We start from the raw sequence: 57671 nt of genomic DNA, 5'->3' as shown, positions 1-57671 counted from the left end.
GGGATCCGGCAAATGGACTGGGTACCAAGAGGGCTTAGAGACAAAGCCAAAAGACTAAATAGTGCTTTTCGGGAGTTAGAGCAAAATTTGATGAGATCTCCCTCTGAAGAGGAACTCAGCAAATATTTGAACATTCCACTGGATGAAGTCGACCAAGCCATGGCTGCGTTATCAGTGTCCACACTGCTTTCACTTAATGAACCGTTTAATTCTAACGAGGATGATGGGAAACAGCAAAGTCGGATGGATCAGGTTAAGGATGATAGCTTCAGCAATCATGATCGAGGGTTACAAATGGCAGATTTCAAGCAAATGATGGCTGCATGTATTGATACAATGCCAGAAAAAGAAAGACTAGTCATTTCATTATTATATTATGAGGGTTTAACTCAAGTAGAGATTTCAGAAGTCTTGAATCTCACAAAGGGAAGAATCTCTCAAATCCATTCAAGAGCGATCTTACGGTTGAGACAAAGCTTCGAAGCCAATGGGTATTCTTTAGATTCCTTTTTATAGAGATGTAGGATATATTGTGTTAAGGGGCAGTTTTTGTTTTGAATCCTCTAACAGAATAATATATAATTTTTGATGGGGTCATTCCCATCAGTTTGGGCTTGTCCTACATAATTTCATACGATTAGGAGTAGTAACATGGAAAAAGTACTTATTTTCGGTCATAAAAATCCCGACACAGATACAATTTGTTCTGCTATTGCATATGCAGATTTGAAAAAACAATTAGGCATGGATGTTGAACCTGTCCGCCTAGGTCAAATTAACGGTGAAACACAATACGCACTTACTCAATTCAAAGCTGAGACTCCTCGTTTAGTAGAAGCAGTGGCTGCTGAGGTTAACTCCGTTATTTTAGTAGACCACAATGAGCGCCAACAAAGTGCCAACGATATCGCGGATGTTCGTGTACTAGAAGTAATCGACCATCACCGTATTGCCAATTTCGAAACAAGTGATCCGTTATACTACCGTTGTGAGCCTGTAGGCTGTACGGCGACAATCTTAAATAAATTGTATAAAGAGAATGGAAAAGAAATTAAGCCTGAGATCGCTGGCTTGATGTTATCTGCGATTATTTCTGACTCTTTATTATTTAAATCTCCAACTTGCACACCAGAAGACGTGGAAGCTGCGCGTGAATTAGCTGCCATTGCAGGTGTAGATGCTGAAAGCTACGGCCTTGAAATGTTAAAGGCTGGAGCAGATGTTCGTGACAAATCAATCGCTGAATTGTTAAGCCTGGATGCAAAAGGCTTCGAAATGGGCGCTAGCAAGGTAGAAATCGCTCAAGTAAACGTGGTTGACACAGCTGATGTTCTTGCTCGCCAAACGGAAATAGAAGCAGCAATCAATTCTATCATCGAAGAAAAGAACCTTGATTTATTCCTATTTGTTGTAACTGACATTTTAACAAATGATTCTGTTGGTTTAGCGTTAGGTAGCAAAGCTGTTGCTGTTGAAAAAGCATACAATGTTACTCTTTCAAATAACACTGCTACCCTAAAGGGCGTTGTTTCTCGTAAGAAGCAAATCGTTCCAGTGTTAACTGATATCTTTAATAAAGGTGAATTTTAATATTTCACTAAAAAAACCGTTCATGCCGGATTTCGATGGCATGAGCGGTTTTTGTTTAATTTGGCGAGCCTGGTGGATAGTAATAGGGAGGCACCTTTAGCCAACCACGTTCACGCATCAATTTTTTTAGCGAAGAGCCATACTTAAATATTTCAAATTGTATTTCAAAAAACATCTTGCATGCATCGTTTCTAACACACAGAGCTATTCCTTGACCTATAAGCGTAATCTCAGCTGCAACCTTAGCAGATACTAAGTTTGCTAACTCCTCATCGGTATATTTTACCCCAAGTGGGACCGCATTTGGATCTGATTTTGGTTTATTCTCTGAGGATGGTGGTAATGGAATACCTTCATTGATAAAAAAGGTACGCAGGCGCTGACTTACGTCTTTCGCGGATTGGTGTCCATTCGTAAAGGCATGAATTAATTGATCATCCGTTGTTGTATTTAGCCCTAACTCAAATATCATAATACCTTCTTCAACTAAGGTAAGTAACAGCCAAAAGTGGTTCACTTCTCCAATATGTAAGGGATTTTTTCTCTCACCGTCTGCCATTGGTGCAAAAAGGTCTTTTAGGGATTCAAATATATTGGTCATAGACAGCCTCCTTTGGGTTTATTAACATATATAGTTTGGCTGTTTTTTTGGTGTTTTATTTCCAAATTATTTTTTAAAGATGAAATTTGTATTGTCGTAATTTCCCTTTTCTTCCATAAAAACTATAGCTATAATAAATTTAGGAATGGTTAAGGGGGAAAATTGAAATAAAATGAAAAATAAATCACTGTTGTATAGTGTAAGTGTATTGGTTGTAAGCTGGGGATTTACTCTTTTACTTTTTCAAAACGAGGAGCAGGCATTAAAATCTTTCGCGCTAGTAATGTTTGCGCCGTTAGTTGTTGCTATTATTTTTAATAGGATACCAGCTTTAAAATTGACTTCAGAGGTAAGGTTTTTCAATTTTAAGGGTCTTAAGCTGCCCTCTTGGTTATTTGGGTTGTTTTATCCGATTGTCATGGTACTAGTAATTGCTGTTATGAATTTGTCTTTTGGAATTAGTGATTTGAAGGACTTATCATCTAGTGATGTGAAAAAACTTGTAACTGTCATTTCCACATTTATTCCAGCATTATTAAGTGCATTTGGGGAGGAAGCAGGATGGAGGGGGTATTTATTGCCTTCCTTAGCTGAAAAATATAGCAATATAAAAGCGACGTTTATTACTGGGGTGGTTTGGGCTACATTCCACATGCCTGTAGTATACTTACTGGCAAAAGTTCAGCATGTACCCAATCCAGCTTTAGTAACGCTCGTTCAAGCGGGTACGGCATTTACGATCTCGTTCTCTTTTGCTTATATCTTTTTCAAGACAAGAAGCCTCATTCCTGTGATTCTGCTTCATGCGTCTTGGAACTTATTCAACCCGTATGTATTAGGGAATATCTATACAAATGAAACTGGAATCCTGAAGGGGAATCTTTTTATCCAAAACGGTGAAGGTGTAATGGGCTTGATTGTATTACTTATAGCCTGTATTTTCTTTAGGTATCGGATTAAGCAGTTGGAAACGACTCAAGGGCAAGCTGGCAACATCGGGCCGTCAGTTTGATGATTAAAAAAGAAGGTTCACCGCTGCTTAGTCTAGCGGTGAACCTTCTTTTTGACTTGCTGATTCAAGTTCCTCGTGTTTTTCATCCTTCTTATGATTCAATAAGAAAAACGTTAACGGTTGGTCTGAGCCAGTCATTAATTTGTAAACATAGGAAGAAGTGAGTTTATAGCCGTCATCGATTTTTTCTGCCAGGTAATTGGTCCGTTCAAATAGGATGGAACGGATATGGTTCACTTGACGCGCAATTTTGTCTAACAGTGCTTCTTGAGTGTCAAGCCGCTCCAAGACGCCACCATGAAACTCCTCTTGCTTCGTGATTTTTTCTGCTGTTTCTTTTTGTAATTCCAGTTGTTCCTGCATCTTTAATGCAAGCTGCTGGTTAGTTTCTTCACTTCGTTCCAGCCTGCTGGCAATTTCCTGATAGCTTTTGTTTAACTGACTGACTTGATCAGTTAAAGATGATCTCGACACGGATTCCTTTTCTAAAATGACTTCTAGCTGCGCGTTTTTCTCATGAATGGCCTGCAAGCTCTTCATCATTTGGTCTTCCATGTCCTTTTGCTGCAGGTTGCTGTTTTTCAAATCATTAAGCTGGTCGTCGACCTTTTTCCATTGTATATCTTGTGCTTCCTCTTGATGAATGGTACGAACATGGAGGTTGTTTAGAGCCTGTTTAAGTGATTTGTTCGCTTTTTCCTGTTCATTCATTAGGTCGGTCAGGAAATCCCGCCGTGAATAAACTTGATTGGGTTCTTTAAGCTGGTGGTTCGTTTTAAAAACATCCGGATGCTCATTTTTATTGATGAATAGTCCCATACCTCTCTCCGCCTTTTTTAATTTTGCTTGTAATAGCTTATGCTTGGGGCGAGGAAGAGGGGACATACTTGGGCTAGACTATATTTAGTAAAAAACGCCCAACTTTTTGAGGAAGTTGAGCGTTTTTTATGATTTTGAACTGTTAGATGGGTGATTCTTTATGAATTTTGTATATATCTACACAAAAATGATGGATATCTACACAAATTAGAGATATATCTACACAAAATTAATAGATATCTACACATATTTGGGATATATCTACACAAAAATCAAGGATATCTACAAAATTTTAGATTTCTATATAAAGTGAATTTTGGAATTCTACACAAAATCAAAGGAATTCTACACAAATTAGAATTAATTCTACACAAATTCAAGAGAATTCTACACAGATTAGTAATAATTCTACATAAAGTTCAAGAAATTCTACAAATTTACGAGTTATTCTACAATTGTTGTAAAAAAATACCACTTCTCATAATAAACTGCCCAACATACCACCATATAACGATTAAACCAGCACAGCACCATTCAGCACAAACTTCTCAACAACCTTCGCTACGCCATCATTCATATTCGTATCAGTCACATAGTCGGCTTTTTCCTTGATATCATCAGGTGCGTTGCCCATGGCCACGCCTAGTCCTGCAAACTCAATCATCGCCAGGTCATTGTAGCTGTCACCGATCGCAATTACTTCTTCACGAGTAATGCCAAGCTGCCCAATCAAATGGTTAAGACTTGTCCCTTTCGTTACACCATCTTCCGTAAACTCTAAAAAGAACGGCTTCGAACGCATCACACTAAGCTCACCAGCAAACTGCTCTTGTAGCTTTTTTTCAACAATAGCAAGCTTTTCTGGCTCCTCAAGCATTAACACTTTAACCACTGGTTCATTTACTGAATCCACAAAGCTGTCCACTTCAAAAACTTCTAGGCCGGTAATAGTAGCTTCCACATCTGTATATTGATTACCCGCTTCTGTCACAATATAGTCGCCTACATAGGTGTGAATCCAAACATCTTCACTACGACTTACTTCATATAAGTTGTGAACCACTTCAGGTGATAAGGTGCTACTAAACAGCTCTTCACCGGTTTGGCAGTTTGTAATTTTTGCACCATTAAAAGAGAGAATAAAACTACCATAGTCCTTTAAGCGTAATTCTTCAGCAATATCAAGCATCGCAGAAGTAGGGCGACCAGACGCTAATACAACCTTAACGCCCGCTTCCTGAGCATCCATTAACGATTGCTTAGTACGAGGAGAAATCGTGTGGTCGTCCTGCAATAATGTATCATCTAAATCTAGTACAATCATTTTATATGTCATTTTTGATGAATCCTTTCTAAACTATATTTCCTTCATCATCTTACTATAAGTCTAGGAAAAAAACTCATAACAATTGTAGGAAAATAATTACCTAATAAGACGCGACGCTGCTTTTGTTAAGGTGAATTTACATTAATTAATGATATCTCAACATTCGTTTAATCTCCCCTTAATAGTGTTGCGTTTTAATAGAGTAGTAGTAATTAACACACTTGGAGGGTAAAAATTATGAAAAAGAGATTAACAGTTGCACTAGCTCTAGGATTAATGATACCAGCAGTAACACCTGCGGCGGCTGCAGGTAAAGATATTTCCATTGATTCATTTAAATTCAATTCAATGAAGGCACCAGCTTCCATTGAAGATATGGTGAAAACATATACTAGTGCTTCAATGGACGTAACCTACAGCGACGGAAAAACAAAAAATTTCCCTCTTACCTATAAACAATTATTCCTTTCAGATGAAAAGATTGTAACAAACAACGGTGAAAAAATTCCTGCGGGAACACCTATTGATGTGAATGGAAATCCAATCGTAGACAAGAGTGTCCCTGGTCAGGAATCCTATTATATTTCAGATGCGCCAGACTCGAATAGCTTAATGAATGTAGGCGGGAATCTATTTATGGTATCTCATTTTGAATATGATTCAATAGATAACGCTGGTAAATCAGCGTATGGTGTGGTTCCTGCATCCATGACACTAACACACCTAAACCAAGATAAAAGGACTGGAGAATTATCTGTTAAGGATGCTAAAAAGATTGATTTCTCAAGCGTAAATGGCTTATGGATTCCATGTAATGGCTCAACCTCACCTTGGGGAACTCATTTAGGATCAGAGGAATATGAACCAAATGCTCTTCAATTCGAGGCAGAAACCGGAACAGATAAAGATTCTACGAATGTTAAAGGTTTTGCAAAGCTTTACTTTGGGGATGAATCAAAAGCAAATCCTTATAATTATGGTTTTATTCCAGAAGTAACTGTCAAACCGAATGGTGATACTAGTGTCGTTAAACACTATAGTGCCGGTCGTTTTTCACATGAAATAATGACAGTGATGCCTGATAATAAGACAGCATTCTTCGGTGATGATGGAAACTATACCGTAACGTTTATGTATGTGGCCGATAAAGAAAAAGACTTATCTGCCGGAACTCTATATGCAGCCAAATTCGTTCAAACAAGTGCAGAAAATGGTGGATCTGGTGACCTTGAGTGGGTGAAGCTAGGACATGCAACAGATGACGAAGTTAGAGCGATTATCGACAAGGGAACAAAGTTCAGTGACATCTTTGAAACAGCAAGTGAGCCAACTGAAGGGTTTACAGCAATCAAAACAGATTCAAGCGGTGGAAAAACGGAATACATCAAATTAAAGCCTGGCATGGAAAAAGCAGCAGCGTTCTTAGAATCTCGTAGATACGCAGCTTTAAAGGGTGCGACGGCAGAGTTCCGTAAAATGGAAGGTATCACAGTTAACGCAAAAGATAAAAAAGTATATATGGCAATCTCTGAAATTGGTAAAGCTATGCTGGAAGATACAACCCATGTGGATCCTGTAGATGATGTTCATTTAAATAAAATCAATGCAGGTGGAACATATGAACTTAATTTAACTGGTGGTTTAAAAGACAAGGATGGTAACGAAATCAACAGTGAATACGCGGCTTCTGATATGAAAGCACTGGTTGTAGGGGAAGACTTAGCTGCACCAGATGCATACGGAAATAAAGCGAATCCTGACAAAATTTCCAAGCCTGATAACCTGAGCTATTCTGAAAAAATGAGAACATTATTTATCGGTGAAGATGGCGGGGAGCATACGAACAACTTTGTATGGGCTTATAATGTGGATACAAAGGAGCTATCTCGTGTGTTATCTGTTCCAGTGGGAGCAGAAGCCACAGGATTACGTGTCCTTGATAACTTCAATGGCTTCTCCTATGTATTGAGCAACTATCAGCACCCAGGTGATGAGCTCGAGAACTTCCAAGGTACAGCTGTGAATAAGGAAGAGCTAGAGCAGGCAATTGAAGCAGGAATTGGAATCGACAAAAAAGGTGGAGTAGGCTATATTGCTGGTTTACCACAGTTAAACGGGAAACATGTTGGCTGGAATTTAAAGGATGGAAAATGGTATTTCCACAATGAAAATGGTGATCTACAAACGGGTTGGGTAAAAGATCGTGCAAAATGGTACTACCTCGAAGCAGCTGGTGAAATGAAGACTGGTTGGGTAAAGACAGGGAACAAGTGGTATTACCTCGCACAATCCGGTGAAATGAAAACTGGTTGGGTAAAAACAGGGAACAAGTGGTACTACCTTACAGAATCCGGTGAAATGAAAACGGGCTGGGTTAAGACAGGAAACAAGTGGTACTATCTTGAAGAATCTGGTGAAATGAAAACAGGCTGGGTTAAATCAGCAAACAAATGGTACTATCTAAATACAGATGGCAGTATGGCTGTTAATACTACTATTAACGGTTACAAAGTGAACCAACATGGTGAATGGGTACGATAAGTGCAATAAAAAGGTGGAATCGAATATATGGATTCCACTTTTTTTTATGCACGAAACAGAACATTTGTTCTTGGTGATGGTTTCTGATATACTAAAATAAAGGCTATGTTAAAGCATTATGTTGATTTTACACACCTGTTGATTGGAGTGGAAGGCGCGAAGACTCCTGCGGGAGTAGCGGTCACGGGAGACCCCGCAGGAGTGAGCGACGAGGAGGCTCCCGGAACGCCCCGCGGAAAGCGAAGCGCCTGGAACGGAAATCAACAGACAATTTAAAAAGAGCCAAAATAAAAAAGGGAGGGGTAATAATGAATAGGTGCGGTTGGGTGAATCAGGATCCGTTATATATTGACTATCATGACCATGAATGGGGTGTTCCGGTTTATGATGACCAATTATTGTTTGAATACTTAAATCTCGAAGGAGCTCAAGCAGGGCTTAGTTGGTATACGATTTTAAAGAAACGGGAGAATTATCGAAAAGCATTTGATCAATTTGATGCAGAAAAAGTTATCCGTTACGATGATAAGAAAATCGAAGAGCTTTTACATAATGAAGGAATTGTTCGCAACAAGCTAAAAATTAATGCTGTTATAACCAATGCGCGGGCATATTTGAAGGTAAAAGAGGAGTTCGGCTCCTTCCGGGAATATATTTGGTCCTTTGTCAATGGGAAACCGATTCAAAATCATTTCAAAGATTTATCTGAGGTCCCCGCAACAACCGAAATCAGCGATAAGTTAAGTAAGGACTTAAAGAAACGCGGATTTAAATTTGTGGGATCGACTATTTGTTATGCGTTCATGCAAGCAACAGGAATGGTTAACGACCATATAATTACATGTGATTGCTACCAAAAAGCCGTTCCGGTTACAAAATCCTAAAAAAAAGCGATGCTCTCTTATGAAAGAGGCATCGCTTTTCTGTGTGTAAAATGAAAAGTTGAAAAAATCGTAACAATTACTTGGATGGTTTCTCCACTAGGAAATCTGAGGCAGGGATCGGAATAATCTTCCCGCCAATTTGGACATGTACGGTATCGTTGAAAATGGCTTTTACAATCCCCTTTAAAGAGATTGTTGAATTAACAGAGATTTTTTTTGATTCAGATTGATTGGCCAAATTAATCAACACCTTCCGATAGTTGGTAAAATATATGAAAAAAAACGATAAATCGTGATAAAGATACTATAAATAATTCGAAAAAAAATGAAGAACTCCTGCTTTAGAAAATTATTTTTAAAAAAAATGCAAAGGAGTAGGTTATGTTACAATCCTTTTCATTATAAAAGGGGTGTGAAACAATGAAAAAGTTATAACATGAACCTTAGTTCAAGTATTGCATGCTAGTGAAAACCTGTCAACAAAAACATGAACTATGGTTCAAATTTTAAAAAAGTGGTATGATATTCATGAGGTGATAAAATGTCTGAGCATGAAGACATTCAAGTTGGTGAGTTCCCATTTATTCCAAAGCAGGAACGTGCCCAGCAAAAGAGAAATGCGTTGCTTGAAAGTGGACATGCATTGTTCATTTCAAAAGGGTACGAACAAACTACGGCAAAAGAAATTGCCGCCCATGCAGGAGTAGCCACCGGGACTTTTTATCGTTATTTTTCAGATAAACGACAGCTGCTGTTATCATTGTTAGAAGATAAATTAGATAGGATTCTCCCGCCTGAACCGAGCTTGGCTTCTTGCAATCCAGAAGAGGTATTAGCGACAACTCTGGAGGCGCATTATAAGCGGTTAAGTGAATTAGGGCTCAACCGGGTCTTGCCTGAACTGCTACTTAAAGACTTAGAGCTTTCTGAGGTGATAGTGACGGCAAAGAGGAAGGTCCTTAACAGAATTCATTTAGGATTAAATCAAGCTCAAGAAAAAGGATTAACATGGAAGGACTTGGACCTGGAAACAGTCTCTTGGGCCATCATGGTACTAGTGGAGAATGGATACGAAAAAGAGCGTCAAACAGGGAAAAAGGCAAATTATCCAAATATAGCTAAGGTCATCTGTAGGATGATTTTTCCCCCTGAGACTTTGGAACGGTTGGGAACCAATCATACGATGGAATAATACTGATTAATTCATCTTCAGAGAGGAAGTTATCGTTTGGCAATTGGACAAGGTATTGATTTAAAAGAATTGAAGGCAATAAAGGTTGAATTAACTCGATTCATGATGGCATTTAAGTTTGCCTTAGATGAAATGAATACAAAAATTAATATCTTAAAAGATGAGTTTAATTATATTCATGATTATAATCCAATAGAACATGTGAAATCACGATTGAAGTCACCTGAAAGTATATTGAAAAAAGTGTATCGAAAGGGTCTTGACTTTACCCTTCAATCTATTAAAGAAAATGTAAAAGATATCGCTGGGATCCGTATTACTTGTTCGTTTAGTTCCGACATTTATGAATTATATACAATGATTGCAAACCAAAAGGATATCCGGGTGGTTGAAACAAAGGACTATATTAAAAATCCTAAACCGAATGGTTACCAAAGTCTTCATCTCATACTAGAAATTCCGATCTTCATGTCAGATCGTGAGGAGTTCACGTATGTTGAAGTCCAAATTCGTACCATTGCCATGGATTTTTGGGCAAGTCTAGAACACAAAATGTATTATAAATACAATAAAGAAATTCCAAAACACATGATCACGGAACTAAAAGATGCAGCCATTATGGCAACGCAATTGGACCGGAAAATGGAACAACTCCATAGAGAAATTTCTGAAATTAAGAAGGCAGATGAGGAACAAGAAAAGCATCTTCTGATTGATAAAGGTAAATTCGATATTACATTTTTAGAAACAATTTTACAAAAAAGCAAATAATAAAAATTATCTATTGAAAGCGGTGACGAATATGAAGGTCAGAGATTTCATGGTGAGGGATGTTATTTCAGTTAGACCGAATAGTTCCATTAAGGACGTAATGACAACGTTTGTTGAGAAGAAAATTGGCGGGGTTCCGATTGTGGACGAAAATGGCAAGCTTTCAGGCATTGTAACCGATGGGGATATTTTGCGGGCGATTAAGCCTATTGACCGCAGAATCCAGGATTACTTCAGTTTTATCACTTATATTGCAGAAGAAGATTTGGAAGAGCGCTTGGATGAGATGGCTAAAGTGGAAATCATTCGAATTGCAAAGACCAAAGGAATCGTGTCCGTGAATCCAAATGATGATATGAAAACCGTGATAACACTTTTATCTAAGCACCACTTTAAGAAACTTCCTGTTATTGATGAAACCAACCATGTGGTCGGGGTAATCAGTCGAGGCGATGTGATTAGAAACATCCAGCAAACTATAGTCAAAAACATGGAATAAGGAGTTTTTTTACCTAGCATGCGGCTAGATTTCCTTTTTACTTTAGGACTTTGATAAATGTAGAAGTAGAAGGGTTCTACGTATACTTTTTGTTAAAGCGTAGACGTATACTTTCTGTTAAAGAAAAGGATGAAAAGTAGAAGTAGAATGTCCCTACGTATGCTTTTTGTTAAAGAAACGGATGGAAAGTAGAAATAGAAGGGTTTTACCTCTACTTTTTTTTGAAAAAAGTTTGAATTGATAGGCTCTACGTTTATTTTGTCCTATAGACATAGCTATATATCAGGATAGTGAGTCTTTTCTTGAATATTTTACCAAAATAAATACAAAGCAAAAAACTCCCAGCAGAATTATGCTGGGAGTTTTAGTATTAATTTATTTTGCTATTAAAAGCTTCTGCAACATCCTTAAACGTTACATCTATTTCTATAACTTCTGAACGGCTGCCTATACGTAGGGGCGGACCCCAAAAGCCATAGCCCGATGAGACGATGGTATGAAGCTGTTCTCTTTGGAGATAACCCCAGTCTACTTCAAACATTCTACGGGTAATCAAGTGATTCGGTGCCATTTGCCCTCTGTGGGTATGACCTGAGAGAAGCAGGTCCACCTGATTCTGAGCCGCTTGCTTCACCTCAGCAGGTTGATGGTCCATCATAATAATTGGCAGGGAATGGTCAATATCAGTGAGTAGGTTGTCAATCGGCATTCTGTTGCTATCGGTCTTATCCTTCCTACCTACCAAATAAAAACTATCTGCAATCTTGACGACCTCATCCATTAAGATGGTGATTTCGTTTTGTTTCATTTCCTGCAGGTACTTCGGTATCCCGCCTCCATAATATTCATGATTACCTAGAACACCAAAAATACCTAGTGGTGCTGATAAACCGCTCATAATTTTTCCCATGTTCTTCTTGATAAATGGCTCAGGATCATCATCAATAATATCACCTGGCAACAAAATAATATCTGGCTGAAGGGCATTCACTTCCCGAACGAGCCGGCGTGCATGGGCTGGGCCCGATAGTCTGCCAAAGTGCATATCAGAAGCCATGGCAATTTTAAGATGAGACCGAGATTGACCTTGTTTCGGGATTGTAATGGAGAATTTCCGTACAACAGGGCTATAGGCATTGAACGAACCAACAATGAATAGGACGATAAAGGCAGCCAGTACAATCCCGCCTATCCAAATGACCACCGTTGTCTTAGGAAGTCCGAAAAATACTAATACCAATGCAATCAAATTAGCAATAGGAAGGAGCAAAATTGCATATTGGAGAACTCCAAACCAATAGGATCCAATCATTTTAAATATCGGCAAGCTTTTTAGGAAATGACCAATAATGTAGGAAAAAGATATAAGTCCAATAAGGATCCCATAGGTCCATTTTGTCTCAAGTCCAAAGGAGGAATGGAGCCACAACCAACCGTTCCAGCCAATGTAGAAGGTTAAAGCAGAATAAACAACAATCATAAGCAGGAAATTTATAATATAGCGTGGTTTCATATGACAGCTCCTTCGATATAAAACATGAATAGTAGTTCAAGTATTGCATGTAGAGAAAACACTGTCAACAAAACACTGTCAACAAAACACCACTGTGGCATTCCATACTATAACTTTTAGTTATGAATATATAAGTTTTATCTATTTCCTATTTTTGATTCTTCACTATATTCTATTCTTATAGAAACCAATACAGGAAGGAATGAATGAATACCTTGAACATTCAATTAATCAGGCATGCAACGATCAAACTCCAGTTTAATGGGCAGACGATACTAGTTGACCCTATGTTTAGTTCAAAGAGTACACTTGCACCCGTCGCAAATGCAGCCAATGAATTCAAAAATCCTTTAGTTGATCTGCCAATACCGGTAGAAGAAATGGTAAGTGAAATAAACGCAATAATCATCACCCATTCACACCGGGACCATTTAGACGATCGAGCCATCGAATTACTGCCGAAAGACCTCCCCGTACTTTGCCAGCAAGAGGACGAAGAAAAACTGATTAGTCTAGGATTTAAAGATGTGAGGAGTGTGGAGCACGAAACAGTATGGAGAGGAATTCAATTCAAAAGAACCGGCGGACAACATGGGACGGGTGAACTAGGGAAACTTATGGGCCCAGTGTCAGGGTTTGTTTTACAAGCGGAAAATGAGCCTGTTCTCTACGTGGCAGGGGATACCATCTGGTGTTCGGAAGTAGAGGAAGCAATTTCAAATTATTCGCCGCGAGTTATTGTACTAAATGGAGGGGAAGCACAATACTTAACGGGAGACCCAATAACGATGGGGGTAATGGACATTGAAAAGGTTCATAGAGCAAGCCCTTCTTCAAAAATAGTAGTGGTCCACATGGAATCATGGAATCATTGTTTGTTAACCAGACGGGACCTAAGGCAATATATCGAAACCAATCAGCTGTCAGATATATCCGTTCCTGATGATGGAAGGATACTAAATTTCTAGCTTAGATTTATGATAGTAGAAAAGCTTGGCAGTTGTCCGCCAAGCTTCTTCTTAACTATTCACGTTGAGGCCTAAAAGATATTTTATTTCTTTAATTTGGTCAATATGCCGTTGTTCATGTAAATATATTAGTTCAACCCATTGGTCTAAAGGCAATTCACCAAAGACAGGATGAACAACTGATCTTTCCTCCAAGATTGACATGTCTTTTACTGTCTTAAGAACAGTTAACAAATAGTTTCTCGAATCATTTAATAAATCAATTACTTCTAGAACATCAATTGGTTCCAAATTTGGTTTAACTATTTCTGGAGCCTCAATCTTCTTCGTTCGATCCAACGCATGATGGAGGTTTTTTCGTTTTACCTGATTGGTAGGTATTTGTTTTAGTCCATATTCGATAGCACGTGTAAATGCCTTTTCCGTTAAAAATAAGTGGTGACTAACTTGAGCAATACTCCACATAGTAGGATTAGGATTTTTGTTAAACTCATCATAACCTAGTAAACTTATTTCATCTAACAGTCTATTTCTAGTATCTGACAGATTTTCAATATGTAGACTACTCAAAAATACCCCCCCTTACATAATTGTTCCTCTTAATAAATTCTCTTTATAAAAACAAACTTATCTACTTAATTATATTTTATCACTTGTTCCTATAACCTAGTACTTAATTCTGAAAAAATATGGAAAAAGATGTATGACCATAGTGTATTATTTTAATAGTTGCAACAATTACTTAATCAGGTAGGTGGAGTAGTAACCATCTTGCACAACAAAAATTACCCCTCCTCCATCGTATTGTCAATAGTAAAATAAAAGATAAAAGGCTGTTGATTGGAACCTTCAATCAACAGCCTTTTTTAGTCATTCACATCTGTTTATTACCTTTGCTCGTAAACTTCTTTTATTTGCTTCATATGATGTTCATCATGTTCCACCATACCTAACAAGTAGCTTTCAAGGGTGAATAATTTCTCTCCTATTGAAAAGGTAGTATGAAGATTAGCTTTTCCTAACTCCTTGAGTAGATTTTTCCGGTTAGTGATAAACCGATCAATCAGGTCATTTTTACTTATACCAGAATGAGCAAAATTTTGAGCATCATTGTTAATCGCTTGGACATCGACTTGCCCAGATAGAAGAGTATCACCAGCTAACATCATTGGTAATCGAGAATTTTGTATGTATTGATCCCAAAGGTAAAGATGGGCAACGATGGCAGCTGATGACCATTTTCCCTCACTAATTGGTGAGAAGAAAATACGATCGTCTTCCACTTGAATTATTTCCTCTAGAAATGGAATGATGGTGCCGAATTGTGAGACAACATTCATAGAAAAACCTCCCAAAATTTATTTTTACTGTAATCATAGAATACCAGTTTTTAGGTGTACTAGGTAATGTTCTTTAGTCATACGGTAATAACGAATAGTTATGGGGTTATTACTTTTAAGTATTATCTTTGCTAAACGAAATCTTGTTAGTATGAAGATAGAAGTTTAAATAAGATCCGTGGAACTTCTATCATATTGTAGTGGGGGTAAACGAAATGGAAATAAAAAAATTATCATGGGCGAGTATTTTAATAAAAACAAATGAAACAACTGTCCTTGTGGACCCATTAGGTGGACCCATTAAGGGACAGGATAAACCATTAGCTGCAAAAATTGGTGATCCTTTGGAACCACTGGCTTCATTGGAAACGATAGAGCAACCAGACGTAATTTTGGTAACACATGTTCATCCAGACCATTTTGATCATCAATCTGTCCTTCAACATTTTGGTGAGAATGTAAAAATCTTTGTTCCAATGGATTCCGTTGGTTATGTAAAGAAGCTTGGTTTTCGTCATGTGGCGGGGGCTCATCCGAATGATGAGTTCGGCTATAAGGATGTAAAGATGATTGCTATCTATTCAGTGGATGGCTTTGGTTCCCCACAAGTCTCTTGGATCATTAAGGATGAAGAGCATACTGTCATACATTGCGGGGACACCCAGTGGCATGGATATTGGTGGAGAATGGAGAATCAATATGGGCCTATTCATGCAGCCTGTCTTCCAGTCAATGGTCCAATCTTACAAGTAGTAGGGTTAAAGGAACAAAGTCAATTACCAGCATGCTTAACCCCAGAAGAGGCAGTAGAAGCAACAAAAATATTAGGTGCTAAGCTAATTCCTATTCATTACTCCACCTTTAACAATCCTCCATATTACAGTGAAGCTGAAAATATTGAAGAAAGATTAATGAAGCAAGCCAATCTGCGTGGTGTTGAAGTAACATTCCTGAAAACAAATGAGCAGATAATTATTTAGATATTGTCTCAATTGACCTCATTAAAAGGGGTCTTTTTAGTGTGATTTTCATTCACATGTGGTCCTCTTTAATGTAATCTGAAGTTAAGGGAAAAATTGGATGTATAAATAAATCAATAAGAGGATTTGATGTCCATGGTGAAATTAATTCAGTTAAAATATTTTGTTTCTACGGTAGAAGCAGGTAGTGTTACGACAGCGGCAAGGAATCTATTTATCTCACAACCAGCGCTATCAAAACAGATCACTCAACTTGAGAATGAGTTAAATTGTGAACTGTTTTTAAGGAAAACGACTGGAATAGAATTAACCGAAGCAGGTAAACATTTGTACCAAAAAGGGATTGAATTATTAAAAGCTGCCGAAGAGCTTTCGTCTGAAATGAACCAATATGCAAAAAAACAAACCATTAAGATCGGAGCGCTTCCTAGCATTGGCACACATTTTCTTCCTGCCGTGGTGAACAGGTTAAGAGAAGAATATAAAATCGAGGTTTTAATTAAGGATACAACTGAAGAATTGGTGCGGTTAGTCGAAAACAATCAGGCTGATTTTGTTTTTGCTCAAGATGTGGTCAGTAATCGGAATTTTGTAATGGAGAATATATGTTGGGAGCCATATGATGCGATCCTACCGATGTCAGTGATTAGCAGGGGGGTATCGCCACTTTCAATAACCGAATTTGTGGAAAATCAACTAATTATTCATAAGCATCCGTGCGACATTCGTTCATTTTTTGAGTATTTTTGTAAAAAGAATAAAATTGATTATGAACTGGGAATCGAATTAGAAACAAATGAATCCATTGTTGCCTTTGTTTCGAGCGGGCTAGGGGCTTCCATTATGCCGAGAATGGTTTCCAGAAATGTCAAAGACCAGTCGGCTTTAATTATGGAATTTGCTGATAAACAAATTGGGAGAAGCATAGACCTTTTATATAAACCATCTTCAAAAAAACTCGCAAAAACAATCATTGCTTTTTCAAAAGAAAGTATATTTGAAAGGTAAAAGGTACACGACGTTCAATCACGAAGTGTGCCTTTTTTCTCCTATTTTTATCCTATAGTAATTTTTTTTACCTCTAGAGTGGATTTATGGAAGAAATGAGGACACAAAATCACATCATTCCTCGAATACACTATGGGGAGAAAGTTACATCTTAAGAGGGAAATAGGAGAAGTGTATTATGACTACAGAATTATTTGTTAATGGTGAACAGACATTAATCAGAACAGAAACTTATGGAAAAAGAAAGAAAACAAAAATTGAACCACCAATTTTTACATCAAGGATGGAAAAAAGGGATTACTATAAATCTTTAAATTACTTTGACATCCGAAATGTAATTGATGTAAAAGGACTCCTTCAGGATATTCATATAAATTTACATACATATGTTTCAAAGGTGAGCAAATGGGTTCAAAACAGTCCTGTAAAAAAACTTGTAGTAACTGGTATTTTTACCGTTATGCTCGGGATTTTTTCAACTACTGCGAATGCAACATTTATACAAGAATACACTTATCAGGTTAAAAATGGTGAAAGAATCGAGGATATTGCTGCTGCACATGGAGTAACAGCACAAGAAATATTAGAGGCCAATGGGCTGGCTTCCATTGAAGGGAAAAAAATATTATTACCAAAAGTGCAAAATCAAACGGTGACCGCGACCAAACTAAATATTCGATCACAACCAAGTACTTCAAGTAGTATTATTGGTCAATATCAAAAAGGTGCTGTTGTTAAAGTTTCATTCATTGAAAATGGCTGGGCGGCTATTCTTATTAAAGGACGAGTGTGTTTTTTGAGCGCTGAGTATCTTACAATCAGCGCACCATCTGGAGACCAATCTAGTATAACCACTAATCCTCAAACAAAAACAACCATGTATGTAACTGCTTCATCGTTGAGAGTCAGACAGGCAGCTTCTACAAATAGTGCGGTATTAGGTTCATTAAAATTAAACGATAGTGTGTCTGTGATATCTAATGTTAGTGGTTGGGCTAAGATTAATTTCAATGGAAAAATAGCGTTTGTTAGTGAAGCCTATTTAACTAGTAAGGAACAAACAAATACAAGTACCTCTGTGTATGTGATTAAAGTCGGAGATACTTTTACAAAAATTAGTAAGTTGTTAGGAGTCTCTGTTTCATCAATCCAGGAACAAAATCCAACAGTAGATCCAGCAAAGTTGAAAATAGGACAAGAAATCAAAATTCCTAGTACAACTTCACCTAATTCTAATCAACTAATAGTAACAGCTCATATAGGAGGGATAGACCCCCAGGGTATCTTCCGTTTTATCACATCTGATGGAAAAACGCATGTAGCCAAAGCAACGGGCAACATGATAAATGAATTATTTCATCAGCAAGGAAAAACAATAACATTAACACTAGAAGGAAATAGGGGGCAAACATTGACGTTAAGTTCTCTTCAATAAAGCATACGAATGAATGTAGCCTCCAACCCAATGGAGGCTATTTTTATTTTTAAAAAATTTATTATTTTTCGTTGACATTATAGGGTAGGGGGGTATAGTATAAGAATATAAGGTTAAATTAAGGAACTAAAAATCATCTAACGATTGAATAGATGGGAGGAAAGAAAATGAGTGATTTAATAAAAGAAGCACAACTACCCATAACAGGGATGACCTGTGCTGCATGTGCCATTCGTATTGAGAAGGGTTTAAATAAGCTTGAAGGGGTAGACACAGCGAATGTGAACTTAGCTCTTGAAAAAGCATCCATAAAATATGATCCAGCTGTAACAAATGTGAATGATTTGATAAAGAAAGTGAATGATCTCGGTTATGGTGTTTTATCAGAAAAAGTGGAATTAGATATAATTGGAATGACTTGTGCGGCCTGTGCTACAAGAATTGAGAAGGGGTTAAACAAACTTGAGGGAGTCAACAAAGCAACCGTTAATTTAGCACTTGAAACATCCAGTGTTGAGTTTAATCAATCCCAAATTACCATCCAAGAAATAATAACAGGCGTCGAGAAAATTGGTTACGAGGCAAAGGTGAAGCAAGAAAAATCTGCAGATACGGTCAACCATCGTGAAAAAGAAATAGAAAAACAAAAAGGGAAGTTTCTCTTTTCACTTATCCTTGCGTTTCCGTTATTTTGGGCAATGGTCGATCACTTTGAATTTACGTCCTTTATATATCTGCCTGACATGCTGATGAATCCGTGGGTACAATTGGCACTCGCAACACCAGTTCAGTTCATTGTTGGTAGACAGTTTTATGTTGGTGCATACAAGGCTCTTCGAAATGGAAGTGCAAACATGGATGTGCTAGTTGCCCTTGGAACATCAGCTGCTTATTTTTACAGTCTCTATATCATTATTTCAGCTATTGGTTCCGGCCAGATGATGTATGAATTGTACTTTGAAACAAGTGCAGTATTAATAACCCTTATTCTTTTGGGGAAATTATTTGAGGCACGTGCAAAGGGACGCTCCTCAGAAGCCATCAAGAAATTAATGGGACTGCAAGCCAAGACGGCAACCGTCATTAGGGATGGAAAAGAAATAGAAGTTGCACTTGAAGAGGTAGTGGTGGGTGACATCATACTTGTGAAACCTGGTGAAAAGATTCCAGTTGATGGTGAAATTATTGAAGGACGTTCTGCACTCGACGAATCCATGCTTACCGGTGAAAGCGTACCTGCGGATAAAACAATCGGAGATCCAGTTATTGGTGCTACAATCAATAAAAACGGGTTTTTAAAAATAAAAGCAACTAAGGTTGGAAGAGACACTGCACTGGCACAAATTATTAAAGTGGTAGAAGAGGCCCAGGGGTCTAAGGCACCGATTCAACGGTTAGCAGACCAAATATCTGGAATTTTTGTGCCAATTGTTGTTGGTATCGCCATTGTGACCTTTTTGGTTTGGTTTTTCTGGGTAAGCCCTGGAAACTTTGCTGAAGCCTTAGAAAAATTGATCGCCGTTCTTGTTATTGCTTGTCCGTGTGCATTAGGTTTGGCAACACCAACCTCTATTATGGCGGGCTCTGGACGGGCAGCTGAAGCTGGAATTTTATTTAAGGGCGGAGAGCACCTGGAAAGAACACATCGGATTACAACGGTTGTTTTAGATAAGACAGGTACAGTAACAAATGGAAAGCCAGAATTAACAGATGTCATCGTTACAGCCGATTTCGAAGAAAAGACATTTTTACAATTAGTAGGTTCTGCTGAGAAACAATCTGAGCACCCATTAGCAGAAGCAATTGTTAATGGCATAAAAGAAAAAGGCATCGATTTATTAGCTACCGAAGAGTTTGAGGCTATCCCTGGATACGGAATTAAAGCATCTGTTAATGGTAAGGAGTTATTAATTGGTACACGTAAGTTAATGAATAAATACTCCATACCCTTTCAAACAGCTGAGAGCAAGATGGAGACTCTCGAAGAAAACGGGAAAACAGCCATGCTTGTGGCGATCAATAGGGAATTTGCTGGGATGGTAGCTGTTGCCGATACGGTAAAAGAAACCTCGAAAGCTGCGATAAAAAAATTAAAGGATATGGGGCTTGAAGTCATTATGATGACAGGTGATAATGTCCGAACTGCAAAAGCGATTGCGGATGAAGTAGGTGTAGATGCAGTGATAGCTGAAGTATTACCAGAGGGAAAAGCTGATGAAGTGAAAAAGCTTCAGTTGCAAGGAAAACGTGTGGCGATGGTGGGAGATGGAATCAATGACGCACCAGCACTTGCTATCGCTGATATAGGCATGGCGATTGGAACCGGGACAGATGTGGCCATGGAAGCAGCTGACATTACCTTAATGAGAGGCGATTTAAATAGTATCTCTGATGCGATTGACATGAGTAAGAAGACGATTCGTAATATTAAACAAAATCTATTCTGGGCGTTTGGTTACAACACACTGGGGATCCCAGTTGCAGCTATTGGTTTCTTAGCACCATGGCTGGCTGGCGCAGCAATGGCGTTTAGCTCCGTGTCCGTTGTATTAAATGCACTCAGATTGCAACGAGTTCGATTAAATAAACAGGAATAGGAAAGGAGCGACGATATGAAAAAGTGGGCAATATCTGCAATTGTATATTTACTGGTTGTCATTGGCGGTTACACGGTTTATGACGTTTATTTCAATAAAGAAGCTGATCATGGTGAAACGAACACTCATGAAGCATCTACAAGTGCGGAAGAGCATGGTCACGGACATGAGGAGGCTGAAGTCAAAGCGGGTGAGGTAAAAACGACTTTCGTATATAATGAAGGAAAAATCACCATCGTCCTCAATGATGAAAAAGGCAACCCAGTGGATGACCTAAAGGTAAACCACGAGAAATTACTCCACTTGATTGTAGTTGATGAGCATTTAAATCAATATTTGCACTTACATCCCGAAAAGGTAGGGGAAGGTAGGTTTGAATTAACACAAGAATTAAAGGATGGAGACTATAAGGCTTTTATCGATATTAAGCCTGAAAAACTAAACTATCATGTGACTCCAGTTGCTTTTACAGTAGGAAAACAACAATCCTCACATAGTCATAAAAACCTTAATGCTGATCAATTTTTTGTAAAAACGATTGATGGAAAAACATCGGAAATGGAAGTAAGTTCTTTTGAGGCAAAAAAACCTGTTACACTATCATTTAAAGTGAATGAATCATCATTAGAACCTTATCTAGGTGCAGCAGGGCATGTTGTAATCTTAAATGAAACAGCGGACCAATACCTGCACGTTCACCCTCTGAATGAAAACGAGCCAGTCTTTGAAACACAGTTTGATCAACCCGGGATGTACAAAATTTGGGCTGAATTTAAACAAGATGGAAAGGTAAGAGTGTTTTCATACGTCATCGAAATCAAATAAGGGAATAAGTTAATAAGTTTGAAAAGTTGTCAACTTACGCCCGTCGCATTACCATACGGGGGTATGATATAATGAATCAAAAAAGGGAGGCGTATAAATGGCCAATGAACATGAGGTGGACGCGAAGGTTGAGGAGTCATGTTGTGATCATGAAGGAAGTCATCGAAAAAGCCACCATTCGGACAAGGTGAAAAATAACCTGGTGACTAGATTAAATCGAATTGAGGGTCAGATTCGCGGGATTAAAGGGTTAATTGAAAAAGATACGTATTGTGATGATGTTATTAACCAAATCTCTGCAACTCAATCTGCCTTAAATAGTGTGGCCAAAATCTTGTTGGAAGGCCACATGAAAAGCTGCGTAGTGGAGCGAATCCAAGAAGGCGATTTCGAAGTCCTAGATGAAGTTCTAGTAACTATTCAAAAATTAATGAAAAAATAGGAGGAATTTATAATGGAACAAGTAACTTTAAATGTAAGCGGAATGTCTTGTGGTCATTGTGTGAAAGCAGTAGAAGGAAGTGTTGGCGGCCTTCAGGGTGTGAAGAAAGTTGCTGTTAACCTTGATAAGGGTCAGGTGGATGTTGAATTTGATTCTAGCGTTGTCACACTTAGCACAATTAAGGAAACTATTGATGATCAAGGCTATGATGTAAAATAGGTTGAGTTAAAGCACTTGGGTATGATAACCTGAGTGCTTTTTTGTATAATTTTAATAATGAAGTTTCAAAAGAGGGGATGGACATAATGAGGATGATAGATGCACATATCCATTTAGATCAATATAGTGATCAGGAATTAACTAGTTTACTAGACGAATCTCAATCGATTCACGCAATGGTTACCGTTTCGAATCATCTGACATCGTGTAAAAGGAATCTCAAATTATCACAAACCTTCCCAAAGGTGAAACCGGCGTTTGGTTTTCACCCAGAACAGCCTCTTCCTACAGATGAGGAAAAAAGCGACCTCCTTTCGTGGATTGATGCCCGTAAGGAGGAAATGATTGCTATTGGTGAGGTAGGACTTCCTTATTACTTGCGGCTTGATAATAAAATAAATGCTAGTCAGTTTGACCAATATGTTGAACTAGTAGAGGTTTTCATACAACTTGCCAAGAAAAATGACAAACCTGTTGTTCTCCATGCGGTGTATGAGGATGCACCTGTTGTGTGTGATTTATTGGAAAAGCATTCAATCTTAAAAGCACATTTTCATTGGTTTAAAGGGGATAGCAAAACGATAACAAGAATGATAGGAAATGGATATTATATTTCGGTTACTCCGGATGTTGTGTACAAAGAAGAGATTCAAGATATAGTTGCTAAGGTACCAATAGAGAGACTGATGGTCGAAACAGATGGCCCTTGGCGCTTTAAAGGCCCATTTCTTGGACAAATGACTCATCCCATCATGATGCAACATTCGATCAGTAAAATCGCTTCTATAAAAAAAGGTGAACCAACTGAAGTTGCCGACATCCTACTGCAAAACACAAGAGATTTTTATTCGATTTAAGGTGAATGGCCCATTTTTCGATTGTATTGGCTCATTTTGGTGGGAGTTTGGCTCATTTTGGGTGGGGATTGGCTTATTTTTCGGGAAGATTGGCTCATTTTTTTACAACATTGGATTTTTTACCTATATATTCCAATCATACTCTATTAAAAAACCAGTTCCCCAACGGAAACTGGTCCAAAATTTATTGAGATATTGTAGGGGACTTCGAAACATCTTCTGCTTCAGGTACCCGCAATAGAATAATGCCACCGATGATAAACAAAACAATCAAACTGAACACGCCGCTATTCGTATTGCCCGTCATTTGGGCCGTAAATCCGACTAAAAACGGTCCTAATATCGCAGCAAACTTAAAAAAAATACTATAGAACCCAAAGAACTCGTTGGAGCTTTCTTTTGGAACTAGCTTTGCAAAATAAGAACGGCTTAGTGCCTGAATCCCACCTTGGGAAGAGGCGACAAGCATCGCTAGAATCCAAAAATCTAAAGTCGTCTTTAGGAAATATGCATACGTACAAATGACGATATAAACAAATATTCCTACGAGCAACATCGTTTTACTTTTAAACTTATCTGCAAGTCTGCCATATAAAACGGCAAACGGTGCAGCCACTACTTGTGTCGCAAACAAAATAATTAATAGGTTGGTTGAATCAATGCCCAAATCAGAACCGTAGGCGGTAGACATAGTAATAATGGTATTAACTCCATCAATATAAAAGAAATAGGCTAATAAGAATAGAAATAAAGGACGGTAAAGCTTAATTTTCTTAAAGGTGACAAAGAGCTGCTTGAAACCATTTGAAATAGGGTTTGCGACCCTTTCCTTATAATAAACCTGCTTTACATTTTTCAGCATAGGAATCGTGAACAATCCCCACCATAATGCGGTAATTGCAAACGCCGCTTGGCTTGCTACCGAAGCGGAAAGCGGAAGGACGCCTTTTTGAGATAAAAGAATTAGTGCAATTCCGATAATAAACGGAATCGTGCTACCAATATAACCCATCGCATATCCCCGCGATGAAATCTTATTCATTCGTTCCTCGGTCGTGACGTCCACAAGAAAGGCATCATAGAAAATATTTGTACCACCAAATCCGATAACGGTGAACATATAACAAATTAATAAAATGATCCATTGGTTACTCGGGACAACGGCTAACAACAAAGTAAACACGATTCCTAGCGCAAAGAAAAAGGTAAAGAACCGTTTCTTAAATCCCTTAAAATCGGCTATGCTTCCTAAAATAGGGGCACAAAGCGATATAAGGAGAGTAGCAAACGAATTTGCATAGCCCCAATAGGCTGTAGACGTGGAAGCAGCAAGTCCTGCCTCTTTAGCCGCTGCCTTAAAATACAATGGAAATATGGCTGTGGTAATCAGGATAGAGTAGGCAGAGTTTGCCCAGTCATAAAACACCCAGCTCTTTTCTTGCTTTGACATCCGACTCATTCATGTTCCCCCTTTTATAAAGCTAATAGCTCTTCGATCACCCTACCATCTGTATTTCCTAAGCTGACACCTAGAAGTCTCGCAAATGTTGGGCCTTCATCAATGAGCCGAATTGAAGGCAGGGTGATGGGCCTAATTCCTTTCCCTGATGCCATTAAAATGGTGCCGTAATTTTCTTTTTCCGGAGAATAACCGTGACAGGCTAATGTATACTTCTTATCAGCTGCTGCATCCTCTTTAGTGATAGGTTTGATGTACTCGCCCTCAAAATCTTCTAAAAAATAATAACCACGAGCTGCTTCAAGCATAAAGGCGCATGTTCCATCTGCTCCTTTTTCAGCGGCTTGTTCACCTGTTAAAAACCCTTCAATTCCAGAGGTAGGATCTTTGATTAATGTTTCTAATAATTGCTTTACTTCATTTAAAGTAGCTGAATCTTGTGCATCTTTTATGTAAATATATGCAGAGCCATCACAACTTTTACAATAAGCCTTCCAATTTATTATTTTATCTTTTGAATTGGTTGAGAGTAAATTTTGCTTCCGGAACAATACATTTAAATTGACGGCTTTATTTTCATCAAGGGCACTATGGTCACCTAATGCAACTATGGTTGAATTTTCATAGATACCACTTTCCTTCAACGCATCAATGATTCTCCCTAGACGATGGTTATGGCGTTTTAAAGCAGCCATGGCTTCTTCTGAAGAAAAACCATGAAAATGGCGCTGAGTATCTAGGTCCGTAAAATGGACCATTAATAAATTTGGCTTCTTTGTTTTAATTGTGTGAACCGCTGACTCTAAAACAAAGTCATCGAGTTCTGGCTGATTCAACCCTTTACGGATATGACCGAAACGCTGATTGAGTTCCAATTGATAGCGTGGAGTCCCGTTCCTGAGAGACACAACAATTTGATTATGCCATGGGCGGTTTGCAAAGATTTCGGGCATATTATAGTCAATATTTGCTTTGCCCGTTACGGGCCATAATAATGCAGCTGTTGTCATATTGGCCTTTTTCACTTCATCATATAAAGTAGTCCCTCGGATACAATTTCTGAACCAATTCCAATCAGGTGATACCATACCTGGCTGTAAGAGTGTATTATTGATGACTCCATGCCGATTAGGATAATTTCCAGTTACGATAGTCGCATGACAAGGATAGGTAACAGAAGGATAGATTGTTTTAACATTTTCAACATAAGCTCCATTGTTTAAAATGGTCTGAAAATGAGGCATGTCTTTTAGGATTGGAAAATCTAATGCGGATAGACAATCAAATGAAATGATTATTAAATGTTCGGTAAGACGTGTCATGATATACCTCCAAAAATAGTACCTCTTATTCAAATTGTACTACAGCAATTGCTCGAAATGTTACAGAATTTTTACAAAATTTATAATATATAAGCAAAACTGAGGAATCCACTCTTTGTTGTTATTAAAGAGGAAGATTTTTCTAGTATAATGAAACTAGCCATTTTTTATGAAAAAAGGAGTAAACGCTATGCCAAGTTTACGAAGTTATTTTATCGAAAAAGGAATTAAATGGTCGGTGAAAAGAGCCTTTCGAAAGGAAGTAATTGATAAGGGGATGGACGAGAAGCGGCAGATGCTAGATTCAGCTGCCAGGAGGTTAGGAAAACTTCCCGAAGGCTGTAGAGTTGAAAAACTTGAAATTGAAGGTTTATATGCAGAATGGATTTCTACAGGCCGGGCAATGGATGGAAAGGTCATTCTTTATTTACATGGAGGCGGTTATGCCTTCTGCTCAGCCAATACTCATCGTCCTCTAGCAGCAAGAATTGGGAGAGCGGCAGGTGTAAGGGTTCTGTTCCCTGAATATCGGCTAGCACCAGAGCATCCATTTCCAGCCGCCATTGAAGATGCGATCAATGTGTACCGATGGCTTATTCGTCAAGGCTATCATTCTAAGGATATTATTTTTGCTGGGGACTCTGCTGGCGGTGGCTTAAGTATAGCCGCAACATTGGTCTTAAGAGACCAAAATGAACCACTGCCAGCTGCAATTGTTTGTCTTTCCCCGTGGGTAGATTTAACAAGCAGTGGGGAAAGCTATAGGAAAAATAAAGAAAAGGATCCTTACTTAAATCTCGGTGGTGTGAGGAAAGCTGCTAGTATGTATGCAGGAACTGAAGCACTTGATCATCCGCTCATCTCTCCAGTGTTTGCTGAATACACAGGATTTCCACCTCTGTTTATTCAAGCAGGTAATCATGAAATCCTCCAAAGTGATGCAGAAAAGCTGGCTGCTCAAGCTCGTGCTGCAGGTGTAAATGTATCATTTAAGGTTTGGGATGGGATGTGGCATGTATGGCAAATAAGTGGTGATGTATTACCTGAAGCAAAAAGAGCTATTTATGAAATCGGGGAGTTTGTGAAAAGGACCTTCAGAAAATAGGCTTGAGCGGAAACTTGTCCGAACTTCTGTCAGCTTAGAATGACAAAAAGTAGGTGAAAAGTTGTTAGCGCATTGTGAATTATGTGAGCGTGAAGGTGTTGAGATTACCGAGCATCATTTAATCCCCCGAGAAGAAGGCGGTGGGAAATTAGCAAAAGCTAACCTTTGCATTCCATGCCATAAACAGGTCCACGCCCTATACACCAATAAAGAATTGGCCTTACGATTAAATACAATACCAGATTTAAAGAAGGATGAAAAAATTAGTAAATTCATTAAGTGGATCAGAAAACAGCCAGCGACCACCTTGATTAAAACAAAACGATCAAATGATAATCCTAGAAGATAAAAAGTGAAGGTGTAACAAGAACCTTCACTTTATTTGTTTTCTTCAGGTAACTCTTTAATTAAGACATTGGTAATCGAATGAGAGGAAATAGAAACGAGCCCAAGATTGTTGTTCGTTTCAATAATCGACCCCTTTTCTAAAAACTGATAACGTAATTGATCCTTCCATAAAAAGGGCTTGTAATCATCTTCCTTGTCAACATGGCTGATGGTATAAGACGTGTCACAAATCCGGAAAATATCTTTATTTTTCCTTTTAATAGAATTGAAACTGATCACTCCTTTCATAAGCACGCCCCATACACCAGAAAAGCTCATATTTTTAAAAGGGCTGCTGGTAAATTGATGAATGGGCAGGGACTTTCCACCTGGAAAAGTAACCGTTGCTTTTACCGCGGAAGCATAGTGTACATCGCCTGATAAAAAGATACACTCAGATGGTTCCCATTCTGCCACTTGGTATAGAAGCTTGGTAAAGCCTTCTCCGTTATACTTCCAAGCCTCAAAATCAAAGGACGTTCTCACCTCTACTCCAATTACCTGGAAAGGATAGACATAATCATGCAAAAAGGATTCAATCAGGCCCATCCCGTAAACTGGGGTAGCGGAAACAATTAATAAAGGAGTGTGCATCTTCCAACTACTAGATAACAGTTTGTTTGATATAATTGACCATCCTTGATCACTAAGGAGCTGGGGACAGGCTGTTGTCTCCTTTATGATATGGCCCAATTTTACTAGTTTTGGAGTTGTAGTATATTCCCGTTGTGTACGAGTATCTAAAAATACAGCTTTTGGATGGGTAGGTGCGACAAAATGCCACGAATGAAACTGCCAAAGACTGTTTACCCATTTTGCATGAGTGGATGAATGAAAGCTTCCTTTCCTGATTGTTTTAAAATACGATTCCATCAACTCGATGAAATTTTGATCAAAGTTATCAGGGTCATTACCCCACCCCTGGAAAGCCCAATAAGCGGAAAGACCGTTTGCGATTACATGTCTGCCAAGTGGTACTTCCCAGACGTTCTTTTTCCATTCTGCTGAAATGTTCCAATCATCAGTTAGGTCATGGTCATCAAAAATCATGTAAGTAGGGATGTTCGCAAGCAGTCTCCTTACGCGGTTAAGAGATGCTCGAAAAGACACTAGTGCTTCCTGCTGTTCATTGAATCGATTAAAAAGTTGGTTTAGTTCGAACCGATAATTTTTAGAATCGCCTTTCTCATTAGTAGATACGAAATGAATTAGCTTCCTTTTCTCCAATTCGTCGAAGCTTTCAAAAAAATGATTTGCTTGTGCGATATCCCAAATCTCGGGGCTCCATGACAATAAGTACATTGCAGCAAACTCACCAAATTCAATTAAATGGTTTTGTGCATGTGAAGAGGTGAATTGACAAAAGCTCTCCATGATAAATTGTCTGCCGGTTACCTGATCAAGGGCTGTACAAAATGGTTCTTGCTGCAAGCTCTTTTCAATGTGATTAAGAGGCTCTCTTTGACCTATTAACTCAGTACTAATCTTGGAAATCACTCTTAAGAGCGGGTCGGCAACATCATCCGCATAAATTTGGTCTCCCATGAGAAATAGCGAGTCAGGCCGGTTCCGGACATTAGCATGATGTTTATCAATAATGGAATCGGCATAAGCAAGAGTATCTTCACCATCGCCATGCAACTTTCTGCATGATCCATAAAAAATATGGCTCGAATTCTGACCACTCTTAATTTGAAAAGTTGGGTATTTGAGCTTCCCATAGACAAGGGAGCTTGGATGATTAGGATTAAGTAATTCAAGACTCTCAAAATCATCAAGTCTAGAATCATCGTTAAATCGCAAATTATATCCAATTAAGGTATCTGTGGGAAAAGATTCAGTTTGGGGAGTAATCTTAATTAAGTAGACAAAAAGTTGTTTGCCGATTTTCACTTTCATCGGCTGACAATTGGTATCAAGTTTATGATAAAGAAAGGATTGGGGCTCACTCCCTTTTTCTATCTGAAAAAAATCTGATTCTATTTGAACTTTTTTACTTGTTGCAATCCAAATATAGACACAGGTCGGTTCCACTCGCCGAACAATCGGACCAGCTAAAATCAATGGAAACTGCATTTTTTCCACCTCACATAGTATTGATACTATTTTATTCGGCGATGGAAAAAGACGTTCATTGGTCTGACACCATAAATATTTGTCAGTTGTAATAATATTGCCAATATTTAAACGAAGGCGACTATCTAAATGGATTTATAATAGAGGTGTGATATATATACATCCAGCCTGACTACACTATTCATGGCTGGTTTTTTTGTAATGAAAGAAGGAGGAGAATTGACATGAAGACTTTAATTGTTTATTGCTCATCCCATGGGACTACAGAAAAAGCAGTAGGATTATTAAGTGAACACATCGAAGGAGAGATTTTATCAGTTGATTTGAAAAGAGAGAAAACCATTTTCGATCTTATCAACTTTGATACCATTATTATCGGTGGTTCGATTCATGCTGGTGCCATTCAAAGAAAAATCAAACAATTTATTCAAAAGCATCATGATGTGCTATTAGAAAAAAATGTAGGACTTTTCCTATGTTGTTTCCGCGAAGGAGAAACCGCCATTCAACAATTCAATGATGCCTTCCCACAGGATTTACGAAAAAATTCTGTAGCCATGGGATTGTTTGGTGGGGAACTCCTTGTATCTAAAATGAATTTTTTTGAAAGAAAGGTCGTTAAAAATGTAGATGGAATTACGGCCGACCAATCTCATTTAGATATGGAAGCCATTTACAAATTTGCGACCAGGTTAAATCGATTAAAAAGCTTAGTCTATTAAACCAATCGATATTTCAACATAATAAAACTTATAAAATGACCTCTATTAGCACATAATGGAAAAAGTCTTAACTACAACATGAAAGAGGATTCAGATGAAGATTTGGTTTAATCGATGGTTTACAACAGTATCACATTATATTGATATGATTCGGGCAAACGAGGAAGATCGAAAGTTTATCATATATGGAACACATCCCAATAAGGATGCGCTATATTTACAAAATTGTGATTATGCCTTTGTGGAGCCTGATATATCTGGGGATGAATATATAGCTTTTTGTCTAGATTTTTGTCAAACACATGCCATTGATATTTTCATTCCTAGAAAAGAGAATGTCCTTATATCAAAACGGTTGGCAAATTTTGAAGCTATAGGGGTGAAGGTGTTAGTTTGTTCCGATGCAAAGCTTATGGTGACAATGGATAATAAAGCAGCAGCTTATCGGGAATTAGCGCGGGATAACCCTATCGTATCCATACCTGATTATGAAGTAGTCCATACGGTTGATGAGTTTAAGCTAGCATATGCAACATTGAGAGAGAAGGGTCATCAAGTGTGCTTTAAACCGGTAATCGGTGAGGGGGCTAATGGGTTCCGCGTAATTAAGGACCAGATTGAGTCGATCCATCAGCTTTTTAATCAAGGAATCGGACATCGGATTTCCTATCACTATGCGTGTGAAATATTAAGTCAGCAAGAAACTTTCCCAGAGTTAATGGTACTCGAGTATTTAGAAGGAAGGGAATATAGCATCGATTGTCTTGCTTCAAATGAAGGGCTGTATGCTGCTGTTCCACGCATGAAAGGGGAAGGACGAGTAAGGGAACTGGTTGAAAGTTTGGAGCTTATTCAAATTGCCCACAAATTTCATCACGAGTATAAACTGCCATATATATTTAATATTCAGGTGAAATACAACAATGGCATCCCAAAGCTGCTTGAAATCAATCCCCGAATGAGTGGAGGTATGCATATCAGTTGTTTATCCGGTATTAACTTCCCATACTTGGCTATTAAGATTTTATTAGGAGAAAAAATAGACAAATTGAAGCCAAGATTCGGAATACGTGCCAGTCATATTGAAAAAGAAATGATACTAAAATATGGGGGCAATGAAAAAGCCCAGTAAAAAAGAAGGTAGACTCTGCCTTCTTTTTTATTTACGAAATATTTTTCCAAAAAGTGTAACTTTTTTGAATGTTTATACGCTTAATAAATGTAGAGATACTTTGTCTTAAAGGAGGTTACCATTTGAAGCGTATCGTTCATTACATATTTAGAGCTTTATGCATTGTGATTGGCTTTGCACTTTTTCTATCCACACCATTCTTATTCGGTGAACATGAAGGGACCTTTGTTTTCTATAGCAAAGCTTTCATAACAGTTTTTACTAATAAACTTCATGACCTTACTCACTTTTATAAAACGGATTTTTTCATGGGGTGGATGAATACAGATATGCTCCAAAATTATTTGTATTCTATGAAACTATTTTTGGCCTCTACTGCGCTTACATTGGGAGTTGGATTTTTAATCGCAGCAATTGTCATCATGTCACCAGCTAAAATAAGAAGAAAGTTAAGAAGTGTAATTAACTTCAGTGAAGCGGTTCCTGATTTACTCGTCATTTTTGTGTTGCAAATTTTAGTTATTACCATCTACAAAAACACAGGGATTAAGCTGTTTCAGCTCTATGGGTTTACTGGCACTCCTTATTTTATACCAATAGTGATTATCTCTTTTCTTCCGACCTTCTTTTTAGCACAATTCCTAATCAATGCCTTTGGGGAGGAAATGGAAAAAGACTACGCTATTTTTGCTAAAGCAAAAGGGTTAGCATTTGCTAAAATTTACTTGATTCATATGTTAAGAAATATTTTTCCTATGTTAGTTGTTCAAATGAGGACGCTAGTCTGGGTTATTCTTTCTAATCTATTCTTAGTGGAATATCTTTTTAGTTTAAAAGCCTTTACTTCTTATATAGGAAACTTAAATACATTAAGTAGTGCGGAAGCGGTACTTGATATCATTCTTTTCACGATACCAATTATCCTAATTGAGGTACTCATTCGTCTATTATCAATCCGTTCAGGAGGTAAAGAGGAGGCTCTGTAATGAAAAGCTATAAAAAAACGATCATCGGTACAGGAATAATCTTTATCGTCCTACTGATGAGTCTCCTTTATCCTGTCTTTGGCCCAGAAGATTATAACAAGCAAACCTTAATTTATGATGATAATGGTTCAGTCATAGGAAAAGCACCTTTTCCACCATCTCTAAGTCACCCGTTTGGTACAGATGAAAATGGGCAAGATATAATGCTTATGATGATAGACGGAATGAAGGTAACCGTACTTTGTGCTATTCTTGTTACGGTTTTACGGGTCATTTTTGGCGGGTTAACCGGAATCATCTTTTCCTTTTGGCTCCCGAGGGCTGTTCCTTATTTTAAAGACTTATTTATCGGGTTTAGGTATGTTCCAACCCTGATTATTGCAATAACGTTTATGAGTCCAATAGCATCTGCGACCAATCAACTTCCAATGATGTACACAATGATGTTTCAAATATTTGTTTTATTTTTAGTCGCTTTTCCTACTGTAACTCTCTCATCGTTAGAAATAGTCAATGATTTAAGAAAGCGAACGTTTATTGAAAGCTCAAACTTAATGGGAGCTAATAACCTCTTTCTAATACGGCGTCATTTATTACCCTATTTTAAGTCTTATGGTCTATTAATGATGGTTCAACAGTTTTTAGCTACCCTCGTCTTAATTATGCACCTAGGTTTATTTGAATTTTTCTTAGGTGGAGCAGTTGCTGAGGGGATATTTGGCTATGATACTCCTCCGAGAGCCGCATCTCTATCAAACGAATGGTCGGGGTTGATTGGGCAGAATTTTGAGGTATTTGTTCATTTTCCTTGGATTGTCCTTTGTGTCATGCTAGGCTTCTTTTTCCTAATTGGTATTGTGAATATGATAAAAAAGGAATTAGAGGAGAAAATGAAGCAAGATTATATTATGGTTAAAAAGAAAAAGGAAATTGTCGCAGAAGAAATACAGAATTCAAATAAACATACATTAAATTCTACATCATTTGTATTTGTTAAGTATCCTCATAAAGACTCAGTTCAACATACAATTCATACAGGAAGAAATGGTAAAAAGGTAGCGGTTGCAATCATATCAGCCGGTATAGCAGCTTCTCTATTTATCATTCCGTTTATGGTAGGGGAGAAAAAAGGCGTGAACTTTGCAGCAGATAAGAAAGATCGTGCAGTGACTGCTTCAACAAAAGCGAGCGCTCCTGTTAAAGTCAAACCAGTTCAACCAAACCTGGAAGAAGAAAAGAAGAAAATGGAATTAGCTAAAAATTTTAACTTTAGTAAGGTAAATAACAAAACAGAGGATGAAGTGAAGGAAGTGTTGGGAGAACCAGAAAAATCAAGAAAATTAATTCTTACTTTTGAAGGTGATCTCAAGGTTCCTGCGGTGTCTTATTCTTATGGTAACAGTCGGGTGGAAATTATTTTTATTGAAGGCAGTGCCAAAATAATGACTCTGTTTCCTGCTAGTTATTGTGATTACTTTAAAGGGTTAAGCCAATGTCTCGCTGGAATGGGAATTAAAGCTGATAAATTTGAGATTAAGGGTCAGACAGAAATGCAATCAAAAATCAAACATGCCTATAATGTCAGTGGTATGGAATTCATTGAGGTTGAACGCTATACGATGGGAACAAATCCGGAGATAGCAAGAATTATGGCGGTGACCGAGAAGAAATACAATCCCATTATTAATATTGACGTTGATTATTCACAATGAGTTTGAACGGTTACTGATACGAACGGGCAGGATACTTGAAGAAGGATTTACCGATGTACTTGAAGAATATCTGTCAATATTGATATTTCTGGGGTGAATCCTATGAGGTCTGAAAAATACTTTAATAAAATAAACTATACTGGTTATCACTTTCACGAAGAATGCTGGGAACCAGTATATTATTGCTTTCTTGAAACAATTTGTGAAGAAAGAATAGACGGAAGTTGGGATGTTTTCTTAGATGAACCATTAGATGATTATGAAAATAATTTCCTAATAATAGAAAAGGGTTACAAAGACACACCGACAGGTTTATTCCTTTTCAATGGAAAAGACAAGGATGATGTTGCTTATAAGGTTAAGGATTGGGTTGCGAACGTCCTAGGTAGATTGAGAAACGAGAAAAATCGTTAATAAAGGAGATATTCTTATTTAACTAATGGGGCGTTTGTTAAGCAAGGGGTGTTTAAATGAAACAATTTGATGCAGTTAAAATTATAAAAGATAACCCTATTGAAGGTATTTATAAAGGGCAAATTGGGACAATTTTAGAAGTTTACGATGATAATCACTTCGAAGTAGAGATAAGTGATAATAATGGAATAACGTTATTCTTAGGTGCATTATCACGAGATTTTCTTGAGGTGGTTGTTTAACTAAAGGGGGCGAGAGTTAAAGAATGGGATGGCTGTGGCTATCCCATTTTCTTATTGTGCAAACGGGGCAGTTTAGTTGAACTAGAAATGTTAAAATAAAGAAAAAAGAGGGGTTAATGTAAATGAAAATGATAATAGTTTTTTGGGTAGTTCTTTTTGGGGTAGTAATTTCTGGATGTGGAAAAACGACAGATGTATCAACCAATACTTCCCCGCAAAGTTCGAAGCAAAAAACAAAAATAACAGAAACGACATCACAAAGTTCGAAGCAAAACACAAAACCGGCAGTGAAAACATCGCAATGTAAAAGTTCAACATCTTCAGAAATACCACAGGCGAGTGATAATATCAGTGGTGTTTGGCTGGCAACAGGAAAACAGGATGGGGTAAGTAGCACTTGGTACTTTAACAATGGGCAATTAACAGTCAATTACGTGTACCAGTTTTCTTATTTAATAGAAAAGAATAAAGATTCTCATGGTTATACTGTTGTAACGATAACAAATAAAGAAGGCAAAAAACATGCTCTATTATTGAAAAGAAATGGTAGTAATTTTGACGGTAGAACTGTTGAAGGTAAGGCTTATGAAAATTATTTAGCTGATGGAACGGTTCCGAATGGACAAATTATCGAATATATATATCAACAGAAACGGGAAAAAGTTGTTTCCCAAAATACTTCTCTCGAAGAAATGGAGCATTTAAAGAAGACGCTTAGGACATATATATTTGATACGTATATGCCTGGTCCTGATTATGTTTATGCAAAAGGTATTAACTGGTCTGAGAATTTTTACGATAATTTAACCGCTAATGAGATTTGGAATGTAATAGAGAAATTTAAGAAAATAAATAACGGTGAAGAAGGAACTCTGTTCGAACAAGCCCAATACCTTTCTCAGAATGCACCCATAAATGATAATTGGAAAGAGCTATTTTTAGAGAACTGGAATAACAGTTATTATAAGGAAGATAAAATAGAAAAATTAATTGATAGAGGTGATTCGGTAGAGGTATATACCGATTCTTTACCTTATACGGGCGAAAAAGATAATTATCCATTTGTAACATTAGATAAAAGAACTGGTTCTTGGCACGGATAGATTAAGGAGGCTCGCCGACCCCTATTTTTAAAAGAAAGTATAAAATTTTCACCTACTACAGTTTGATAAAATAAGTTATGTTTTTGAGGGAACCCTCTTCAACTAAAGGGTGCAATAGTAAAAAAGGCAGCGTTGCCTTTTTCACTCTAACTCTAAAAGTATTTTCTATAAAATTCTCTTCTAATGTTTCCTCTTAACTGAGCATAAATCCTAGTGGTCTCGCTTTTTTCGTGTCCTAGTAAACTTTGAATGACATCGAGAGGAGCTCCGTTGTGCAATAGGTGAGTGGCATAGCTGTGGATGGATTTCTTTGATGATCCCTGTACGACATGATATTTGTTTTATGATGTACCTCATCTGCCCAATACTCATTCTATGTGGGTGCCGTTCAGTAACAAAAATAGATGGATCTTTATCTTGGCGAAGGTCTAAGTATCGCTTCAGCCAGATTTCACAGCGTATATTAAAGTAGACCTCCCTTTCTTTATCCCCCTTCCCAAGAACAATGGCAGAACGGTTAGACCAATTGATACAATTTTTATACAATGAAACAATTTCTCCTATTCTACAACCTGTTGAAAACATAAATACAAACAATGCCTTTTCCATCGGAGTAAAACAGGCTTCCCTCAAATGTTCAATTTCTCTCTACGTTAGAAATTTTGGAATCCGTTTCCACTGTTTAGGTTCTTATATTTTTGTTGCTGGGTTTTTGGGTAAGTTTCGTTCCTCGTGTGACCAAAGAAATAATGATTTTATAAATCGAATTCGATGAGCCAAACTTGAAGGCTTTAGGTGTTCACTGGATTTTGCTAAGTATCCTTTCAGTTGATCAGTCGTCAATGACTCAATATCCACATCATTAAAGTGTTGAATCAGCAGCTTTGATTGGAGCTTATATGCATTTAATGTCTGAGGAGAGAATCCTTCAATCCTTTTGTCCGATTCATATAATTCCCAGGCTTTTGATAATAACAAAGTATTTCCTCCTTTTTGGATCTATTAGAGGAATTATTGCCCTGATTGCAGAAATGAAAACGTTAGGTATTGATCTATCGATGCAGGATAGTTTAACAAGGAGTGTTAAATTTTTATATATTCTTGTAGGGAAAGATTTTCCTTCGATAGTGGTAAATTGAATAAGTTTAATCAAAAAGAATGTCATTCTTATGGTAGAATTATACAAAAAGAGAAAACAAAATAAAATTGAACTATGTTCGCTTTGTTTTGTTTGGGGGAAATTTTGAAAAGCAACGATAAGTATAAAATAAGTTTTATTAAGACATTTGTAATTATGGTTATTTTACTTTTAATAGTTATGAATTTAACTCGACCTTCTAATGAAAAATTAGATAGTTGGATTAAAAACGAGTACGGTCTCCAATGTAATTATAAAGGCTTAGTGGGATGTATTAAAGATAATAAGAAAATAATTCATAGTTCTCAACTTAGAAATATAGGTATTTTTGCTTCTTATGAAGTAGAATTAGACTATGAAAATGATAAAAAAACTACTATTAGAATTCTTGGTGTTTTCGGCACCATTTATAAAATGAAAGATGGGGTTTTGTGGGAGATACTTAATTGATCACTCTGATGAGCTAAGAAGGCTATTTGTTATAGCTGAGATTTTAACATTTTTTGTGGCCCTTTGTTTCCATAAATATTTGCAAAAGACAGCCTCTAGTTATATAACAAACTTCCCCATAATGCAGATGCCTTCTCCAACTATTTGGCAGGATAGTTCAATAAGAATTCATTCTTTGTAAGCAAATGTGTACCAGTAATTGGTACAATATTGTTAAAAAGTAAATAGAAGAAGGCCGCTACATAATGACGTATCCTACTTGTGTTCGCTCTAAGCAGCCTATAAAAGTTAATAGTTATAGATATGATGTATTTGAAAATATGTACTGGATTTGTTTCCATTATGAGTTTGAACACGGTTTATATGACCCTGATGACCCTAGTTGTCCAACTTTAGCTCTAATCAAGAAATTTAGAAGTTAAGGCTAAACCTAATTACCGCGAAAAAGATCTTCCTTGAACGATTGATGAAACGAAAATAATCTAATTCGAGCAAAGTATACACTATCGACTATGTTTCGAATCAAAATAAATGGCTGTTTTCGCAAACATTGTTGTTTTTCATCACTTTTTTTAAAAAACATAAGACTTATATTACGATTAAGGGGTTTTGATTTTGAAGAAGTTTCAACAATTCTTAATTGAACTTAGCTTTGGTTTAGTTCTATTACTCAGTCTTTTTCATGTTCCTCCTTTATTTCATAGCGATTGGTTTCAAGAAGGAACGAAAAGCCATTCCTATGCGTTAGGAATTGCTTTATTGGGAACCTACTTGATACGATATCTATTTAAATTAATGAAAAATCGACCAAAGAAGTAATACATAGTACGAGGAAATTAATCAGTAAATATTTAGGCGCTTAAGGCACTAAACTTTCATAATAATGACGGACAACAAAAGTACCCAACGCATAATAGTTGCTGGTTGCACTTTTATTAAAGTTATAGACAAAGTATGTTTTGTTGAACTAACGAATGAGAGAGTTTAATAAAGAGTCGCTGTGGCGACTCTTTTCTTGTTCCACTAACGATGCAGGTGTGCGGCCGAGCCTAGGTCGTATCATATAGCGGGTGGGATTCCCGCCGAGTAAGAACTAGCCATTCGCTCGTAGCGAGTCTTGAAGGGCTAAAGGTAACTTTAGTCTTTAAGCGTAGACAGTTAGGTGGCGGGCCGAAAGCCAAATGGTTGAAGGGATTGAGCTCCATAAACGTTAGTAAATCGAGAGGGCTGATGCCTTACCTGCGTGCAGAAAGCTACATTTTATCCTTCGTCAAAGGCAAGAAGGGTAAAACCTCTCTGGAGTCAGAGACCTTGGCACGTCACACATTGATATGATAGGCAACTCGGGAGACCCTACCGGTCTTTTCTATTGAAGAGTATGGTCTACAAGCGATAACAAGCAAGGAAACCAAATGCCGATTGTAGGGAGTCGGATAGCAGCGTAGTACCAATGAAGTTGGGTAATGCCGATGGAGGAAAGGCTAGCTACCAGTTATCACCCTTACTAGGGACACATTTACTACACACTGAGGTAGGTATAATAAATGGAAACAAAACTACTAAGGATAGCAGAATTAGCAAAATCCGAGCCTAAAATGAAATTCACATCTCTTGCACATTTATTGAATAAGCAATCTCTAATACAGTGTCATCATGAACTGCCTAATAAAAAGGCAACTGGTATTAATGGAACGACAAAAGAACAATACTGTGACAGCCTGGATGAAAACATAGAGGACTTAGTAAGTAGGCTTAAAAGCAAAAGTTATCGTCCTGTTCCAGTAAGAAGAATGTATATTCCAAAGCTCAACTCAAACAAGAAAAGACCATTGGGAATACCGGAACATGAGGATAAAATTGTTCAAAGAGGCATTACGAAAATACTAAATGCCATCTATGAAAATGACTTTCTAGACTGCTCATTTGGGTTCCGTCCAAATAGAAACTGCCACGATGCGCTGAAAATACTGAATAAATATATTGAGAAGAGCAGTAAGTTATGTAGTTGATGTTGATATTAAAGGCTTCTTTGATAACGTTGACCACAAATGGATGATGGAATTCTTGAAACTCCGTATCACTGACCCTAACCTACTGAGAATAATCAGCAGGTTTCTTAAAGGTGGATACATGGAGGAAGGTAAGAAATACCAGACAGATAATGGTACACCGCAAGGTGGAGTAATATCTCCGATATTAGCCAATGTCTATCTCCATTACGTTCTTGATCTATGGTTTGAAAAAGTGGTTAGGAAACAATGTAAAGGACAGGCATATATAGTAAGATACGCAGATGATTTTGTTTGTTGTTTTCAGAATAAAAGTGAAGCCGAGCAATTCTTCCATTCATTAAAAGCGAGATTAAAGAAATTTAACCTGGAAATAGCTGAAGATAAAACTAAAATAATTCCCTTTGGACGGTTCGCTGAAAATAATGCAAGGCGAGAGGGAAACAGTAAACCAGCTACCTTTGATTTCCTAGGGTTTACCCACTATTGCGGGAAAAGCAAACAAGGGAAATTTCGAGTAAAACGAAAATCTAGCAGGAAGAAAGTCCGAGGCAAACTAAGAGAATCTAAAGAATGGTTGAAGACTAATAGAAATAAAGATATTCATACAATTATGGATAGATTTAAACGCTCACTTATAGGTTATTACAACTATTATTGCATCACGGATAACACTCAAACTGTTAACAACTTCAAAGAGAAAATCGAATACTTACTATTTAAATGGCTAAACAGAAGAAGCCAAAGGAAGTCCTTTACATGGGATAAATTTAATCTTTTTCTTCGTAAATATCCACTTCCTTCACCAAGAATCAAAGTAAACATCTATGAACTTAGAAAAGAGATTAGCTACATTCTGTAAATGATGACTAGGAGGAGCCGTGTGCGTTAATAGCGCAAGCACGGTTCTGTGAGGGGGAGGAGTACAATTTACCGTAAGGTAGAAGGCTCCCTTCTACTCGACTAGTTGAGGAAGGGAAATGGTTAATTGGAGCGAAAATACAGTAGGGAATAAACATAATATTTTTGTATAAGGAGAAAAAATGACAGATAAACCGATTGTTTTAGTTGCTAGTGTTTCAATAATTAAAGATGAAGAAGTTTTAATGATTAAAGAAAACAAACCCAATGTAATAAATAAATGGAATTTTCCAAGTGGACATATTGAAATGGGAGAAGACATTCCTTATGCAGCCAGGAGAGAAGTGAAGGAAGAGACGGGATTAGATGTGGAACTTACATATACAACTGGTGTTTACAACTTTATTAGCAGTTCTAAAGACCAAGTTATTATGTTTCATTTTGTAGGGCAGGTTATTGGGGGTTCAATAAATCTTGAAGAAGATGAAATTATAGACAGTGCCTGGGTGAAGGTAAGTGAATTAGTAAAGGCGGACGATGATAAACTTCGCAATCCGAGTGCTATAAAACAAATAGCAAATTGTCTTGTTACAAAAAGTTACCATCCCATTAGTGTATTCCATAAACAAATTAAATAAGAGTCCTTATTCAACAAACGGGGGCAAGAGTTTAACAATGAGGTGCAGAGGCAGCTCATTTTCTTTTTGTGCTAACGGGGCAGTTAACTTTAAGAAGGTTTAATTGACATTTCGATAATTATGTTATTATAAAGAGAGATATTGGGGGGATATAAAATGAAGTTTTTCATAAATTTGTTACCTTTGATTTTGGTGATTTTAGGGGTTCTAAATTATATGTATTTTGCTAAAGACATTGTTTTAACTGTTGTATTTTTATCTCTAGGTGTTACAGTTTCGATATTTAATCTGATAAAAAAGAAATATATGATTGCTTTATTAAGCATTGGAATTGTTATAGGTTTGATAGGATTATTTTCGCACCTGGTCAATTCGGGTATATAAAATTTTTCTTATTAAAGTAACAGGGACTTTTGTTAAGTATGATGATCGTTGCGGTGTCATTTTTTTCTTGTTGAATGGGTCAGGTTTGTGGAAGAACAAGGATTAATGAGTGGACAATTGAAACTATTAGCTATAAACGTATGAATAGTATTCAAAATGAAGGAAGGGTTAAAATTCGAAATGAAAAGCAGGGATTGTTTAAGATGTCATCAAGAGATGACAGAAATATGGGTGAATCCAGGTGGAGGAGCTATTATAATTGAAGAGGCTAAAAAAGGTTTTGTGAAAAGAAAGACTTCAGGAGTAGATGGTTTTGTATGTACAAAATGTGGTCAGGTAGAACTCGTAGCACGTAATCATGAAGTTTTTAAAGTCGAATAAAAGGGTCAGTGCTGCCAATGTAGGCAACTTTTCTTGTATGAATAAAGGGGCATTGTAACAAGAAATGTACATAAACAAACGGGTGCGTTGATCCAAGAAGGGATTGACGCTTTTTATGTGGAAGTTTTTGTACTAACGATGCAGTTTAGTTTAAGAAGGATTATCTGGAAGTATCTTGAATAAGTATGTTATAGACCTTTCAGGAGGAATCGGATGAAAAAAGAACTAGAGATTTTGGGATATGTTTTATTTTGTTCAGGTATTTTCTTATTTGGTTTAATGCACCTTTCAATTGCAATGTATATTCCCAATTTGAATTGGTCTGACCCACCAGGCAAACTAGCATCAGCACTTAATCAAATTATAGGGTGGGTTACCTATACAATAAGTATATTATTAATAATAATAGGCGGGTTTATTGTTGTTCAAAATTTGATGAAAACAAAGGCTAGAGGAAAGTAAAAAACTAATCGTGTGTGTGTCGTTGCGTTGATCCAGGAAGGATTAAACGCCTTTTTTATTGATTCCTTATTGTACAAACGGTGCAGGAAAGTTGAAGAAGAATTCCTACATAAAAAGGATATTAAATCCTAAATAAATTCCCACAAAAGACTGGAGGTACTTAATTGTTGCCCTCATTTAAAGGTAATAATAATTTTTCCTTAATATTAAATCACGTTAACCAAACATTTAACCAGGTAATTTGTTCAGGGGCTGCTGTATATGTTATTCATAATGATTCGATTGTTTTAGAAGAATATATTGGGAAGCACTCGAATAAACCAAACGCACGGAAAGTGCAAAAAGATACTCAATTTCACGTTGCATCCGTACGAAAAAGTTATATTGGTTTTGCAGTTGCATATGCTGTGTATTACGGTTACATACAAAGTATGGATGATCAAGTATTAAAATACCTTCCAGAATTAGAAGAAGCCATTTGGAAAGATACTACAATCAGACATTTATTAACACATACCCACGGACTAAATCATAGGGCGGAAACTGTCTTTCGTGAGTACCCCGTCGGACAAAATTGGACATACAGACAGGTTGGAATAGATGCATTAACTAAAATTGTCAAGACGACAACTGGAAAATCAGTATCCGATATTAACCACGAACTTGTGTTTACACCATTAGGTTTTTCTGAATCGAATTGGTATGCCCACAAGCACCAAAAACTTGTTGAAGTAATCCTTAGTGGTGAGGGAGATGGAAATTGGAAAACTCCCGAAAGCATAGAGGGCGACAAGATGAATATGTATGTGTCGGCACGTGAATTGGCGTTTTGGGGTTATTTACATCTTAAACAAGGAATTATAGATGGAAAACAAATTGTTCCAAAAGAAATTATACAATTAGCTACATCAGTTCATAGCCCAAGAAATATAGATAAAGACTTACCGCAAAATGGTTTCTTATGGTTTGTAAAAGAATTACCTGCCAAGAAATCTGAGATAGGTGAAAGGGTTCCTAAAGGTTCATACCAGATACTTGGTTATACTGGTGTTACTTTATTAGTAATCCCACAAGAAAACTTGGTTGCTGTTCGAATGTTTAATAGTTTTGGTTCACCAGAAGGATATGATTATTTATCTGATGTCAGGTCTTTCGGAGATACTATAATGAGTTGTTTATAAAGAAAATTAATTGATGTATGACGAATTCACTTTTTTCAGGTGCTTGATTTAAATTTTATTAGAAAAAAGTTTGTGAAAGAATGTACTTAAACTAAAGGGGGCGTTAGTTCAACAAGCTACAAAAAATAGATATTTAAAAATGGCTCAGTATGAAACTGAGCCATTTTATATTTAATTGCAAAAACAGATACAAATGGCAGTACAAATTCAGCTACATTTGTGTTTTATTTACGATAGGAAACGGAACACATTAGTTTTTACCCGCTCTTTTTTGTTGCAACCTTATTTATAGAATACTTTATCGGTATTGTATTTAGCGTGAAGCGTATTAATAATATAGGTTTCATATATTTCTCTTTCCATCGGATCTTCGATTACACAGACTGCAATCTTATATACCTCATGGCGGTGAAGTTTGATTGGGGATACTTGATCCTCAAAGTGACGTTTTACGCGTGGTCTTAACTTTCTTGCCTTACCAACAAACAAAAGTTCATCATTGGCATTAAAAAATAAGATAATCCCACCTTTATCTCTTGGAATCTTATTGTAATTTGTAAATCCATACTCACTGCTTAGAGGTGCTTCTACTTGTTCTCCAACTTGATTTGATTTTGTAATCACTATATCTGGATTTGGTATTTCAATTTTAATCATAAAAAATTCGCTCCCTGCTTAAAATAACGGTCATTCCGTTTTGCTAACAGTTTATTATAGCATAACCTGTAAACCACAAACAAAAAGGGTTTAATTTTCTTTTATAGAGTTTTTGTTATAATGAAAGAAAAAAATCTAGTAAATAGGTGGAATTGTTGAATGCGATTGATTGTTAAAACTCAAGTAATTGCCATAATTGTTTCTATTTTGTGGCTTCTCTATGTAAATATAATTGCTTATTTTGATCAACCAGAACGTGCACTCCAATATATTAACTATTTTGTATATGGGTTGGCGTTTCTTGTGGGGATGATCTATTTCCTATTGGCCAAATATTTTATTGGTGGAAATTGGTTTGCTCTACTAATGGTAGTGATTCCGTTTTTGCTGATTTATCAGCCAGCAGTCCTACAGATTTCATTAAGTTTTATGGCTAATGGAAATGGGGCTGTAGTTAAATTTATCTCTCTGTCTACTGGAACTGTCCATCTCATCGCTTTGATCGTAGGATTAGCGATTGGCGTTATGTTTTCTAGACCCGCGTTCAAGAAATAAAACGATAAAAAGAGGTTTGACTCTAAGGCAAACCTCTTTTGCCTTTTATGGGGTGTAGTCAACATTTGCTGTGTAGTTATTGGCAGCATTCCAAAGGAGAAATTCCTGGATTCCTTGTGCATGCAAAGCCCGTATTTGATCTTCAATTTCCTGCTTACCGTAAACTTTAAAATTCCCTTTCCCAAGCCATGTAGCGGTGAAATCCTGGAGCCATGGCCTTGATGTAGGAGGGGAGGCCAATAATTTCAATCGGGCCTTTTCAATTTTCGCATACCCTTCAACCAATCGATAGGGTTCCAAATCAGGCTTAGCAATTCCGAAATTCCCATTCCAATGGCTAGGATAAATCATAGCTGAAATGACATCTACATGTTCAGCAATTTTTGAGAAGTTTTGTCCAATCCCACTTGCTTCTGGAATGACAGTGGCGTTCCCAAAGGTATCGACAGACATTTTAACCTTATAAGGATATAATTTTTCCCTAGCGTATTGAACAAAACTTGTTACAGCTGCGACCCGGTTACTCCCTTCTTTTTTACCCATATAAGAAAGAGGTTTCTCAATCGTTTCAAACTTTTCGGGAAATCTTACGTAATCAAATTGAATTTCCTTAAAGCCAAGGTTGACTGCTTCAATGGCCATCCCAATATTATAATCCCATACTTCTGTTCGAAATGGATTGGTAAACGAATCTCCACGCGAGTTCTTCCAGATTCCATTAGAAGTCTGAAAACTCCAGTCTGGGCGAGACGGGGCTAAAACATTATCTTTAAAAACAACAATTCTAGCGATTGGATAAATATGATGCTCATTTAACGTCTGAATAAGTACTTTTGGGTTTTTTATATATGGTTGACTAGCAACGTAATAGGGTGAATTTTTTTCGGGAATGAAAGTCAAGTTGCCGTGGTCATCCTTAATATCAATTACCATCGCATTTAAATCGGTTTGGTCGACGAGATTCAGTAACTTATTAAACTGAGGACCATTCGTGTTGGATGCTTTTACATAAATGCCCCTAATAGGTTCTTTTTGTTGTTTACTACTAGCCAAAACTGGCTGATTATAAAAAAATATAAATGAGACAATTAATAATGCGAAAATTTTTTTCACATGCTCACCCCTAATTTTTTTATTATGGTTTACATGCTTAAAGGAATTCATTCCGCTTAAAAAAAAAATGAACCTTATCCATTCATTTTAAATAGTGTACACTGAAATGGACATAGCAGTTAGAAGGGACGAACGTAGTGTGGAAGGAAAATGGCTGATTGCCGATCGGGACTTAAATGAAAGAGAAGGACTAAAATGGTTATTAAAAACTTCATCCATCCCAGTAATAGACATAACATTGGCAGCTGACTTTCAGGAGTTTATTTTAACGTTCGAAAGAGAATGTCCTGATATTGTATTATTGGAGCTGGATATGATCAGAAAAGAGGAATGGTCTACCTTCCGTGACCTCATGCATATCTATGATCCTATCCTACTTCTAACTAGCGCAGAGGCGACATTCGAAAGAGCTCGTCTGGCTATTGAAATGCAGGCTCTAGATTTAATGATTAAACCTTTTTCAACAACCAAGGTGAAAACAGCCTGTCAAAAGGCATCACGAAAACTGGGGAGAAAAGCCCCATCTATACCTAGAATAGAGATTTATAAAGATCTCTCATATGAGGCTTTATTTATACCACAAACATCTGACACAGAAAATTTCCATATGGCTGCTTTTCAATCTGAAAGTATAGGAATGGTTAGCACATTACATTCCTTTTTAACTGATTATCCATTCAATGATTTACAAGGGAGCTTTGTACTGACCGATATGGTGATTCTCTTGTTCAAAGAGAAGTGTCAAAATAGTACGGAGCAATGTCAAAAAGCCATGAGGAAATGGGAAGAGGAGTTCTCAGATCCACTTGGAATAGTTGTCTACAGTGATCAATACTCAACTAAAACATTGAATGAAAAGTATTTGGAAGTCAGAAAAATGCTTGATTTTACCTATTATAAAGGATACCGGCAGGTTGTAGAGTTCAAGTATTCACTAGACTGGGAACACGTGGATCCCTTTTTAGCACCGCCTGAGCAAAGGGACTGGGTTGAAATGCTCAATGCTCTCGATATAGAAAACATAAAGAAGTGGTTGTATGATGAATTTCTACAATTAAAAGAACCCTATCCTGATCCCGGGTTAGTCAGAATTAGACTAACAAGTATCCTAGCGCAAATCAGACGGTTTATGAAGACGTACCAGCTAAATGAAGATCTCATTTGTGAGAGGGAATACCGGACGATCTTCAATTCGATCCTTTATGATACTGTACTTTATCGGACCGTACAAAATTTGATCTTATTTATTCAAAAGATATTTCATGGGGCAGAATTGATGTCCCAAAGCTTCAAACAAGATCCGATTGAACGTGGAATTTCCTTTATGGAGAGTAATTTTTCGAAAAGCAGCCTCAGGCTGGAGGATGTCGCGAATTATGTGGATAGAAATCCTTCCTACTTCAGTCATTTGCTGATTACGAAAATGGGATCCAGCTTTACAGAGTTGTTGACAAGGATTAGGTTGAAGGAAGCAAAGCGGCTATTAATAGAAACTCGAAAACCAGTTAAAGAAATTGCCCTTCAGGTTGGATATCAAAATGCAAATTATTTTAGCAGAATGTTCCGTGAAGCCTTTGACATGTCACCACGGGAGTTTCGTATGCAAAAAATGAATAGGGGTTAAATAGGAGACTCGGTTTTCATACTGGGTCTTTTTTGTTTTTAGTCTTGTTGGTTTAAGTTTGGACAGACTTGGTCTTGGAACCAGCAACACTGTCAGAAGTATAGTCATCTTCGGACAGACTCGTGGAAGGAACCAGCAACACTGTCAGAAGTAGAATCATCTTTGGACAGACATGTGCTTAGAATCAGCAACACTGTCAGAAGTTGAATCATCTTTGGACAGACTCGTGCTTGAAACCAGCAACATTGTCAGAAGTTGAATCATCTTCGGACAGACTCGTGCATGAAACCATCGACACTGTCAGAAGTAAAGTTATCTTTGGACAGATATCGTGTTGGAACCATCAATATTGTCGGAAGGAGAAACAGGTTTAGACACTATCGCTGTGTTTCTACCAAGATTATAGCTTCCCAACAAAATAGACTCAATTTGATTGATAATAGATATAATGCAGTTTTCTATAAATATTATATCTTTGTAAAGGATTGTCCAAAATAATTATATCTATAATATAGAATAATTATCCCTTATCTAATATCGTATTCGTATTTTTCAGAAGATTTTATTTTTATAATAAAAGTAGAATATTAGATAAGGGAGTGGAATGAATGGAAACCAATACAGCAAAATCAAGAGTAATAAAAAATTATAAAGGGACAGAATTACACGCTAAGGGCTGGATTCAAGAGGCTGCACTTCGCATGTTAATGAATAACCTTGACCAGGATGTCGCTGAGAGACCAGAGGATTTAGTCGTTTATGGTGGCATAGGAAAAGCAGCACGGAATTGGGAATCTTATGATGCAATCGTGAAAACATTGCTTGAATTAGAGAATGATGAAACCTTGTTAATTCAATCTGGAAAACCAGTAGCTGTATTTAAATCTCATAATGATGCGCCGCGTGTCCTGCTCGCAAACTCCAACCTTGTTCCAGCTTGGGCGAATTGGGAGCATTTCCATGAGCTTGATAAAAAAGGTCTGATGATGTACGGACAAATGACCGCAGGAAGCTGGATTTATATCGGAAGCCAGGGAATTGTTCAAGGGACATATGAAACGTTTGCTGAACTGGCCCGTCAATCCTTCGCTGGAACCTTAAAACACACGATTACTCTAACAGCAGGTCTTGGCGGAATGGGCGGAGCTCAACCGTTAGCAGTCACAATGAATGATGGCGTGTGCTTGGCTATTGATGTGGATGAAACAAGAATCGACCGCAGATTGGAAACAGCGTACCTCGATGTTAAAACAAAGGACTTGGATGAAGCTTTAAAAATGGCACGTGAAGCTAAAGCTGATGGAAAAGCGTTATCGATTGGTTTACTGGGCAATGCAGCTGAAATTCTTCCAATTATGATTGAAAAAGGCTTTAATCCAGATGTGTTAACAGATCAAACTTCTGCACATGATCCGTTAAATGGATACGTCCCAGTTGGGTTTACATTAGAGGAAGCGGCAGCACTTCGTAAAGAAGACCCTGCGAAATATGTGAAGCTCTCTAAACAAAGCATGGCCATCCATGTGAATGCAATGTTAAAGATGCAGGAAAAAGGGGCAATCACCTTTGACTATGGAAACAATATTCGTCAGGTAGCAAAAGATGAAGGGGTAGAAAATGCATTTGATTTCCCTGGTTTCGTACCTGCGTATATTCGACCACTATTCTGTGAAGGAAAAGGTCCTTTCCGCTGGGCGGCATTATCAGGAGATCCAGAAGATATTCGTAAAATTGACGAAGCACTACTTCGTGAGTTCAAGGATGATGAGCACCTCTGTAAATGGGTAAAGATGGCACAGGAAAAAATCAGCTTTCAAGGACTACCGGCTCGTATCTGCTGGCTTGGCTATGGAGACAGAGCGCGCTTTGGAAAAGTGATTAACGATATGGTCGCTTCAGGTGAAGTATCAGCACCAATCGTTATTGGCCGTGACCACTTGGATGCAGGTTCGGTTGCATCACCAAATCGTGAAACAGAAGCAATGAGAGACGGTAGTGATGCGGTTTCCGACTGGCCGATTTTAAATGCCATGATCAATGCAGTCGGTGGGGCTAGCTGGGTTTCACTTCATCACGGTGGCGGTGTTGGAATGGGGTATTCTCAGCATTCCGGTATGGTAATCGTAGCAGATGGTACAAAGGATGCAGAAATCCGTCTTCAAAGGGTACTTACGACAGATCCTGGTATGGGTGTGGTTCGCCACGCAGATGCTGGCTATGAGCTTGCCATTACAACGGCAAAGGAAAAAGGCATTAAAATGCCAATGCTGCAGCAGGACTAATTCAGAGACTGAGAGGATGATAGATTTGAGTAAAGCAGTTTTTATCAGAAATGCTTCTCAGCTTGTGACATTAAAGGGGAGTTCTTCAGCTCCCCTTGTAAAAGAAGCGATGTCTGAGCTAGGCATTATCGAGAACGGAAGCGTGTGGATTGAAGAAGGAGTGATTCAGGCTGTAGGGAAAGATGAAGAACTAATCAAAACGTTTGCTGGTCGAATGCATGAAGCCGAAATAGTGGATGCAAGTGGCAAGCTGGTAACTCCGGGACTCGTCGATCCACATACACATCTTGTTTTTGCAGGAAGTAGAGAGAATGAATTCAATATGCGCTTGCAAGGGGCAACATACATGGAAATCATGAATGCAGGTGGTGGAATTCATGCAACTACAAGACGGACACAATCTGCCACACACGAAGAGCTTTATCAGGAGAGCTTTGAACGTTTAAATCAATTTTTGCGTCACGGGGTTACAACAGTGGAAGCGAAAAGCGGCTACGGAATGGAATGGGAAACCGAGCTGAAACAGCTAGAAGTGGCCAAACAGTTGAATGAGCATCATGTGATCGATGTGGTAGTCACGTTTATGGGCGCTCATGCCGTTCCAAAAGAATATAAACAAGACCCAGAGGAATTTGTGCGTTTGTTAGTAGAAGAAATGATCCCGAAGGTGGCAGAGCTGGGACTTGCTGAATTTAATGATGTATTTTGTGAACATGGGGTGTTTACACCAGAACAATCCCGCAGAATCCTTGAGGCAGGTAAGCGTTATGGGTTAATTCCTAAAATCCATGCGGATGAAATTGAGCCGTATGAGGGAGCTGAACTTGCAGCAGAAGTGGAGGCAATTTCAGCAGACCATTTATTAAGAGCATCAGAAAAAGGCATGAAGGCGATGGCGGATAAAGGGGTTGTCGGAGTGTTACTGCCAGGAACAGCCTATTTCTTAATGGCGGAATCTGCTAACGGGCGAAAAATGATTGATCTTGGGGTCCCTGTGGCACTGTCGACAGATTGCAATCCGGGTTCTTCACCAACGGTTTCTATGCCATTTATTATGAATCTTGGATGCTTGAAAATGGGGATGACACCAGCAGAGGTATTAACAGCCGCAACAATTAACGCGGCACATGCCATTAATCGTGGAAGTGAAATCGGTAGTCTAGAGGTAGGGAAAAAAGGGGACGTAACAGTGTTTAATGTGGGGAATTATATGAAACTCCAATACTCTTATGGTGTGAACCACACAGATACAGTTGTGAAAAATGGTCAGGTGGTTGTTAAGGGAGGGCAATTAGTTGAAAAGCTTTCTTTATCCTAAATTGAATCCGCCAAGCTTTACTTGGGTAAGACCAGACAACGGGGATAGGACGGAGAAGGTTCATGAGTGGATTCAACCGCTGACTGCAGACTCGGATCCTGAAAAATGCAAGGACGCCGATTTTGTAATAGTCGGAGTACCTCTTTCCCGTTCATCAATTAGTGCGTCAGGAGCATCTGAATTTCCAGATGCTTTCAGGCGTTTATGGAAAGGCTTTACTACTTATAATCTTGACGAAGATATCGATCTTGCTGAAATGACGGCGGTGGATGTGGGGGATGTTCCTATGCATGTAACCGATATCCGAAAATGTCATGACAATATCATTGCGGCTTCTAATGCACTGCATCAGCATTTCGACACATCCACAGTGTGTGCAATTGGCGGCGATCATTCGATTACAGCTATGATGGTAAAAGGTCTGCATCATGCTAAACCACAGAAAAAAATAGGCATCCTCCAGTTTGATACCCATTTTGATTTAAGGGATCTAACTGATAATGGGCCGTCTAATGGGACACCGATGAGAAATCTGATTGAAAGTGGGACGGTAGAACCTAGTAATATGTACAATATCGGTCTTCATGGTTTTTTTAACACGAAAGACTTGAAGCAGTATGCCGATGAAAAAGGCGTTAACTATTTCACACTTCGTCAAGCACGAAAAAAAGGGATTGAAGAAACGGTTCGCCACTGTTTGCAGGAATTAGAAGCCAAGGTTGATACGATTTACTTAACCGTCGATATGGATGTTCTAGATATTGCCTATGCACCAGGAGTACCAGCATCAACGCCTGGCGGTATGACAACAGCAGAACTACTAGAAGGGGTACTAGCAGCTGCCAAACATCCAAAAGTAAGCAACATGGACATCGTCTGCCTTGACCCACTTAAAGACACCCAAGTTCAACCAACAGTCAAACTTGGCACACACGTATTTTTGACCTTTCTAACAGGGGTAATGTTGCGATAGGTGTGTAAGGCGCCAAAGAGGATGTTTGGTGCCTGACACTACATATGAATTAAAGGGTAAAATTAATAAGGGGGATGGATAATGGAAAATCAAACTGTAGTGAATGCGAAGCAACCAGAGTTACAGAATAGTAATATGATGAATATGGTAAAGTTTTTTGTTTTCAGTGCTATTGGAATTTTTGTATTTTTTGTACCGATTACTTTAAATGGGAAATCCTCGATTATGCTCGACCATTTTGTTTCGGCTATTCAATTAGCAGTTCCTAGTGTTTTACCTTATTATGCACTTTTAGTAATTTTATTAGGGGCAGTGTATCCGTTTTATAAGAAGACATGGAATAAAGATACGGTAACGCTAGTATTTTCTATCTTGAAGATTCTAGGTTTTGTTGCAGGGGCAATGTTCGTTTTTAATGTAGGTCCAACATGGTTTTTTAGTCCTGATATGGCCCCCTTCCTTTATAATAAGCTAGTCATTTCTGTAGGTTTGTTAGTCCCAATCGGCTCTGTATTTCTTGCCTTATTAGTAGGGTATGGTTTGCTTGAATTTATCGGAATATTCATGCAACCGGTCATGCGTCCTATATGGAAAACGCCAGGAAGATCAGCTATTGATGCGGTTGCTTCGTTTGTAGGTAGCTATTCTATCGGTCTATTGATTACGAATCGTGTATTCAAAGTAGGAAAATACTCCATCAAAGAAGCAGCCGTTATTGCTACAGGATTTTCCACTGTTTCAGCGACATTTATGATTGTAGTAGCGAAAACACTAAATCTGATGGACATGTGGAATGCTTATTTTTGGATTACGCTGGTAGTTACATTTATCGTCACCGCGATTACGGTTCGAATCTGGCCTTTATCAAAAATGAGTGATTCTTACTACCAGGAGATGGAAGGCGACCAAGAGGTTATCATTAAAAAAGATCGCGTTAAAACGGCTTGGAAAGAAGCTATGATTACAGCAAATGAATCACCGAGCTTTGGTAAAAATATATGGGAGAATCTAAAAGATGGCTTTGTCATGACAATGGGGATTTTACCTTCGATCATGTCTGTTGGGTTACTCGGTCTGATCTTGGCAGAGTTTACGCCTGTATTTGACTGGCTAGGATATATTTTCTATCCATTTACAGCACTTGTCCAGCTACCTGAACCTATGCTAGCAGCTAAGGCTAGTGCAGTGGGCATTGCAGAAATGTTTTTACCTGCCCTGTTAGTGACCAAAGCAGCGGTCGTAACAAAATTTGTTATTGCTGTTGTATCTGTCTCATCCATTATCTTCTTCTCAGCAGTGGTACCATGTATTTTATCAACAGAGATTCCACTCACGATTGGAAAACTGGTTGTCATCTGGTTTGAAAGAGTGGTACTAACTATATTAATCACAGCACCGCTAGCCTATTTACTTCTTTAGGATTGGAATCGAAAATGCTGGTGCCTGACACCACAAAAAGACATTTTGGGCATTTTGTTCGTCTCCAGTGGACAGATAGTTCCGCCAGCGTATGCTGGCGGATTTTTTTGTTCATTTTTATTTCTTCTGGACGGTAGCCTGTACATTTTAAGTCCTCTTTGAATTAACTATATTAGGCGATACTGCATAAGTAGCTTTATTTCTTTTTAATTTTTATACAAGGAGGGGAAAAGATGGATATTAATAAGTTGAATGAATGGATGAAACAAATTGAAGTGAAAAATCTGATCAATGCTGACGTTGAGGTTGTAAATAATTCACCATTAGTTATGCTTGGGAAAGGACGGCAGGGAGCCGTTTTTCAAATTACCGAAGATATTTGTGTAAAAGTATTTGGAAACCAAGAAGATTGCGACCGCGAACACTATGCCTTGTCCTTAGGCCAGCAGACGAATCTATTTCCAAAGGTTCATGCGAAAGGACCACTTTATATCGCAATGGATATTATTAGAGGGGTAGATGTACGTGAATATCTTCAATCTCAACCACTAACTGAAGAACTATCAGCAAAGCTAATTGATATGTTAATCACCTTTAAAACAATCGGGTATGAACGGATTGATCATCATAAAAGGCAAATATATATCCAGCCAGATGGTAATTTGAAAGTAATTGATGTGGCAAGGACGGTATGGCGTGACCGGGTGTATCCATATCCACGGAAATTATTAAATTCCTTAGGAGACGAAAATAAGGCAATTTTCTTGTCACATGTTCAAGAAATGGCACCTGAGTTATATCAGGAATGGCTCCACTACATTCGTATGGAAGAGTTATCCCATCAAATTCATCAAATACTACTACCTCAAAAACCAGACAAAGAAACAGTTAAGAATCTGAGCAAAAAGCTGTTAACAACAGAAGATGAAGAAAAATATGTTCTTCAGCTACAGGGATTGGTTCACAAGGTGTTTAAAGAGGAATGGGTCAAAACTATGCTTGCACGTGGGAAAGACCCTGAAGCTGTAATGGAAAAAATAGATAAGTATTGGGATGAACTTGAACAATCCCGAGTGCAGGAACAGTATAGAGGAATGAAACGATTTGAGGGAGAAATAAGCCGAAATGATGGTAAACACCATAATAAAGATAAAAAACGCGATCAGCACCGACGATTTGAAGGCGAAAGGTATGATTGGGATTCTCGCGGTAAAAAGAGTAAAAAAGGCAGGAAAAAATAGAATTCTACAACATTATTGATGAAGTATAAAGAAACTGTCTAAAGTAAGGCGTATTTCTGAGGAGGACCCTAAATACTAACAAGGAGAAAGCTAAATGAAAGTACTAGTAATCTGGCGGCTACTCACTGTTGGCGGAGTAAATGCTGGATGGCGAAACCGCTCAGTCTATTTCAAGAAACATGGCATTGATACAGAATTCCTTTATACAACAGATCATGGAGGACTCCACATCATGCAGGACATTGCTCCTGTTTATTTAACGAAAGATGAACAAGAAATTAAAAAAATCATTCAAGATCACGCTTATGACGCCGTCATTATTGTTGATACGGGTGCTGCCTACAAATGGCTTCGAAAAGCCAACTTTCAAGGCCCTGTTATTGTGGAAGCACGCACTCCTGAATTAATCAAGCTTACCCCTCATGTAAAATCGTTTAAAGGAATTCAGCCAGAATTAATCATTGTTCCCTCTCAATATCAAAATCGGTTAGTCTCCATCTTAACAAATAATGTCCCCATTGAAGTAATATACAATGGCGTAGATACCACCTTTTTCCGAGCATTACCAACCAATGAAATTGATTTCAATAGTGCACCTGTACTTCCAAAAGATAAAAAGATTATCGGATGGATTGGCAGATTGGACAAACGTAAAAACTGGCCGATGCTGATTGAAGTGGCAAAAAAGATAAAAAGTGAACGCGAGGATATTGAAATTTGGGTAATCGGTGGTGCACAAAGTGTACAGCGCGAAGAATTTGCAACCGCTTGGCAGGAAGAAAAGCTCACAGATATCATTAAATGGTTTCCTGTCATTCCTTATCAGCAAATGCCTCATGTTTATGCGAAAATTCGTCAATCTGGCGGATGTACTCTAGCAACTACAAAATCAGAATCCTTCGGAAATACCTTTATTGAATCAATGACCTGCGGGGTACCAGTTGTCGCCTCTAGAATGATGCCAGTCACTGAACTGGTTGTCGACGGAGAGACTGGATTACTTTATCGTGGACAAAATTTAGAGGATGCCGTTAATCAAATATACGGGATCATCGATCATCCAGTCAGATATCAACAGATGTCTCAGGCTGCAATTAATCGAGTTCAACAGAATTTCTCTATACAAATAGTAGCAGATGCTTATGTTGATTTATTGAAAAAAATTATCCAAAAGGATGTAGAGGCAGACGGGGAGGTGGGTCAGCCATGATTACCCCCATTTCCTATCAAAAAACATTGGAAGGGAAGTCAAATGCCCATTTAATTACCTTTAGTGATGGAAATGACTATGTGGTTAAGTTCTTTCAGACTGGGTATGAAAGAACGTTACCAAATGAATGGGTGGCATATTGTCTAGCGAGATACCTCGGGCTCCCAGTTCCCTTTGCCCGCTTAGTAGAAATACCACAGGAATTCATTACACAAGTTCCTGAACTGAACGTCATGCAGCAAACTCAATATCAATTCGCCTCATTATATGTCCATGATTGTTTGGATGGACATCAAACGCCCAATATTTCCGGAATCCATAATCACCAGTCATTAGCCGGTTTCATTTTATTAGATTACTGGTTATGCAACCGCGACCGGACTCGCAAAAATATTGTCTTATGTGAAGAAGAAAAAGAAACATACCACTTATGGATCATTGATCATGCGGAGATATTCGAATCTTACAATTGGAACGAGAATGATTTAGATAACCTGTCAGAGCAGCTTTTAAAAAGTGCCACACACCAAATCATGGCGAAATTTATTGAATCCGAAGATAGTTTTACAAACTATATGGAACTGATTCAAACCATTCCCATTTTTTTAATCGAGGAAATTGTATCAATGATACCAGATGATTGGATGGTTTCTAAGGAGGAAAAAAAGGCAATGGTTAGCGCCTTAGTAACAAGACGTAAGAGCTTCCTTCCACACATCATACAGCGATTTTTGAAAAAAATTTATCGGCCGTTACATGATAATGAATAGAATTAATTAAAAAAGTGGTAGCGGCCACTTTTTTTCGTTGAAAAAAACCTTGATTTCTCAAGGCTTTGTGTGATTTCAGTATTGGAAGTTTAATAGATTGTTAAAGAGTTCACTACTCCTTATCTTTTTTCTTTTTTTTGTCCTTGTCTTTCTCTTTTTTCTTTTTTTCAGACTCTGAAAGTTGATTTATTAGTTTCTCATTTTGTTCTTTTAAATCAGCCAGTTCTGCTCGAACCTCAGCTTCAAAGCTTTCGATATAATTTGATAGGTCTGCTTCAATTGCGAATAAATGATTAGTAATTTTAGCCCGAAGATCAGGCTCATGATTTTCCAGTTCAGTTTGTACCTCTGTCACTTCTGTAAGGATTTCTTGTTGTTCATTATTTACTTCAGCTGCTGTTACTTCAGTTTGTTCCACTAGTTCCTCAGCTGCTGTTGGTGAAGGGAATGCTTCAGTTTGGTTTAGTGCCTTCAAAAGCTCTTCTTTCAGTAAGTTGTTCACCGATTGCAAAAAGGAGTCTATATCGAATGAATTATCTTGAATATTTTTATTTTTATTTTTTTTACCCATTATTCTACCCACCTTTTTATTTTTTTAGGATCTGTTAAACTTGCCTGTTGATTTCCGCTCCAGGCACTTCGCTTTCCAGGGGTGTTTCGGCGAGCCTCCTCGACGCATGCGCCTGCGGGGTCTCCCCTGAACCATACTCCCACGGGAGTCTTCGTGCCTTCCGCTCCAATCAACAGAGTGTAAAAATCAACACTGTTCTTTAACATAGCCTTTTTTTAAAATATATAATGATTAATCCCCTAATTCTCACAAGTGACGGCAATAAGGGGGTCCTACTAGATATATATTATGTAAAAGAGACGGACGAGCATAAACGAATATCATGATAATAGAAAAAAGGGCTGTCTAACGGCA

56 protein-coding genes and 2 pseudogenes (1 of these 58 running past the window's edge) are annotated in these 57671 nt (G+C 37.8%); 43 read left to right on the top strand and 15 right to left on the bottom strand.

Going from position 1 to position 57671, the window contains the following annotated elements; all coding sequences use genetic code 11:
- On the top strand, positions 1–516 hold the 3' portion of the coding sequence (locus RCG25_RS15245; RefSeq protein ID WP_308079673.1) for a sigma-70 family RNA polymerase sigma factor. It extends 288 nt beyond the left edge of the window; 516 of the gene's 804 nt are visible here — the last part of the coding sequence; its start codon lies beyond the left edge, outside the window; its stop codon occupies positions 514–516.
- 135 nt (positions 517–651) lie between these two features.
- Positions 652–1590 (top strand): manganese-dependent inorganic pyrophosphatase, encoded by a 939-nt coding sequence (locus RCG25_RS15240; RefSeq protein ID WP_308079672.1) that lies wholly within the window; start codon positions 652–654, stop codon positions 1588–1590.
- 55 nt (positions 1591–1645) lie between these two features.
- On the opposite strand, the gene RCG25_RS15235 is transcribed toward RCG25_RS15240, so the two are convergent.
- Positions 1646–2191 (bottom strand): DUF3231 family protein, encoded by a 546-nt coding sequence (locus tag RCG25_RS15235; protein ID WP_308079671.1) that lies wholly within the window; start codon positions 2189–2191, stop codon positions 1646–1648.
- A gap of 172 nt (positions 2192–2363) precedes the next feature.
- Here RCG25_RS15235 and RCG25_RS15230 point away from each other — a divergent pair, with 172 nt between their 5' ends.
- Entirely contained in the window at positions 2364–3203 is an 840-nt protein-coding gene (locus tag RCG25_RS15230) for a CPBP family intramembrane glutamic endopeptidase (RefSeq protein WP_308079670.1), read from the top strand.
- A gap of 27 nt (positions 3204–3230) precedes the next feature.
- Here the strand turns inward: RCG25_RS15230 and RCG25_RS15225 are convergent, their stop codons facing one another.
- Complete coding sequence (locus RCG25_RS15225) at positions 3231–4022, bottom strand: hypothetical protein (protein WP_308079669.1); 792 nt, start codon at positions 4020–4022, stop codon at positions 3231–3233.
- 514 nt (positions 4023–4536) lie between these two features.
- Positions 4537–5358: a Cof-type HAD-IIB family hydrolase gene (locus RCG25_RS15220; RefSeq protein WP_308079668.1), complete on the bottom strand. Its 822-nt coding sequence runs from the start codon at positions 5356–5358 to the stop codon at positions 4537–4539.
- Positions 5359–5586: 228 nt separating this feature from the next.
- Here RCG25_RS15220 and RCG25_RS15215 point away from each other — a divergent pair, with 228 nt between their 5' ends.
- Both RCG25_RS15215 and RCG25_RS15210 read left to right on the top strand, forming a co-directional pair.
- Complete coding sequence (locus RCG25_RS15215) at positions 5587–7890, top strand: alkaline phosphatase PhoX (protein WP_308079667.1); 2304 nt, start codon at positions 5587–5589, stop codon at positions 7888–7890.
- A 308-nt stretch (positions 7891–8198) separates the two neighbouring features.
- Positions 8199–8774 carry a DNA-3-methyladenine glycosylase I gene (locus tag RCG25_RS15210; protein ID WP_308079666.1) on the top strand — a complete coding sequence of 192 codons (576 nt, stop codon included), beginning with the start codon at positions 8199–8201 and terminating at the stop codon, positions 8772–8774.
- Between the two features lie 76 nt (positions 8775–8850).
- Here the strand turns inward: RCG25_RS15210 and RCG25_RS15205 are convergent, their stop codons facing one another.
- Positions 8851–9012 (bottom strand): hypothetical protein, encoded by a 162-nt coding sequence (locus tag RCG25_RS15205; RefSeq protein WP_307288219.1) that lies wholly within the window; start codon positions 9010–9012, stop codon positions 8851–8853.
- A gap of 303 nt (positions 9013–9315) precedes the next feature.
- On the opposite strand from RCG25_RS15205, the gene RCG25_RS15200 reads away from it, so the two are divergent.
- From RCG25_RS15200 to RCG25_RS15190, 3 genes are read left to right on the top strand one after another with little or no spacing between them, the layout of a single operon-like run.
- Complete coding sequence (locus RCG25_RS15200; RefSeq protein ID WP_308079665.1) at positions 9316–9966, top strand: TetR/AcrR family transcriptional regulator; 651 nt, start codon at positions 9316–9318, stop codon at positions 9964–9966.
- 36 nt (positions 9967–10002) lie between these two features.
- On the top strand, positions 10003–10737 hold the full coding sequence (locus RCG25_RS15195) for a GTP pyrophosphokinase (RefSeq protein ID WP_308079664.1): 735 nt from the start codon (positions 10003–10005) through the stop codon (positions 10735–10737).
- 31 nt (positions 10738–10768) lie between these two features.
- Positions 10769–11236: a CBS domain-containing protein gene (locus RCG25_RS15190; RefSeq protein WP_308079663.1), complete on the top strand. Its 468-nt coding sequence runs from the start codon at positions 10769–10771 to the stop codon at positions 11234–11236.
- Positions 11237–11606: 370 nt separating this feature from the next.
- Here the strand turns inward: RCG25_RS15190 and RCG25_RS15185 are convergent, their stop codons facing one another.
- On the bottom strand, positions 11607–12749 hold the full coding sequence (locus RCG25_RS15185) for a metallophosphoesterase (RefSeq protein WP_308079662.1): 1143 nt from the start codon (positions 12747–12749) through the stop codon (positions 11607–11609).
- Between the two features lie 206 nt (positions 12750–12955).
- Between RCG25_RS15185 and RCG25_RS15180 the strand changes: the two genes are divergently transcribed.
- A complete protein-coding gene (locus tag RCG25_RS15180) occupies positions 12956–13717 on the top strand; it encodes an MBL fold metallo-hydrolase (protein WP_308079661.1) in 762 nt (253 codons plus the stop codon).
- A 51-nt stretch (positions 13718–13768) separates the two neighbouring features.
- Here RCG25_RS15180 and RCG25_RS15175 read toward each other — a convergent pair whose 3' ends face one another.
- Together RCG25_RS15175 and RCG25_RS15170 are read right to left on the bottom strand one after the other, a co-directional pair.
- Positions 13769–14287, bottom strand: coding sequence for a DinB family protein (locus RCG25_RS15175; protein WP_308079660.1), 519 nt, complete (start codon positions 14285–14287; stop codon positions 13769–13771).
- A gap of 317 nt (positions 14288–14604) precedes the next feature.
- Positions 14605–15057 (bottom strand): DinB family protein, encoded by a 453-nt coding sequence (locus RCG25_RS15170; RefSeq protein ID WP_308079659.1) that lies wholly within the window; start codon positions 15055–15057, stop codon positions 14605–14607.
- Between the two features lie 215 nt (positions 15058–15272).
- Here RCG25_RS15170 and RCG25_RS15165 point away from each other — a divergent pair, with 215 nt between their 5' ends.
- The 8 genes from RCG25_RS15165 to RCG25_RS15130 all read left to right on the top strand — a co-directional run bounded on the left by RCG25_RS15165 (position 15273) and on the right by RCG25_RS15130 (position 23420).
- Positions 15273–16037 carry an MBL fold metallo-hydrolase gene (locus RCG25_RS15165; protein WP_308079658.1) on the top strand — a complete coding sequence of 255 codons (765 nt, stop codon included), beginning with the start codon at positions 15273–15275 and terminating at the stop codon, positions 16035–16037.
- A gap of 135 nt (positions 16038–16172) precedes the next feature.
- Positions 16173–17045 (top strand): LysR family transcriptional regulator, encoded by an 873-nt coding sequence (locus tag RCG25_RS15160; RefSeq protein WP_308079657.1) that lies wholly within the window; start codon positions 16173–16175, stop codon positions 17043–17045.
- A gap of 178 nt (positions 17046–17223) precedes the next feature.
- On the top strand, positions 17224–18480 hold the full coding sequence (locus tag RCG25_RS15155) for an SH3 domain-containing protein (protein WP_308079656.1): 1257 nt from the start codon (positions 17224–17226) through the stop codon (positions 18478–18480).
- Positions 18481–18647: 167 nt separating this feature from the next.
- Positions 18648–21077 (top strand): heavy metal translocating P-type ATPase, encoded by a 2430-nt coding sequence (locus tag RCG25_RS15150; RefSeq protein ID WP_308079655.1) that lies wholly within the window; start codon positions 18648–18650, stop codon positions 21075–21077.
- Between the two features lie 15 nt (positions 21078–21092).
- Complete coding sequence (locus RCG25_RS15145; protein ID WP_308079654.1) at positions 21093–21902, top strand: DUF8832 domain-containing protein; 810 nt, start codon at positions 21093–21095, stop codon at positions 21900–21902.
- A 97-nt stretch (positions 21903–21999) separates the two neighbouring features.
- Positions 22000–22344, top strand: coding sequence for a metal-sensitive transcriptional regulator (locus RCG25_RS15140; RefSeq protein ID WP_308079653.1), 345 nt, complete (start codon positions 22000–22002; stop codon positions 22342–22344).
- Between the two features lie 12 nt (positions 22345–22356).
- Positions 22357–22563: a copper chaperone CopZ gene (copZ, locus tag RCG25_RS15135; protein ID WP_308079652.1), complete on the top strand. Its 207-nt coding sequence runs from the start codon at positions 22357–22359 to the stop codon at positions 22561–22563.
- Between the two features lie 86 nt (positions 22564–22649).
- The gene (locus tag RCG25_RS15130) at positions 22650–23420 is read left to right on the top strand and encodes a TatD family hydrolase (protein ID WP_308079651.1); all 771 of its coding nucleotides are present in this window, start codon (positions 22650–22652) and stop codon (positions 23418–23420) included.
- 184 nt (positions 23421–23604) lie between these two features.
- Here RCG25_RS15130 and RCG25_RS15125 read toward each other — a convergent pair whose 3' ends face one another.
- Both RCG25_RS15125 and RCG25_RS15120 read right to left on the bottom strand, forming a co-directional pair.
- Positions 23605–24879, bottom strand: a complete 1275-nt coding sequence (locus RCG25_RS15125; RefSeq protein ID WP_308079650.1) for an MFS transporter — start codon at positions 24877–24879, stop codon at positions 23605–23607.
- Between the two features lie 14 nt (positions 24880–24893).
- On the bottom strand, positions 24894–26201 hold the full coding sequence (locus RCG25_RS15120; protein ID WP_374120999.1) for an alkaline phosphatase family protein: 1308 nt from the start codon (positions 26199–26201) through the stop codon (positions 24894–24896).
- 190 nt (positions 26202–26391) lie between these two features.
- Here RCG25_RS15120 and RCG25_RS15115 point away from each other — a divergent pair, with 190 nt between their 5' ends.
- Together RCG25_RS15115 and RCG25_RS15110 are read left to right on the top strand one after the other, a co-directional pair.
- The gene (locus RCG25_RS15115) at positions 26392–27306 is read left to right on the top strand and encodes an alpha/beta hydrolase (RefSeq protein ID WP_308079649.1); all 915 of its coding nucleotides are present in this window, start codon (positions 26392–26394) and stop codon (positions 27304–27306) included.
- Between the two features lie 61 nt (positions 27307–27367).
- Entirely contained in the window at positions 27368–27655 is a 288-nt protein-coding gene (locus RCG25_RS15110) for an HNH nuclease-like protein HlpB (RefSeq protein WP_308079648.1), read from the top strand.
- A 29-nt stretch (positions 27656–27684) separates the two neighbouring features.
- Here the strand turns inward: RCG25_RS15110 and RCG25_RS15105 are convergent, their stop codons facing one another.
- Positions 27685–29769, bottom strand: a complete 2085-nt coding sequence (locus RCG25_RS15105; RefSeq protein WP_308079647.1) for a metallophosphoesterase family protein — start codon at positions 29767–29769, stop codon at positions 27685–27687.
- 224 nt (positions 29770–29993) lie between these two features.
- On the opposite strand from RCG25_RS15105, the gene RCG25_RS15100 reads away from it, so the two are divergent.
- From RCG25_RS15100 to RCG25_RS15070, 7 genes are all read left to right on the top strand, one after another.
- Complete coding sequence (locus RCG25_RS15100) at positions 29994–30491, top strand: flavodoxin domain-containing protein (protein WP_308079646.1); 498 nt, start codon at positions 29994–29996, stop codon at positions 30489–30491.
- Positions 30492–30585: 94 nt separating this feature from the next.
- Positions 30586–31623, top strand: coding sequence for an ATP-grasp domain-containing protein (locus tag RCG25_RS15095; protein WP_308079645.1), 1038 nt, complete (start codon positions 30586–30588; stop codon positions 31621–31623).
- 122 nt (positions 31624–31745) lie between these two features.
- Positions 31746–32609 carry an ABC transporter permease subunit gene (locus tag RCG25_RS15090; RefSeq protein WP_308079644.1) on the top strand — a complete coding sequence of 288 codons (864 nt, stop codon included), beginning with the start codon at positions 31746–31748 and terminating at the stop codon, positions 32607–32609.
- On the top strand, positions 32609–34321 hold the full coding sequence (locus tag RCG25_RS15085; protein WP_308079643.1) for an ABC transporter permease: 1713 nt from the start codon (positions 32609–32611) through the stop codon (positions 34319–34321). The genes RCG25_RS15090 and RCG25_RS15085 overlap by 1 nt, the downstream gene beginning before the upstream one ends.
- 102 nt (positions 34322–34423) lie before the next feature.
- The gene (locus RCG25_RS15080; protein WP_308079642.1) at positions 34424–34735 is read left to right on the top strand and encodes a hypothetical protein; all 312 of its coding nucleotides are present in this window, start codon (positions 34424–34426) and stop codon (positions 34733–34735) included.
- Positions 34736–34791: 56 nt separating this feature from the next.
- Entirely contained in the window at positions 34792–34977 is a 186-nt protein-coding gene (locus tag RCG25_RS15075; RefSeq protein WP_308079641.1) for a DUF4926 domain-containing protein, read from the top strand.
- A gap of 122 nt (positions 34978–35099) precedes the next feature.
- Positions 35100–36080 (top strand): hypothetical protein, encoded by a 981-nt coding sequence (locus RCG25_RS15070; RefSeq protein WP_308079640.1) that lies wholly within the window; start codon positions 35100–35102, stop codon positions 36078–36080.
- Between the two features lie 152 nt (positions 36081–36232).
- Here the strand turns inward: RCG25_RS15070 and RCG25_RS15065 are convergent.
- Positions 36233–37058, bottom strand: a pseudogene (locus RCG25_RS15065) (tyrosine-type recombinase/integrase).
- A 265-nt stretch (positions 37059–37323) separates the two neighbouring features.
- Between RCG25_RS15065 and RCG25_RS15060 the strand changes: the two are divergent.
- The 8 genes and pseudogenes from RCG25_RS15060 to RCG25_RS15025 all read left to right on the top strand — a co-directional run bounded on the left by RCG25_RS15060 (position 37324) and on the right by RCG25_RS15025 (position 43584).
- Complete coding sequence (locus RCG25_RS15060; protein WP_308079638.1) at positions 37324–37668, top strand: hypothetical protein; 345 nt, start codon at positions 37324–37326, stop codon at positions 37666–37668.
- A gap of 615 nt (positions 37669–38283) precedes the next feature.
- A complete protein-coding gene (locus tag RCG25_RS15055; protein ID WP_308079637.1) occupies positions 38284–38487 on the top strand; it encodes a hypothetical protein in 204 nt (67 codons plus the stop codon).
- A gap of 725 nt (positions 38488–39212) precedes the next feature.
- Positions 39213–40539 (top strand): annotated as a pseudogene (gene ltrA / locus RCG25_RS15050) (group II intron reverse transcriptase/maturase).
- A gap of 181 nt (positions 40540–40720) precedes the next feature.
- Positions 40721–41176, top strand: coding sequence for an NUDIX hydrolase (locus tag RCG25_RS15045; protein WP_308079636.1), 456 nt, complete (start codon positions 40721–40723; stop codon positions 41174–41176).
- A gap of 156 nt (positions 41177–41332) precedes the next feature.
- Positions 41333–41560, top strand: coding sequence for a hypothetical protein (locus RCG25_RS15040; protein ID WP_308079635.1), 228 nt, complete (start codon positions 41333–41335; stop codon positions 41558–41560).
- A gap of 216 nt (positions 41561–41776) precedes the next feature.
- A complete protein-coding gene (locus RCG25_RS15035; RefSeq protein ID WP_308079634.1) occupies positions 41777–41941 on the top strand; it encodes a hypothetical protein in 165 nt (54 codons plus the stop codon).
- 213 nt (positions 41942–42154) lie between these two features.
- The gene (locus tag RCG25_RS15030; RefSeq protein WP_308079633.1) at positions 42155–42403 is read left to right on the top strand and encodes a hypothetical protein; all 249 of its coding nucleotides are present in this window, start codon (positions 42155–42157) and stop codon (positions 42401–42403) included.
- Between the two features lie 164 nt (positions 42404–42567).
- Positions 42568–43584 (top strand): serine hydrolase domain-containing protein, encoded by a 1017-nt coding sequence (locus RCG25_RS15025; protein WP_308079631.1) that lies wholly within the window; start codon positions 42568–42570, stop codon positions 43582–43584.
- Between the two features lie 282 nt (positions 43585–43866).
- Here the strand turns inward: RCG25_RS15025 and RCG25_RS15020 are convergent, their stop codons facing one another.
- The gene (locus RCG25_RS15020) at positions 43867–44241 is read right to left on the bottom strand and encodes a nucleotide excision repair endonuclease (protein ID WP_308079629.1); all 375 of its coding nucleotides are present in this window, start codon (positions 44239–44241) and stop codon (positions 43867–43869) included.
- Positions 44238–44318 carry a hypothetical protein gene (locus RCG25_RS26105; RefSeq protein WP_374121081.1) on the bottom strand — a complete coding sequence of 27 codons (81 nt, stop codon included), beginning with the start codon at positions 44316–44318 and terminating at the stop codon, positions 44238–44240. Before RCG25_RS26105 ends, RCG25_RS15020 begins: the two co-directional genes overlap by 4 nt.
- Before the next feature lie 82 nt (positions 44319–44400).
- Between RCG25_RS26105 and RCG25_RS15015 the strand changes: the two genes are divergently transcribed.
- On the top strand, positions 44401–44796 hold the full coding sequence (locus RCG25_RS15015) for a hypothetical protein (RefSeq protein ID WP_308079628.1): 396 nt from the start codon (positions 44401–44403) through the stop codon (positions 44794–44796).
- Between the two features lie 45 nt (positions 44797–44841).
- Here RCG25_RS15015 and RCG25_RS15010 read toward each other — a convergent pair whose 3' ends face one another.
- On the bottom strand, positions 44842–45909 hold the full coding sequence (locus RCG25_RS15010; protein WP_308079627.1) for a putative glycoside hydrolase: 1068 nt from the start codon (positions 45907–45909) through the stop codon (positions 44842–44844).
- Positions 45910–46015: 106 nt separating this feature from the next.
- Between RCG25_RS15010 and RCG25_RS15005 the strand changes: the two genes are divergently transcribed.
- From RCG25_RS15005 to RCG25_RS14970, 8 genes are all read left to right on the top strand, one after another.
- Positions 46016–47533 carry a helix-turn-helix domain-containing protein gene (locus tag RCG25_RS15005; RefSeq protein WP_308079626.1) on the top strand — a complete coding sequence of 506 codons (1518 nt, stop codon included), beginning with the start codon at positions 46016–46018 and terminating at the stop codon, positions 47531–47533.
- Between the two features lie 608 nt (positions 47534–48141).
- Positions 48142–49815: a urocanate hydratase gene (gene hutU, locus RCG25_RS15000; RefSeq protein ID WP_308079625.1), complete on the top strand. Its 1674-nt coding sequence runs from the start codon at positions 48142–48144 to the stop codon at positions 49813–49815.
- Positions 49816–49840: 25 nt separating this feature from the next.
- Complete coding sequence (gene hutI, locus RCG25_RS14995; protein WP_308079624.1) at positions 49841–51133, top strand: imidazolonepropionase; 1293 nt, start codon at positions 49841–49843, stop codon at positions 51131–51133.
- Complete coding sequence (locus RCG25_RS14990) at positions 51111–52106, top strand: agmatinase family protein (RefSeq protein ID WP_308079623.1); 996 nt, start codon at positions 51111–51113, stop codon at positions 52104–52106. The genes hutI and RCG25_RS14990 overlap by 23 nt, the downstream gene beginning before the upstream one ends.
- Before the next feature lie 81 nt (positions 52107–52187).
- Positions 52188–53525 carry a YjiH family protein gene (locus RCG25_RS14985; protein ID WP_374120998.1) on the top strand — a complete coding sequence of 446 codons (1338 nt, stop codon included), beginning with the start codon at positions 52188–52190 and terminating at the stop codon, positions 53523–53525.
- Between the two features lie 233 nt (positions 53526–53758).
- A complete protein-coding gene (locus tag RCG25_RS14980; RefSeq protein WP_308079621.1) occupies positions 53759–54766 on the top strand; it encodes a hypothetical protein in 1008 nt (335 codons plus the stop codon).
- Between the two features lie 94 nt (positions 54767–54860).
- Positions 54861–55976: a glycosyltransferase family 4 protein gene (locus tag RCG25_RS14975; RefSeq protein WP_308079620.1), complete on the top strand. Its 1116-nt coding sequence runs from the start codon at positions 54861–54863 to the stop codon at positions 55974–55976.
- Positions 55973–56746, top strand: coding sequence for a HipA family kinase (locus RCG25_RS14970; RefSeq protein ID WP_308079619.1), 774 nt, complete (start codon positions 55973–55975; stop codon positions 56744–56746). The genes RCG25_RS14975 and RCG25_RS14970 overlap by 4 nt, the downstream gene beginning before the upstream one ends.
- A 112-nt stretch (positions 56747–56858) precedes the next feature.
- On the opposite strand, the gene RCG25_RS14965 is transcribed toward RCG25_RS14970, so the two are convergent.
- Positions 56859–57317, bottom strand: coding sequence for a hypothetical protein (locus tag RCG25_RS14965; protein WP_308079617.1), 459 nt, complete (start codon positions 57315–57317; stop codon positions 56859–56861).
- Positions 57318–57671: the final 354 nt, after the last annotated feature.

Source organism: Neobacillus sp. PS2-9 (assembly GCF_030915525.1).
Taxonomy (GTDB): domain Bacteria; phylum Bacillota; class Bacilli; order Bacillales; family Cytobacillaceae; genus Neobacillus.
This window is presented reverse-complemented; position numbering and strand designations above follow the sequence as displayed.

What these genes read in the sequence shown, in the direction of transcription:
- RCG25_RS15240 (WP_308079672.1), top strand. Translation starts at nt 652, where the DNA reads ATGGAAAAAGTACTTATTTTCGGTCATAAAAATCCCGACACAGATACA.
- RCG25_RS15235 (WP_308079671.1), bottom strand. Translation starts at nt 2,191, where the DNA reads ATGACCAATATATTTGAATCCCTAAAAGACCTTTTTGCACCAATGGCA.
- RCG25_RS15230 (WP_308079670.1), top strand. Translation starts at nt 2,364, where the DNA reads ATGAAAAATAAATCACTGTTGTATAGTGTAAGTGTATTGGTTGTAAGC.
- RCG25_RS15225 (WP_308079669.1), bottom strand. Translation starts at nt 4,022, where the DNA reads ATGGGACTATTCATCAATAAAAATGAGCATCCGGATGTTTTTAAAACG.
- RCG25_RS15220 (WP_308079668.1), bottom strand. Translation starts at nt 5,358, where the DNA reads ATGACATATAAAATGATTGTACTAGATTTAGATGATACATTATTGCAG.
- RCG25_RS15215 (WP_308079667.1), top strand. Translation starts at nt 5,587, where the DNA reads ATGAAAAAGAGATTAACAGTTGCACTAGCTCTAGGATTAATGATACCA.
- RCG25_RS15210 (WP_308079666.1), top strand. Translation starts at nt 8,199, where the DNA reads ATGAATAGGTGCGGTTGGGTGAATCAGGATCCGTTATATATTGACTAT.
- RCG25_RS15200 (WP_308079665.1), top strand. Translation starts at nt 9,316, where the DNA reads ATGTCTGAGCATGAAGACATTCAAGTTGGTGAGTTCCCATTTATTCCA.
- RCG25_RS15190 (WP_308079663.1), top strand. Translation starts at nt 10,769, where the DNA reads ATGAAGGTCAGAGATTTCATGGTGAGGGATGTTATTTCAGTTAGACCG.
- RCG25_RS15185 (WP_308079662.1), bottom strand. Translation starts at nt 12,749, where the DNA reads ATGAAACCACGCTATATTATAAATTTCCTGCTTATGATTGTTGTTTAT.
- RCG25_RS15180 (WP_308079661.1), top strand. Translation starts at nt 12,956, where the DNA reads ATGAATACCTTGAACATTCAATTAATCAGGCATGCAACGATCAAACTC.
- RCG25_RS15170 (WP_308079659.1), bottom strand. Translation starts at nt 15,057, where the DNA reads ATGAATGTTGTCTCACAATTCGGCACCATCATTCCATTTCTAGAGGAA.
- RCG25_RS15165 (WP_308079658.1), top strand. Translation starts at nt 15,273, where the DNA reads ATGGAAATAAAAAAATTATCATGGGCGAGTATTTTAATAAAAACAAAT.
- RCG25_RS15160 (WP_308079657.1), top strand. Translation starts at nt 16,173, where the DNA reads ATGGTGAAATTAATTCAGTTAAAATATTTTGTTTCTACGGTAGAAGCA.
- RCG25_RS15155 (WP_308079656.1), top strand. Translation starts at nt 17,224, where the DNA reads ATGACTACAGAATTATTTGTTAATGGTGAACAGACATTAATCAGAACA.
- RCG25_RS15150 (WP_308079655.1), top strand. Translation starts at nt 18,648, where the DNA reads ATGAGTGATTTAATAAAAGAAGCACAACTACCCATAACAGGGATGACC.
- RCG25_RS15145 (WP_308079654.1), top strand. Translation starts at nt 21,093, where the DNA reads ATGAAAAAGTGGGCAATATCTGCAATTGTATATTTACTGGTTGTCATT.
- RCG25_RS15140 (WP_308079653.1), top strand. Translation starts at nt 22,000, where the DNA reads ATGGCCAATGAACATGAGGTGGACGCGAAGGTTGAGGAGTCATGTTGT.
- copZ (WP_308079652.1), top strand. Translation starts at nt 22,357, where the DNA reads ATGGAACAAGTAACTTTAAATGTAAGCGGAATGTCTTGTGGTCATTGT.
- RCG25_RS15130 (WP_308079651.1), top strand. Translation starts at nt 22,650, where the DNA reads ATGAGGATGATAGATGCACATATCCATTTAGATCAATATAGTGATCAG.
- RCG25_RS15125 (WP_308079650.1), bottom strand. Translation starts at nt 24,879, where the DNA reads ATGAGTCGGATGTCAAAGCAAGAAAAGAGCTGGGTGTTTTATGACTGG.
- RCG25_RS15120 (WP_374120999.1), bottom strand. Translation starts at nt 26,201, where the DNA reads ATGACACGTCTTACCGAACATTTAATAATCATTTCATTTGATTGTCTA.
- RCG25_RS15115 (WP_308079649.1), top strand. Translation starts at nt 26,392, where the DNA reads ATGCCAAGTTTACGAAGTTATTTTATCGAAAAAGGAATTAAATGGTCG.
- RCG25_RS15105 (WP_308079647.1), bottom strand. Translation starts at nt 29,769, where the DNA reads ATGCAGTTTCCATTGATTTTAGCTGGTCCGATTGTTCGGCGAGTGGAA.
- RCG25_RS15100 (WP_308079646.1), top strand. Translation starts at nt 29,994, where the DNA reads ATGAAGACTTTAATTGTTTATTGCTCATCCCATGGGACTACAGAAAAA.
- RCG25_RS15095 (WP_308079645.1), top strand. Translation starts at nt 30,586, where the DNA reads ATGAAGATTTGGTTTAATCGATGGTTTACAACAGTATCACATTATATT.
- RCG25_RS15085 (WP_308079643.1), top strand. Translation starts at nt 32,609, where the DNA reads ATGAAAAGCTATAAAAAAACGATCATCGGTACAGGAATAATCTTTATC.
- RCG25_RS15080 (WP_308079642.1), top strand. Translation starts at nt 34,424, where the DNA reads ATGAGGTCTGAAAAATACTTTAATAAAATAAACTATACTGGTTATCAC.
- RCG25_RS15075 (WP_308079641.1), top strand. Translation starts at nt 34,792, where the DNA reads ATGAAACAATTTGATGCAGTTAAAATTATAAAAGATAACCCTATTGAA.
- RCG25_RS15070 (WP_308079640.1), top strand. Translation starts at nt 35,100, where the DNA reads ATGAAAATGATAATAGTTTTTTGGGTAGTTCTTTTTGGGGTAGTAATT.
- RCG25_RS15045 (WP_308079636.1), top strand. Translation starts at nt 40,721, where the DNA reads ATGACAGATAAACCGATTGTTTTAGTTGCTAGTGTTTCAATAATTAAA.
- RCG25_RS15040 (WP_308079635.1), top strand. Translation starts at nt 41,333, where the DNA reads ATGAAGTTTTTCATAAATTTGTTACCTTTGATTTTGGTGATTTTAGGG.
- RCG25_RS15035 (WP_308079634.1), top strand. Translation starts at nt 41,777, where the DNA reads ATGACAGAAATATGGGTGAATCCAGGTGGAGGAGCTATTATAATTGAA.
- RCG25_RS15030 (WP_308079633.1), top strand. Translation starts at nt 42,155, where the DNA reads ATGAAAAAAGAACTAGAGATTTTGGGATATGTTTTATTTTGTTCAGGT.
- RCG25_RS15020 (WP_308079629.1), bottom strand. Translation starts at nt 44,241, where the DNA reads ATGATTAAAATTGAAATACCAAATCCAGATATAGTGATTACAAAATCA.
- RCG25_RS15015 (WP_308079628.1), top strand. Translation starts at nt 44,401, where the DNA reads ATGCGATTGATTGTTAAAACTCAAGTAATTGCCATAATTGTTTCTATT.
- RCG25_RS15005 (WP_308079626.1), top strand. Translation starts at nt 46,016, where the DNA reads ATGGACATAGCAGTTAGAAGGGACGAACGTAGTGTGGAAGGAAAATGG.
- hutU (WP_308079625.1), top strand. Translation starts at nt 48,142, where the DNA reads ATGGAAACCAATACAGCAAAATCAAGAGTAATAAAAAATTATAAAGGG.
- RCG25_RS14985 (WP_374120998.1), top strand. Translation starts at nt 52,188, where the DNA reads ATGGAAAATCAAACTGTAGTGAATGCGAAGCAACCAGAGTTACAGAAT.
- RCG25_RS14980 (WP_308079621.1), top strand. Translation starts at nt 53,759, where the DNA reads ATGGATATTAATAAGTTGAATGAATGGATGAAACAAATTGAAGTGAAA.
- RCG25_RS14975 (WP_308079620.1), top strand. Translation starts at nt 54,861, where the DNA reads ATGAAAGTACTAGTAATCTGGCGGCTACTCACTGTTGGCGGAGTAAAT.
- RCG25_RS14970 (WP_308079619.1), top strand. Translation starts at nt 55,973, where the DNA reads ATGATTACCCCCATTTCCTATCAAAAAACATTGGAAGGGAAGTCAAAT.
- RCG25_RS14965 (WP_308079617.1), bottom strand. Translation starts at nt 57,317, where the DNA reads ATGGGTAAAAAAAATAAAAATAAAAATATTCAAGATAATTCATTCGAT.